The organism is Actinacidiphila glaucinigra (assembly GCF_900188405.1).
Lineage (GTDB): Bacteria > Actinomycetota > Actinomycetes > Streptomycetales > Streptomycetaceae > Actinacidiphila > Actinacidiphila glaucinigra.
In genome coordinates this window covers 115,344-173,014 of record NZ_FZOF01000016.1, presented here as the reverse complement: position 1 = coordinate 173,014, position 57,671 = coordinate 115,344, and the positions used below count along the sequence as shown (strand labels likewise).

The following is a 57,671-nucleotide window of genomic DNA, read 5'->3' as shown; positions in this document are numbered from 1 at the left end:
TCGGCGAGCAGGGTGTCCAGCACTGCCTCCTCCTCCACGCGGACGCCGTGCTCGGCCAGGGCTTCGGCGAGTGACGGGTCCCACGGGGAGGCCGCGGGAACGCCGGCCAGGGGCACCAAGCTGTCGCGGGCCGCGGCACGGTAGTCGGCGGCCGTGTAGCGCCAGGGAGTCCAGGGGACACGCGCGAGCAGGGCGGCGGCGATGCGCAGTCCGCCCCAGTCGAAGTCACCGTGGTAGCGCAGGCTCGCACCCTGCTCCGCCATCCGCCGCAGAAGCGTGAGGGCGGCGGCGGAGGGCTGGCCCTGGAGGCACACCAGGGGCGGGCAGTGCGCCCCGTACGCGTCGGCGGCGGCCGCCACGACCGCGGGGTTCTCGCAGACGTGCACCGCCGCCACCGGCGTGAGCGGCGGTGTGCCCGCGGTGAGTTGGCGGAGGGTGAGTACGGCCGGTTCGCCGTTCGCGGTGAGCCAGTCCAGGGCGGGGGTGCCGCGCAGGCCGAGGGTGAGGACCGTGGAGGACAACTCGTCGCGGAGCAGTCCGGCCGAGGCCCATGCCTCGCGTCGCCACTCGGTCCCGGAGCCGTCGGGGAATCCGGTCAGCGCGCGTATTCCGGACAGGGTGAGGGTGGCCAGTGGTGTTCCGTCGTCGAGGGCGTGCGCGGAGCCGAGGACGCGGGCGGCGAAGGCGGGCAGCGAGACCGCGGGGTCCGCGGGGAGTTCGCGCAGGACCCGGACGGTGGCTGCCAGCAGGTCGTCGGCCGACTCGGGTGTGCGGGCGAGGCGCCGTACGAGACCGTCGGCGCGCAGCCGCGCCGTCCAGGCGGCGAGCCCGGGGAGCCGGTCCAGCCGCGCGTACGCCGTCTGCCAGGCGCGGTCCTCGTCGGCGCGCGTCTCGCGCAGGGGCACCACGGGTCCGGTGAGGGCCGTGACGGCGGCGGCGAGGCCGTCCGGGCTGATGCCGGAGCGGCGCAGCACGGCGTCCACCGCGTCCAGCCGGATCGTCAGGGAGCGGCCGCCGCCGGGCGGCCTGCCCAGCAGGCTCTCGGCCGCCCGGCGCTGGGCCTCGGTGGGTGCGCCGAGGGACACGCCGCCGGTGAGGGGTTCCTCGCGTTCCATCCGGCGGCGGGCCCGCTCGACGAGCCAGGTGAGGTCGGGGCCGCCGAGCAGGCGCCTGAGGCGGACGGTGTCCACGGGCGCCGGTTCCGCCGGCAGGGCCCCACAGGGGGGCGGTGTCGTGCGGCCCGCCTCCGGCTGCGCGTTCACAGGGCCTTCTGCTCTTCGAACTCCTGCTCCGCAGGGGCGTGTTCTGTGTCCGGCTGCTCCGGGTCCACTGTCCGCGTCCTCGTCGTGCCGTCCCACTCCCAGCGGGTGACGAGGACCGCGGCGACCTCGTCGATGCGCGAGAGCTGGGCGATGGCGATGCCGGGCACCTGCGGGTAGCAGGCCCATTCGCGTTCGCTGGTCATCACGACGTCGAGGTCGAAGGCGTGGAGCAGGCCGAGGCACTTGGCGCGGGAGTCGTCGTCGACGCCGGCGAACGCCTCGTCGAGGGTGACCAGGCGCGGGGCGTGCGGGTTGCCGGCGGTGGCGTAGTGGGAGGAGGCCGCGGCGAACAGCGGGACGCAGACGGCGAGGACGCGCTCGCCGCCGGAGGCGGGGCCGGTGGCGGGGACCCATCGGCCCTGCTGGTGGCGTTCGATGCCGAACTCGTGCCATGTGCGGTAGTCGAGGGCGGCGGTCAGGTGTTCCAGCCAGCTGCCGGAGGCGTCCTCGCTCTGCCGTGCGGTGATCTGCGCTTCGAGGAACTCACCGACGGCGGCCCGGTCCTCGGGTGTCCAGGCGTCGGCCGACTGGCGCAGCCGGGCGCGGGCCTGGGCGAGTCCGGCGGGGGCTTTGCGTGAGGGGCGCCAGACCAGGCGGAGTTTCATGCCGGTGGAGGTGGGTCGCTGCTCCAGTTCGTCGTTCATGGCGGCGACCTGGCGCTCGGCCGCGCCGATCAGTTCCTGGAGGGTGCCGGCGACTTCGGTGATGAGGTGGGTCTCCAGGATCTCGCGTTCGTGGGAGGACAGGATGCGGCTGAGTTCGCCGACCTCGACGGCGAGGGCGTCGGCGAGTTCGGGGACGGCGCGGGCGCGGCCCTGGTAGACGATGTCCACGACCATGCCGTCCTCGACCATGCGGGCGGCGGCGGAGTGCCCGTGGCGGGACAGGGCGTCCTGGAGGGTTTTCAGCTCTTCGCCGAGTCGCTTCTGCACGCGCTCCCAGGCGGCCTCGGAGTCGTCGGTGGCCGCGAGGTCGGCCTCGACGGCTCGGGCGAGTGCGACGGCGGCGGTGGCGCTCCAGGGTCCGGCGTCGTTCGGGGGCAGGTCGGTGCCGGGCAGGGCGACGGTGAGGAGTCCGGTGCCGGTGAACCGCTGGAGGGCGGCGATCGCGGTGGCGCGGGCGGCGACGGATTCGGCGATGTCCCGGTCGAGTTGCTCGATGCGTCCTCCTGCCTTGCCTCCGCGTTCGACCGCCTCGGTGTGGGCCTGCTGGGTGCTCTTGCGGCCCGCGGCGTTCGCGGCGAGGGCGGTGGCGGTCTCGGCGAGGCGGCGTTCCAGTTCGGCGACGGCCGCCCCGACGGTGGAGCGCAGGGTGGTGTGGCGTTCGTCGGCCGCTGCGGCGTCGTGTCCGGCCTCCTCGGCGCGCAGGGCGAGTTCGGCGGCGCGCTCGGCCGCCTGGGCGGCGTCGCCGCGTTCCTGCTCGACGGTGCGGGCGGCCTCGGTGCGTTCGCGCAGCGCGGGCCAGAGGGATGCCAGGGCGACGTCGAGTGCGGACAGGGCCTGGCGTACGGCGGCGAGCCCCGGGCCGTCGGCGGGCAGGCCGAGATCGGCCGTGGTCCGGGCGAGTTCGGCGGTGGCCTGTTCGGCCCGCCCGGTCGCCTCGGTGAGGTCGGCGGCCCGCTCGTTCCTGCGTCGTGTGGCCCTGCCGGTCTGCTGGGCGGCAGATTCCAGCATGGCGTGGGCCTGTCGCAGAGGCGCGTCGTCGGGTACGGCGGCGAGCTCGGAGTCGAGCGTGCGGCGGCGGGCCGCCACGGTCTGCGCCTCGGCGGTGACCGCCGCCTCCTCGGTGGCGAGACCGGCGAGTTCCGTTCGCAGTACGGCGATCCTGGCGCGCCGGGCTTCCTCGCGGGCTCCCTCGCCGATGTATTCGGCGGCGGGCTTGGCCCAGCGGCCGGTGAGGGCGCCGGTCCGGAAGCGGCCGTCGGCGTGGACCCAGGTGTCGGTGTGCGGGGCGGTGTCGTGGGGCCCGTAGCCGATTGCGGCGAGCAGCCGGGCCACCGTCTCCTCCCCCACGGCGGCGGCTGCCGCGTCGCCTCCGTCGACGGCCGGCCGGAGTACGTCGTCCAGTGCTGTGGTGAGGAGGCGGCCGTGCGGCGGGGCGAGCAGGATGTCGTGACCGTCCGCGCCCAGGGCCGTACCGTCCGGGCGTACCCAGGCGTCCAGCAGTCCGGATGCTTCCAGTGCCGCCTCGATGCCGGCGCGGTCCTGCTCGGGGACCGTTTCGCGGAAGTCCACCAGCCGCCACAGGGGTGCGCCGGGCACCCCGTCGCGTACGCCGGGGGTGCGGGTGTACGGGGGCCGGGGACCGCGGCGGCCGCCGGATTCCAGGACGCCGAGTTCCGCTTCGGCGGTTCGGCGCCTGCCGCTCAACTCGCCCTGCTGTTGGGTCACTTCGGCGGTTCGGGCGGCCAGTTCTCCGGAGCGTGTGCGGTGGGCCAGGACCGCCGCTTCCCGGGCCGGGTACGGCCCGTTGAGATGCTCCGTCCACTCCTGGAGCTCGTCCAGCAGGCCGACCGGATCGGGGTACGCCAGTTCCGTCCATCCGGCGGCTCGCTCGCGCACGGCGCCGAGCAGGTCCCGGCTCGTGGTCTGGACGGCGCCGTGGGCGAGGGCGTGGTCCTCCTGGGTGTGGGCGAGGTCGGACTCGGCCTCGTCGAGACGGCGGGAGGCGGCCAGGCGGTCGGCTGCGGCGCGGTCCGCTGCGTCGGCGAGCTCCTGCACGTGGTCGAGGGTTCGGCGCCTGCGGTCCGCCGCCGCCGCGACGGCGTCGCGGTCCGGTTCCCGGTCCTCGGGCAGTTCCACCCGGGCGTCCGTCGCGGCGTCGCGTACTTTGGCGAGTGCCTTCCCGGCCTGGTGGCCGGCCGCGTCGAGCCGGTTCTCGGCGGCGGTCAGGCGGTTCCGCGCCCGCGTGAGCACGTGCTCGGCCTGCAGCCGGTCGCCTTCGGCGCGGTCGCGGGCGTCGGCGGTGTTCCGGGCGTGCCGGGCGGCCTGTTCCAGTTCGCGGGCGCTGCGCATCTCCGGGCCCTCGCGCAGGGCCGCGTCCTGGGCCTTGAGCCGGGCCTCGGTCTCTTCCAGGGCGGCAAGGCGCTCCTCGGCCTCGGCGCGTTCCTCGTCCGCCCTGGTCCTGTCGGTCCGCGCTTCGGACAGTTCGCGTTGCAGGGATTCGTACCGTGCGTGTTCGGTGCGCGGCAGCCGGGCCCGGCGGCGGGAGGCGATGCGGGCGTAGCGGCGGTAGTGGTCGAGGAAGGCGGAGGCGGCCTTCTCGGCCTCGGCGGCGGAGCGCAGCTCCTCCTTCTCCTCGTCCAGGGAGCGGAAGGCCTCCGCGACGTCGGCGATGACGGCCTGGTCCATGGGCGGCAGGGCCTCGGTCAGCGCCTTGGACAGGGCGGCTTCGTTGGGGCGCTTGGACAGCTGCGGCTGGCGGAGTTGGATGAGGAGGTCCACCAGGGCGGCGTAGCGCTGTTCGCCGAGGCCGAACAGGGCCTCGTCCACGGCCCTGCGGTAGGCGCCCGCCTGGTCGTAGACCATGCCGTGGCCGGTGACGGCCTCGGCGATCCGGTCGCGGGACAGGGGGGTTCCGGTGGCGTCGAGGAAGGCGAGCCCCTGTCCGGCGCGCTGGTCGGTGACGACGAACCAGTGGCGGACGATGCCGCGCCCGGAGACGGCCTTGAGGCCGCAGGCGAGGGTGCGGAAGTGCTCCTCGCCGGTGGTCTCGTCGCGCCGTCCGAACTCGATCCAGGTGTAGCCGAGCCGCTCGGGGTGCGGGTGCTCGCCGCCGAGCAGGAGGTTCCACTCCATGCGCTTGCCGGGGTCGGCGTCGGGTTCGACGCGGCGCGCGGACAGGTCGCCGTCGAGGAGGAAGGGCAGGGTGAGGGCGAGGACCTTGGACTTGCCGGTGCCGTTGTTGCCGCGCAGCAGCAGGCGGCCGTCCTTGAAGTGGAACTCCTCGGTGTCGTAGAGGAAGAGGTCGACCAGTCCGGTGCGCAGCGGCTGCCAGCGGGACCGGCCGGGGCGGGGCAGATCGGGCCCGGCTCCGACGGTGGCCGGTGACGGATGGCGGGGGGCGGGGAGAGCGGCGGTCATCGCTGCGTGGTCCTTGGCTGGGCGGTCCTTGGCCGGGGGGCCTTTCCGGGTTCGAGCACGACGGTCTCGCCGACGGCGTAGCGCGCGAGGGCGGGGCGGGGCGCGACCCCGTCCGGGGTGCGGACGGCGAGGGACAGGGCGGTGAGTTTGGTGAGGGCCTGCTCGACGAGTTCGCCTTCGGCGCCCGGCTCGCGGGCGGTTTTGGCCCAGAACCCGCCGTGCTCGTCGGCGAGTTCGCGCACCTTGCGCTTCAGCTCCTCGGTGGTGACCGGCCCCCGGCGGGCGGCGAGGTGTTCGGCGAGGAGGAGGGTGACGTGGCCGTGCGTGCCCTGTTCGGGCATGCGGACGTCGGTGAGGTCGTCGTCGGGGTCGATCATGGCGATGCCTTCGGCCCGGACTTCGGGGACCAGACCGGTGAGTTCGGTGATGCGGGCGGTGAGGAAGCCGCGCTGCCGGGTCAGGTAGGCGAGTTCGGTGTCGGTGAGGGTGTCGTAGTAGAGGACGGGGTCGTCCAGCAGGCGGCGGGTGAGGGAGCGGCGCAGGGCGCGGAAGCGCAGTTCGTCGCTGTCGAGCGCGGTCTCGGCGGTCAGCGCGGCGAGCCGCTGCTCGAAGCCGTGCTCCTGGATCAGGGACGGTCCGTGCCGCGCGGCGAGGAGCCCGGCCAGCACGCGCCGCTCGACGTCGTAGAGCGCGTCGCCCGCTCCGCTGACGTACGCGTCCTCGTCCCCCGCGACCCGGCGCAGCACGCCGAGGGCGAGCAGCAACCGGACCACGGCGGCGAGGTCGAGGCGTTCGTCGCGCCGGTCGAGGGTGAACTCGATCCCTGCGGCGACCAGCTGGGGGTCGGCGGCGTCCAGGACGACTTGTTCGGCGAGGCGGCCGAGCGCGATCTGCTTCTCGCCGCGCTCCAGCGCCGCGAGCGCCAGGCACAGCAGGACGTAGCGGCGGCGGGTGAAGGGGGCGCCGGCGCGGCTGGCCTCACGTGCGGGGTGGGTGGGGTCGGTGAGGGCACCGGGGGCTTTGCGCAGCCGGGCGGCTTCCGCGTCGACGACGAGGGCCCAGCCCGTGTTGCGCTCGAACCAGTCCCGCAGTTCGGACGCGTGCTGCCGGACCAGCCGGAAGGCGTCGGCGTGCGGTCCGTGGGCGAGGAGCAGCGGGTGGGCGAGCAGGGCGCGGGCGGCCTTGCGGAGTTCGGCGGCGCGCTGGCCGTCCAGGACCTCGGCGAGGGGGGTGCTCACGGCGCCTCCTGGGTGAGGTCGACGATGTGGATCAGGTGGTCGGGGCCGCGGAACACCCCGCCGGGGGTGCGGATCTCGGCGGTCGTCCCGTCGCCGAGGGCGCTGAGGCGGATCTCCATCGAGCCGTCGTTGCTGGTGGCGGTGGTGCGGGTCATGCCGGGCCGCCAGGTGGCGAGGGCGTCGCCGAGCAGTTGGAGGAAGAGGCCGAAAGCGAGCGGGTCGAGTTCGCCGAGCGCGGAGAGCCGGGTGGTGCCGTCGGTGGTGAGCCGGGCGCGGGCCGCGGCGGTCTCGGCGGTCTGCTTGGCCGCGATCTCCGCCAGGCGGCGCCGGGCCTGCGAACGGTCCTCGACCCTGCGGGGCTTGCCGCGCCGCTCGTAGCTGCCGGTACGGCGCAGCTGGGGGCTGATCCGCAAGGGCTCGGCCTCGGCCCAGGGGGTGGCGGCGGGCAGCGGCCGGGCGGTGCGGGCGGCGAGGGTGTCCGCGTCGACGGTGAGATGGCGGGCGGGGTAGAGGCCGAAGGCGGAGCGCCACAGCCGGTGCCGGGCGTCGTCGTCGGGGGCCTGCGCGAACCATCGGGCGAGGGTGCGGAAGTCCGCGGAGCGGTCGGAGCGTCCGGCGCGCCGTTCGTTCAGTGCGCGGACCACGGCCAGCAGCTGGGGAATCGCCCCGAGGGCCCGCCCGCGCAGCAGCCGGGCCTGCGAGTCGCGTCCGTCGCGGCTGATGAACCACGCCCCGAGCCCGCTCCACCGGGCCTGCCAGCGCTCGTACGCCTCGCGCTGGGCGCTCTCGGCGGCGTCCGGGGAGGCGTCGGCGGCCTCGCGGGCGGCGGCGGTGACCAGGAGGGCGTCGATGCGGTCCTCGAGTTCGAGGATGAGCTGGGCGATGCGGCCGCCGAGCGTGATCAGGTCCTGGATGAACCGCTCCAGGTACTGGATGAGCTGATCCTTGTAGGCGAGGAACGCCTCCTGTGAGACGTCGTGGAGGTCGATGGTGCGCTGCAGCGAGCCCATGAAGGCGCGGGCGTTGTCGGCGAGGGCGGCGAAGCGGCTGGCGAGCCCGTCCAGGGCGAGGTGGGTCTTGGCGGGGTCGGGGCTCTCCTCGGCGGCGAGCACGAGCAGGGCCCGCAGCTGGGTGACGATGTCGTGCAGGGCGACGGCCTGCAGTGAGCCGCGCCGCCCGAGCGCCTGGTCGTACGCGGCCAGGGCGTCCTCGGCGGCTTCGCCGGCCTGGGTGAGCTGGTACACGTACCGCTTGCGGTAGAAGTCCTCGACCGCGGTGACCCGGGCGGTGTCGGGATCGGCCCGCAGATTGCCCCACGCCGGCTGGCTCAGGCTGTCCAGCGCCTTCGCCACGGTCTCCGCCTCGGCGGGGCGCGCGGCGACGGGCAGCGCCGCGTGCACGTCCTCGGGGCGGAGGTGGACCGCGTACCGCTCCTTGGCCTGCAGGAACACCCGCATGATGTGCCGGTAGAGGGCGGCGGTGGGGGTGCTGAGGTGCGCGAAGGGGCCGTAGGCGGGGGCTGGGTGTGGCTGGGGCGGTGGCGAATGGGTCATCGCAGGTCATTGTGGCCGACGTACGCCGTTGAGCACGAGCCTTGACCGGGATTGGTCAGCCCGGGGCCGGACTCGGCGTCTTTGGAGCCGGGCCGCGCGCACGGAGGCCGCCGCCCTCGGGCGCGGCGGCGCCCTGCGCGTACCGGATCGGTCTCCACGGAACGGGGTCGCAACCCTGGTCCGGGGCCCGGTCTATTGCCATGATCCGGTCATGAGCAACAGTGAGGGCGCCGTCTACGAAGCACGGTACGGATTCGACCGCCGCACCTCGGGGGTCCTGGCCATAGCCGTCCTGTTCAGCGCGGTGCTGTTGATGCCGGGGACCGGCACGCCCCTGGCCCTGCGCATAGCCGGCACGGTCCTGTTCACGGGGGGAGGGCTGGTGATGGCCGCGGGATCGCTGACGCGCAAAGTGGCGTTCCGCGTCGACGGAACGGGCGTCCTGCTCGGCGGATCCCCTCTCCGCTACCGGACCACCACCGTCCACGTCCCGTGGGAGGACATCACGGAGGTGGTGCTGTGGCGGCAGCACCTGCCGAACGCCTCGGTTCCGTGGGTGGGCGTCTCCCGCCGGAAGGGCGCACCGCCGCTGCCCGGACCGGGTCAGGGTCCAACCGCCCGGGCTCTGGGCGGAGCACTGGTCCCCGTACCGGTCGAGGTCCTCCTGGCCTCCCGTGCGGTCAGCGGCTGGCGGCTCGACAAGCAGCGCCTCGCGGAGGCTGTCGCGCACTTCGCGCCGGGGGTGCCGATTCGCGACGGCCATTGATTCAACGACCGTTTCCCCCGGTGCTCGGGCCTCCTGGGCGAGTCTCGCGCACCGAGGGCCGCCGCGGTCCTGGTGGCAGCCGCCCGGGCCCGCGAGCGGGGCGCCGTCGCGCAGCGTCGGGTGCCATTGCGCGCGGACACCCGTGGACGACGGCGTACAAGGAGACCACCGGTCTCCCCCGACGACCCCCTCGCACGCATCGGCTCAGCCGCAGACGTGGTCCGTCCGGCTGCCCGGCGGGGTCAGGGCCTTCTCCCCCGCCCTGAGGCCCCGCCCCGCCACCGCGCAGAGCTTCTCCAGCCATCGCTCAGGATCGAGCGTGAGGACGTACCCGTCCGACCCGTCGACCAGGCCCATGGACGTGCCGTCCTCGGTGAGGTCGGCGGTCGCGCCGTACCCGGGTGTGAAGTGGTAGCGCTCCGTGCCGCTGCCCAGATCCCAGGTCGTGTACTCGTTCAGCGTGCTCTGGGTGCTCAGGGTGGACTCAGAGGAGAAGGCACCGAGCCACTGGACACCCCGGTACGTCAGCGGCTCGCGCCACTTCTGCTTGCCTTTCCGGTCCATGTCCCACACCCGTACGGCGCCGTCGTAGGTCAGCACCGCCAGGAGCCGTCCGGTCGGGTCGAAGGCCACCTGCTTGACGACGGCCGCCTCCTCGATGTCGATCGACTCGATCTCGCGGCCCTCCTCGAAGTCCCAGATCACGATGTCGACGTCCCCGGAGGGTGTGCGCACCGCCGCCTGCCCGTGTCCCGGGCGGGCCACCGCCCAGGTGCCGGCGGCGGCGATGGACACCTCGACCGGCTCCTGGGCCCTGGGCCGGTAGGGCGTGCCCACCGCCCGGCCGCGCGCCAGGTCCCAGCGCACGACGTACGAAAGCGCCGAGATCACCACATGGTCCGGGTCGTCGAAGGTCAGGGTGATCCACGCCGGTGTGCGCCCGGAGCGCGGGTCCGGGCTCGTGGGGTCGATGCCGGGCGGTCGCGGCAGATCTATCGGGTCCTGTTCTCTCAGTGTGTTCCCGCGGACCTCCCAGACCAGGACGGTGCGGCCGTCGGCCGCCGGCGTGAGGACCCGTGTGCCGTCGGGGCTGAACGTGCCGTACAGGGCGGCCAGCGGACGGGACGGCCGCACCGCCGCCAGCGCGCGGTGCGTCCGCAGGTCCCAAAGGCGCAGACCGTTGCCGTCGGCGTCGACGCTGACGACGCGGTCGCGGTCGGCGTCCACGGTCCTGATCCGGGCGGTGAGCATCGCGCTGTCGAACGCGGACGGCACCGGAACCCGCGCCACCATCACCGTCGCCCCGATACCGACCGCGGCCCTGAGCTTGCCGGGCGGTCCGGTGAGCGCCACGGCGAGCGGCTGGGAGCTGCCAGTGAACGAATCGTCCTCTTGCGCGGGCGCGGGCAGGTCGAGGGTCGCGGGGCGCCCTTGCGCCAGGTCGAGGACGAGGAAGCGGAACCTGCCGAGAGTGGCGCCGTAACGCTGCACCGGGTTGAGGAGGAAGCGGCCGGTCCGGTCCAGGCGCGGCGTGTACAGCGGGCAGACGAGGCCCAGTTGTCGCGTGTTGTACTGGTGGCGGACCTTCGGCGTACCGGTGAGGTCCCAGGACTGCAGGATCCCGTCGGGGGTGCACCGCACGAGCGTCCGGCCGTCGCCGCTGACCGTGACGGTGCCGGTCAGGTCCGTTCCCCAGGTCTCCGCGTCCAGGCGGCCGGTGGCGAGGTTCCAGCGGACCAGGCGGCCCTGGGCTCCTTCGGCCACGCCTTCCTGGGTGATCCGGCCGATCACGGTCCCCTCCGGGCCGAACCACGCCTGGCCGGTCTGCCAGCCCTTCGGCGGGCGCAGCGTCTTGCCTACACGCCGGCCGCTCTCGGACTCCCAGACGAGGACGCCTTCGCCGGGCTGGGCGGCGAGCACCCTGCCCCCTGTGGCGTCGAAGCGGAGGTCGGTGGCGGCGCGGGCGTTGGCCCGTACGGCGTCGCCGTCCCGCAGGACGACCGTGCGCCACTCGTCGCCTGCGTCCGGTCCGATTCCCAGGGACACCTTCCCGCTGACGGACGCCCGCGCGGAGATCCGCCCGTCGGGCGAGAGCGCGACGATCTTCGATCCCGTCGGCAGGCCCCGTTCGCGTACCTCGTCCGTGCCGAGCGTCAGGCCGACGGCGTCACCGGAGGTCATGCCCACGTTGATCCGCCGGCCGTCCTCGCTCATCGCGACGTCGCGGACCGGGGCGTGGTCGTCCCACACCACGCGCTCCACGTGGCGGAGCCGCAGATACTGCCTGATCAGCGCGGTGCGCGCCGCCGGATCCTGAGCCGTCCGGTACGCCGCCGCCGAGAACAGCGCCGACGTCGCCACCGACACGTCGTCGAGCTGCTCGGCTTTCACGGCCAGTTGCTCGGACGCCGACCGCCGGAGCTGTCCGTCGAGTTGCGCGTTGCGCCGAAGGAAGAGTCCGGAGGTGACCAGCGCGAGCACCGTCAGAAGAGCGAGCCCGCCGATGAGCCAGCGCTTCTGCCGTTGTCGCCGCCGCGCGAGTTCCTCCCGTGCCGAACGTCGATCAGCGGAGCGCTCGATGAACCGGCGTTCCGCGTCGGTCAGTGCGGGACCGCGCTGCGCCACCCACTGCTCCGCCTCCGCCAGCGGCTCGTCCTCCAGCAGCTGTCCGCGCTCCACGTCGTGCCGCAGCTCCGCCCGCCAGGCCAGGAACCTGCGTTCTTCGCGCACCCGTTCCTCGAGCCGCTTCCAGGCGCCGATCAGCGCCTCGTGGGCGAGTTCGGCGGTGACCGCCTCACCGCCTCCGCCGCGCAGGACGAGCAGGCGCCGCTCGGCGAGCGCGGTCGCGATCCGCCAGCGCTCCTCGCCCGCGTCCTCCTGCCGCAGGGCGTTGCGTATCGGGGCGTCGCCGCCCGGCAGGAACCGGACGAGGTCGGTGAGCAGCCGCATGGCCTCGGCTTCGTCGTCCTTGCGGACGTACCCGCGCCAGGCGGTCTCGGCGTACTGGCCCAACGCGCCTCGTACGCCTCCCACTTCGCGGTAGGTGTCGAACCTGAGGCGGCCGCCGGCCTGTCCGTCCCACAGCTGCGCCATGACGAAGCCCAGCAGCGGCAGGGCGCCGGGGCCGTCGCCCGCGTCGTCCAGCATCCGCTCCACGAGTCCGTCGTCGTAGGTGACGGCGGGAGTCAGTTCGAGGGGGCTGCGGATCACCTGCTCCAGCTGCGCGCGGGACATGGGGGCGAGCAGCCGCACGCTGCCGCGGCCGAGTGCGGGGCCGAGGTGCGGATGGTTGAGGGCGGCGTCCGTGAGGTCGGACCTGAGGGTGACCAGCACCCGCAGCCCTTCGGGCCGGCGCTCGGGGAACAGCAGCCGGACGGCCTCCTCGACCGCTTCGTTCGGTTCCGCGAGGAGTTCCTCGCCCTGGTCGAGCAGGACGAGCAGCCGCTGCTCCGCTTCCCCGCTGGTGGTGCGCAGGACGTCCACGAGGCCGCGCTCCGCGAGGAGGTCCTCGACCTGCCGGGCCTCCTGCGCCCTCGCGGCCCCGCGCAGGTCGGGGCGGACGGCCGTCACGAGCTCCGAGGCGAGTGCCGCCCGCAGGGAGGAGTCCTCGCCGGCGCGCACCACGAGGACGGCGTGGCCCCGCTCGCGCATCCGCGGCACCACACCGGCGCGGGCGAGCGAGGACTTGCCGCAGCCGGAGGGGCCGACGAGGGTGACGCACGGCTCCGGCCCGGCGAGGAGCGCGGTGACGTCGGCGATGTCGTCGCGGCGGCCGAAGAGGACCTCGGAGTCGGCCTCCTGGAAGGTCGACAGGCCGCGGTACGGAGAGGCGGGACGCACCACGGGTGCGAGGTCGGGCAGTTCGGAGACGAGTGTGCGGGTGGGCACCAGGAAGCTCTGCTGGACGCCGCCGGGCTGGATCACGACGACCATCCCGGCGACGGCCCGCAGTTGCTCGTCCCAGACCGGGCTGCCGCTGAAGCCCTCTTCGACGGGCACGCCGTGCGGATCCGCCTGCGAGAGCTGCACCCAGCCCTCGGCGGTGACGCCGCGGAGCCGTCCGTAGTGCCAGACGCCTCCCGGGGAGCGCCGGGGGAAACCCGGTACGCGTACGTCGTGTCCCCACACCCGTTCGGTGTCGGCCATGTGCACCGGGTGGGCGCCGGGGATGGCCGCGCGCAGGCGGAGGACCGCGATGTCGCCGGTCTGGTCGTCCCGTACGGGGACCCAGCGCTCGACCTCGGCGGCGGCGCCGCCCGAGGCGAAGGGCAGGTCTACGTAGACCTCGGTGCCGGCCTCCACCTCGTCCTCGCGGGGCCGGCCGAGGGCGTCGCTGACCACGTGCGCGCAGGTCAGCACGAGGTCGGGGGCGACGAGGAAGCCGGCGCCGGCGAGTTCGCCGCCGGGACCCTTGACGCGGACGACGGCAGCGGCCAGTGCCTCTTCGGGGCTTCGGGACGCGGCACCGGCGCCCGCCCGTGTCCCCGCCATCGCAGCCGTCACCGCAACCTCCGGGCCCCCGTGACCCCCGTTGGGTCAACTCCGTTACGGAGTATCCCCGTTGAGGGCCGTCCGGTCACCCGGGTTCTCTTCCCGGTTCTCACTCCGGTTCTCATCCCGGTGCCAGGTCAGGGTGACCGCGAAGTTGGCGGCCGTGGCGGTGCTGGCGATCACGACGTCTGCCTCGGCGGACAGGGAGACGCCGAATTCGAGGGTCACCTCGTCCGGGGGGTTGACCATGCCGCGGAAGCGGTTCACGAAGCTGTCCGCGACGGGCCGGACGGTGTCCAGCATCTGCCCGAGGGAGCGTTCGGCCCTCGCCACCGCGCGGCCGCCGCGTCCGACCCGGACGAGGCTCTCGTCCACCTCGCGGATCTGGACCCGCACGACGTCGTCGCCGCCGTCGCCCAACGGCACTTCCACGGTGTGCACAGACCGGTCGGCCATGGCGGTCCTCCTTCACTCCGGGGCAGAGTGCCGCGATCTTAACGGTCTTCAACGCGCCGCAGGACGAGTGGGGTTGAGCACTGCACGGAGCGCCGCGGAGATTCCGGCGGCCCCAGCGCGAGTCGAAGCCACGGCACCCGCGGGTCGTCCGGCGCGCCGCTGGATGTCGCCGGGGAAGCGCCGAGGAACTTTCTTCACGCCTTTTTTCATGCCTTGACAGAACACCGACAACGCTGTTTCGATCTGCTCGCGTCCTGAGGAGGGAGAGGGGGCGGATCCGTCCGAGGGATCGGGACCACGTACGACCCGCGCATCCCACCAGAAAGGAAGGACATCGTGAGACGTTCCCTCATCGGGGCAGCCGCAGCTCTCACCATGGTCATTCTCGTCGGCACGGAGTCGGCGGCCCCGGCCGCCGTACCGCACCACGGACCCTCCGTGACGGGCACCTACTCCACGGGGGCCGGCCACGCGTGGCAGCCGTCGCCGGCCGTGAGCCAGGGCGCCCCCACCGACGCGACCGTCGTCGTCGACCCGAGCAGCCCGCGTCAGAAGTACTCGGGCATCGGGTTCTCCATCGACGAGACGAGCGTGTCCAATCTGTGGAAGCTCACCCCCGCCAAGCGTGAGGAGGCCGTCCGTCTGCTCGTCGACCCGAAGACCGGGGCGGGCCTGAACCGGTTCCGACTCACGATCGGCAGCCCCGACCTCATCGAGCACCTGCCCTTCTGGTCGGAGGACGACCTTCCCGCCGGAGTCACCGACGACTTCCGGCTGAAGTACTTCTCCATCCAGCGCGACATCGACCTGCACATCGTCGACACCATCAAGCTGATCCAGCACTACAACCCGAAGGCCACGTTCTTCGCGTCCGCGTGGAGCGCTCCGGCCTGGATGAAGACCAACAACCGGTTCACGGGAGAGGTCGCTCTCAAGCCCGGAAGCACGACGGAGTACTACCAGGTCGGCAAGCTCCGGGACGACTGCATCGACGTCTTCGCCCGTTACTACGTCAAGTTCGTCCAGGCGTACGCCAAGCACGGCATCCGGGTCGACGCGCTGACCCTGCTGAACGAGCCCGGCATGGACGTGGTCTACCCGGCGATGGACATCGATGTCGCCCAGCAGCAGAAGCTCGCCCTCGCGATCAAGAAGGCCCTACGCAAGGCGGACCTGAGCACGGGACTCTACGTCCACGACTTCAATTTCTGGGACTGGCGCGACCCGAACAGCACGGCGACGAAGAACTACCACCGCATCTTCGACGACGCGCCGGACGGGTCCGTGACCGGCCGGCAGGTCCTGAACGCGACGGACGCCGTGGCCTTCCACCCCTACTGGGGCGATCCGAAGGTCATGCGCGACGCGTTCGAGCAGACCGGCAAGCCGGTCCACATGACCGAGACCAGCGACCTGTCCGCAGCGACCATCCTGGACTACTTCCGCCTCGACGCGAGCTCCTACGTCCTGTGGGCGCAGGCCACCGACCAGGACGGCGGCACGCTGCACTGGACGCCCGCACGGGACAACAACGTCGACTGGGACGAGATCGGCGCGACCACGAAGTGGCCCGACCGCCTGGTCAAGGTGAACACCACGACCAGGGACTTCACCGTCCGCGACGAGCTCTACGCCATGGGCCAGTTCGCCAAGTACCTGACGCCCGGGGACGTACGCCTGGAGTCGAGCACCACTGACAACGGTGTGAGCAACGTCGTCTACCGACACGGCACCGACAGGTTCGTCGCGGTCCTCGGCAACAGCAACAGCACGGATGCCACGGTGCGGGTCGCGCTCGCCGGCAAGTCGTTCGTGGTGAAGGTCCCGGCGAACTCGTACGCCACGTACCGCTGGCAGCAGCGCATCCCCCGGCACCCCCACAACAGGGCGCCCGTGGTGGCCCCGGTACCCGACGTGGTGGCCGACCAGTACGGCACGACGCAGGTGCCACTCAAGGCCACCGACCGCGACGGCGACCGCCTCGCCTTCTACGCGACCGACCTGCCGGACGGCGTGACCGTAGACCCCGCCACGGGAACGGTGACCCTCAAGCCGACGGTCGCCGGCGAGCAGGACGTGACGGTGGTCGTCACCGACGGCACGGCGCACGCACAGGTGACCCTGCACGTGACGGTACGGCCGCACAGCGCGCCGGTCGGGGTGCGGGTCGAGGCGGAGTCGTACGCCGCGCAGCACGGCTGGACGGCGGGCGGAGCCAACTTCATCGAGTCCAACCCCGCCGCGAGCGGCGGCGCGAACGTGGGGTGGACGGCGGCGGGCAACTGGCTGGACTACGCGGTCGACGTGCCGAAGGCCGGTACGTACGACCTGGAGCTCCGCGTAGCCACCGGCTCCGGCGCGGCCGTCCCGGGCGCGCTGTCCTTCCGTGACGCCGGCGACACCACTCTGGCCTCGGTGTCCGTGCCGGACACGGGCGGCTGGGCCACCTACCAGTCCGTGCACGTACCGGTCAGCCTGGCCGCGGGCGACCAGGTGGTCAGGCTGTTCTGCGAGACGGGTGGCTTCAACATCGACTACCTGCGGTTGTCGTAGCGCTCCCGGCCACGTAGCGCCGGTGCGAGCGTGGCTACACGTGACAGTTGAGGAAAGGCCCAGGTCGGGGATGGATTCCCGACCTGGGTCTTGTGCCGTCCAGAGCAGTACAGCCGTCCGTATCCGTCCGCAGCGTCCTCGTCGTCCTTCGCGGTCAGCCGGTTACGGCGCTGGGGGCTGCTCGGCCTTCCCGTTCAGCGTCTGGCGGTGCGGTGAACGGGCCGACCTGCCCTGTCTGGTACTCGCCATCAGGCCATGCAGCGGGCGAACGCCTGCACAGTGCCTGAGTTCTTCGACTCGTTTTGGAATGTGATCTGCCACTGCGTGGCGCTCATCGCACGGTTGTCCGTCACGTCGATGCTGGCGGAGGACACCTTCCAGCCACCACTGATGGCATTGGTGCCCGCAGGACAGGTGACAGTGACGGTCTTGCTTTGGTTGGCCTCGATCGACCCCACCGGACTGTTCACGGTGTCGGGGGACGAGGCGGTCACTTCCACAGCCAGCGCAGGGGACGCCAGGCTAAGAGCCAGCGCGGGGGCGGCGGCCAGGGCGAGGAGCTTGGTGCGGATCATGGTTCGACCTCCCTTGAGTGGCTCGCGCATTCGGACGAATCGAACGCACCAGCCCAGACTGGGCGGGGCGGAAGGGAACCGCCATTCGGTACCCCCATTGGTGTGACGGAATGCGTACCGTTGTTTCTTGATCATGGTGGAGTGGGATTGACGACCGCCGAAGGCCCTGCACATCGGCGCAGGCCGCGAAGCCCGCGGCTTCGGGGCAACGGCCCCGGGATGGGGGGGCGAAGTGGCCGTCCATGAGAACCCGCGGTTCGACCTCCTGGCGCCCCTCGTGCCGTACAGCATCCACTCAGAGGGGTGGAGCCGAGGCGCCGCGGCGTACAGCACCGGGCCAATGGGGCGAAGCACCCCGAGGTCGCCAGGGTGACCGTTGGCTGCGTTCGCTGCGGTTCGCCCAGTTCGAAGGAGGAGCACTGGCGGGCCCTGGATCACGCGTGAGACCACGTGTACGCAGGGGTTCGCTGCCCGGAATGTGGCTGGGAACAGGGTGGCGAGATCGCGTGGCAGGCGGGTCTCAATGCCAGTCGTCCGGGGGTCATGTCCGGCGCCGAGCCGCTCCCCGACGACGAGGAATTCGCCGTCGTCCAGCTCCAGGACTTCGGGGCAGTTGTTGGAAGCGATCGACCCGCGCTCAGCGGGCGTCGATCCGATACGGCGCAGCAGACTCTTTGCAGTGACAGCATCGGTGCTATGGGCACCGAGACGGATTGGGTGTACCGGGTCTTCGAGCCGCACGGCTCGGAGGGATGGCGCCCTTATGGCAGGGATTCCGAGCGGTGGCGGGGCACGATCACCGCCGACGATTCGAGCGAGGGCCCCCGATACGCCGTCGCCCTCGTCGTCGCCGACCTGATGACCGAGTGGACGGTTCGCGGCCTTTCCAGGGCGAGGCACGTGCGCGTCCTCCTCTGGCGTGAGGAGGAGGGCGACGAGGCGGACGCGGACATCATCGTGGAGGTCCGACCGGACATCCACGATGGGTGACCGGCGGGTGCCCGATTCACCGCGTCTGGACCGATCAAGGTCCAGGGCGAACCTGCCCTGAGGCCTTAGACGCCGCCTCGACCGTGAGTGACCGCCCCGGTTGATGTCACCCGCGGACGTCAAACACCCTGGGCCGATCCCGGCCTGGGGCGTTGTCACTGCTCAGTAAGAGCCGCGTGGTCGGGTTCGAACCGACGACCTTCGCTTTACAAGAGCCCCCAGAGTCTCCCCTGTCCGTGATGATCTTCCCCCGGTTCCACTGTTCTTCCTGGTCAGGATGATGGGGCGTTCCGTGCCTGTCGGATCATTCCCGGGCTTTACCCGGCCTTCCGTTCCCATGACGTTCCCATCGGAGGCCCCAGGGGGCTGCGGGAACAGGGGGCGGGAGCGTCAGCCGAGGTCGGAGGCTGTCGCCCAAGTGGTGAGCGTCGCAGACCCCTTGGACATGACGAGGGGCCCCCTCCCCATTTCAGGGGGTCGGGGCTTTCGGTCGTCTACGCGACCACTCTTGGCCTCCGTGGTGATGCGGAGGGCGACTGCGTTGACGCCCTGTTCCTCTATGCCTATCCCCCTGACCCAATTCCATGGTCACGGGCAACCGTGAAGCGTGTCGAGCAGGGCAGACCAGCCGGCCCGGAAAGACTGGCGCAGTCGGGCAACGTGAAAATTGTCCGCGGTCTCCAGCCTGCCGATCGCTGTCAGTGCATCAATGCCCGACTGCTGGGCCACGAGCCCTGTGCCCGAGGCGTACAGGCTCATCTTCCACTTCACTGACGGTTCGGTGGTGGGATTCGGGCATGTACGTATCGCCAGCCACTCGTCGTCGTCGCCGACGTGGGCGACCACGACACCGAAGGCCATCGGAAAGACTGACCAGGTGACCGCCGACCGCTCGAACAATGCCATGTCGTCCAGTAGCGAAGCGGCCAGGTCCCGGCGATAGGCCAGATACCTGTGCACCAGGCTGTTGAGGTCGATCAAGTCCTCGTCGTCCAGGCGCCCGTCGGTGAGTCCGTTCGGACCCCACCGCTCCCGTACTGCCTCTCGCACCTCCTCGTGAACCCAGTGACCTGGAAGGCCATGTGGGGTCTGTCGTGCAGCCGCGTCCAAGGTGAGCATGGTCACATCGAAGGCTTGCTCTCTGTGCCAGAAGGCATCCGCATCGTCAGCCTCCGCGATGGAGCGCAGCAGGTCCGTCCTGACGCGAGTAGCGAGAAGGGCAAGTTCGGAGGGGCGGATGCCGTCGGCGGGAAGATCCTTGATCATTGCGACTGCCGCGGAGTCGGCCAACAGCGGGTTCTCCTCCCGCAAGTGCTCCAGCGCGCTCAGCCGTGCCGACCAGGGACGCGACCCGTCCCCGGCGATGTCCACCTGGATGAGCTCGATGGTCGAGTCGGAGACCCCCGGCCAGCCGCCGACCATGGCCTCGAGGTCCAGGTCCGGCGCGATCCGTTGGACGTCCTTGAGCGTGGCTTCGCCCTGAAGGAGCGAGCCTACGGCTTCCATGCGCAGGTCTTCGTCGAGGTCCTGCGCGCTCACGAGCAAGCGCAGTGCCGGCGCCCAATCGTACGGTTTCGTCCGCCCGTGAGAATCCTGCTCGCCGGGCTTCTGCTCGCGCGGATGATCGGCGGACAAGTAGATGACCTGCAACTCGTACATGCTCTGCGCGTTGAGACAGACCCACGTCGCCGCCGCTGCCACATCACCCCGCTGCTGGAGCAGCCAATCGAGGATCTGCTGTCGGCGGCTGAGATCCGTGCCGTACTCCCTCCAACCGTCGAGGTCCGTATCGGTAAGCATGCCGAGCAGGCGCGGCACCCCTTGCTGTGGTGAGCGCCTAGCCTCTTCCAGTGCTGTGCGCACCTTCTCGTCGTCGTCAACCCAGCGCCCATCGTCGTACTCGTACTCATCCCAGTCCGGCTCTTCGACGGCGTGCTCGCTCTCGCTCACTGCGGCGTGTCCCCCTGGTTGTGGACCGATTCCTCTCGGATACGTGCGTTTGTTCATGACGCGACAACTGCGGCTTTGACGCCGCAGTTGTACACCACGTCCTCGGTGGGAGCGGCCACGTGGCTGGTGGGCATTTCGAACCGCCAAATCCGGGTGGCCGCATCGCGGAACAGGGCGAAACCGCTGGTCTTGGTGCCGTGAAGTGCGTTACTTGCCCATGCCGCGCTGATGCAGCCAGATGGCATGATCGAGTTCCCAGGGGGTGCAGCCGATAAATTGTGCTGCGGCAGTCAGCAGTGTGCGGGCCTCAGGTACGCCCATCGGACGCTTCAGAACGTGGGCAAGCCAGTTCAGGACCATGCGGTCCGGCTTGATGCCCGTGTCGTCGCCGGCGAGCATCCACAGGTAGCTGACCCGGACCCCGTGGGCGCCATGACCCGGCACCCGGGCCAGCGCCTTCTCAACCTTGGCGAGGCGATTTTCGTCGGCCAGCAGCTTCTCGACGTCGATGAGGAGATCCACGCCGTGGTCCACGAGGATCCGCGCGTATTCCATGGCCGCCTCGGCCTTGAGGATGCCGCCCCTCGGAGACGTGCGTCCACGGTTGTCGAGGACGGCGGCCAGGGCGTCCATGTCCGCAGCACACTGCGCGAACAGGGACAGCGGCTCCTCACCACCGGGGTGCTCGGTGCCGCGCAGGTACAGCCGGTGCTCAAGGCCCACATGGTCGGCGTATCTGCGGCACACGTTCACGACGCCTGAGTAATGGGCGTTGATCGAGAAGACCGCGTCGAGCACACACAGCGACAGATGAGCCCACCGCTTCAGCCCGGACTCCGGTCCGCACCGGATGATGTCCAGCCGGTTGGCGGCTATGACGACCGCGTTGATGTCCTGTTCCTCCACGTGCTCCCCCTGATCATTTGTTGTGGCGTCTTCGTGTGATCGGCATCGTGTAGGCGGTCTGCGGTGGGCCTTCCCCCTCGGGCTGAGATAGCCCAATTCGCTGTTTGGGCGCGGACTGGTGAACCCCCGTAGCGAGTGTCACAGTCCGCGCCTCGCTACCTCGAGCGCGTCACCTCGGCCGAGCGGGGCGCTGCCGGATTCGGTACGCGCCGGTTGAAGACCCACACTCCCTGGGAGTGAGTAGCCCCTAGGACCCGCCCCGCCTCCAGGAGCCATGGGTTCGCCTTCTGGAACGGTGCGAAGTTGTCATTGGAGACGATGACCCCGCCGACCTCCTCGGCGATGCTGATCACCAGCGCGTCGCCACGGCCTTCGGTCCCGGCGGGGGGCTGCACGACCTCTCCGCCGGCAATGGCAGCTTCCACCCTGGGGCGCTCGTCGGCAGACACGTCGTGGCGCAGAGTGGCGTCGACCACCACGTGAATGTCACGGTGGGGGTGCTTGAGCCGCAATGACCGGATAGCCGCCTCCAGTGCCGCGAAACTGGGCTTTCCGCCCGCTGTGCGTGGGGGCCGGCCGTTCCATGCGAGGTTGGAGCCGTCCACGATGAGCGGGGGCGTCGCCAGGCCCTTATGGGCCGATCGGACTGAGGAACGTGGCGGGACGGGCTTGGGTACTTCGCCCTTCTGGACGGCGGGGTGGGCTTGCTGCGGATGGGTCGGGGTGGCTGCGGGCCGGGCGGACGGGGCGAGGGCGAGGAGGCGCTCGAGTTCCTTCTTCACCTCCGGCAGGACGTTTCCGTCGCCGAACACCTTCACCTCTCCGTCGAGGACGCCCTCTCCGGTCTTCTGAAGGGTCGCCTTGACAGTCAGCAGACCTTCCTTGCTGTAGGTGTACTCCAGGTCGAAGACGCCGTCCTCGACTGTGCAATGCCGCGGGTACGTCAGGATGAGGTCGGTCAGTTTGACATTGTCCGGGTGGTCCACATCGCGGTCTGGGTCTCCCTCCCAGACTTCTACGGTCAGCTGGGAGATGTTGTCCCTGGTCGGCTCGTACGACTTCACACGCTGTTGGGGCAGTCGCTGGTTCCGGTCGATGAGGGCGCTGAATCGTCGCCTGCCGTCGCGGTCCGTGGTGATCGTGCCGAGGGCGTGGGTGTTGACCACGCGGATGATGCTCTTCAGGTCGCCGTTCATGGCGGCCGCGCTGATCGCTGCTCCTTCGGCCACCGCGGTCATGGGGTTGCACAGTGCGGTGTCGACGAGTTCGCAGCCGAGTGCCTCGGAGACTGCGGTGCGTACCGCTGGGATCTGGCTGCTGCCGCCGATCATCAGTACGGCAGTGAGTTTTTGTGGGTCGATCCGGGCCTGCTCCAGGCATTCTTCAACCGGCTCAAGCGCACGGGTGATGAGGTCCTGGATGGCTTCGGAAAACTCGTCTTGTCCGATCTCGACGAGGATGCCGTCAGGTGTCTGGACGGGGACCGACTCCTGGTGCGAGAGCAGGATCTTGGCCCGTTCGATGTCGAGGGCGAACATGCGCTTCTCTGAGTCGCTCCAGCGTCCGCGAGCGGGCGCCCGCTCGAGGACCATGCGGCGCAGCCGGGCGTCGATTTCGAGGCCGCCGAGGCGGTTGACGCCTCGGCTTGCCTTCTCGTCGAAGAAGCCGTCGTCGTGGAGGAGGAGGGTGGCGTCCATTGTGCCGCCGCCCCAGTCGAAGACCAGGAACTCGCCGTCGACCTCCATCTCGTGGGCGTAAGCGATTGCCGCTGCCGTCGGTTCGTTCAGCAGTGTGCGGACCGTGATCCCGGCGGCACGAGCTGCCTCACGCGTGCGGAATCGGGCCGCGCCGGTCGCGTTGGCGGGCACCGTGACGACGGCCTCGCGGATCTCGGTGGCGGCTTCTTCCTCCGCGGCCTTGGCGATGGCGTGGAAGACGCCGGCCGCGGCGGTGGTTGCGGCGAACCGTTCACCGCCCAGATTGACGAACGGTTCCTCACGCAGCATTCGCTTGCACGCCTCGACGGCCTGTTCGGAACGAAGCTTGGCCTCCCAGCCGAACAGCGTGCCCGGCCGCAGGGAGCTCGTGCCGACGACTGACGGGTAGAGCAGCTCGAACCCCCTGCGCCCCCAGTTGGCGTCCAGTCCCTGACCGCCGATCTCCAGTACTTCGACGTATTCGCCGTTCCACTGGGCGGCGACGGAGTTGGTGGTCCCGAAGTCGATCCCGGCTGCCGTCATGCTTCTTCCCCCCACTTCATGCCCGCGGGGCCGGCAACACGGCGCAGCTGTCCCGCAAGAATGACCTTTCCTGTCAACTCGTCGACATATGCCGGACTCAGCAGTTCGAAGGCGTCTCCCTCGCCCTCGGTCACCACGAATCGGTCGCTTTCTTCCGGCTCCGTCACTCGCAGCAGCCGCAGTTCCCGGAGATGCGCCGTCATCGCCCCGTTGACGGCCTCGCGGCTGTCTCCAGTCCGGGACCAGAGCAGCGCGTCGATCTCAGCGACGCGTCCGGCAAACTGGGCGCGCGTACGGAATTCGTCCAGGACCGCCCTGCGCACGGCCATGGCAAGCGCCCCAGATGCGGGTACCTCGTCGACCCCGGCGGCCTCCAGGGCCTTCGGAACGCGTTCCGTCACTCCCTTGATCACTGTCATCGCGTCGATTGGATCGGGACAGACGGGGGCCTCGGCGACGCCGGTCGTCACCGGCTGGGCCGGCCTATCAGAGCCGCGTTTGCTGCGACGCTTCAGGCCCCCGAGTTTGTGCGGTGCCTCCGAGCCCCTTGCACCGGGTTGCGTCTGGCCGCAGGCGGGGCACGGACGGTGCGGGCGCTTTCTCTTGTGAATCTTCTTCTTGGGAGGCATCAGGCTCTGCTTCGTTCGGTACGGGCAGTTGATCAGGGCACGGCAGTGTGGTCATAGCGCAGAACTGTGGCGGTCGAGGCGCGGGGCGGTAGTCCGGAAGTCGTCGAGGAGTTCGACCGCGGCACGGGAGCGGATGGCCTCGAGTTCGCCGCCGCTCGTCACTGAAGTCCGACGCGGCAGCGCCTCCACCGGGGGCACGAGGTGCCGCGGCACCTGCGCGGGCATGAGGTATCGCGACTGGTCGAGTGGCAACCGATAGAAGACGTCCCAGCCAGCCTCGTCACCCAGCGCACCACGGATGCGCTCCTCGGCCAAGTTCAGGGCGGCCTGGGCCTTGGCATCGCCCTCCCGCTGGCGGAATATCTCCCTACAGCGCTCCTCCCACGAGTCAGCACCGTGGTCGAGGCCGATTTCGAGGAAGGGATTACCGAACGGGCCGCGGTCGTTCCGCCTCGTCCCCCTCCAGGCACGCAAGAGTCGCAGGTTGCGTTCGGCGACAGGACCCTGCTCGGCGGCCTTCTCGGCGTACTCCTCTGCGGAATCGAGCATTCTGTCCCTCCTTGCGGGCGACTCGGCCCGTTCGCTCTGTACCGCGGCCACGTACGCCGCGATGGCGAATCCCTCGTGCGCCAACTCCGCGGGGACCCTCCGGCCGCTGCCGCCACGGATGAGGGAGTGCGCCTGCACTGCAGCCGCCTCTACCTCGCCCGTCCTGACCAGGTCGTAGGCCCGATTCACGCCGACGAGCGCGTAGAAAGGACTGCGCCCGGCATCTACGAGCTCCCGCGGTTTCCACAAAGTGGCCATCAGACGCCAGAGCCCACGGTCCTCGACCATGCTCAGTGGCCACTGCCCCGACACGGCGCCCGACTTGAGATCGCGCAATTCGATCTGCTGGGCACGCGGCAGAGCCGCGTCGAGTACGTCAAGGGCTGCCACGTCACCGTCCAGGACGACGTCGTACATGAGGTCCCACACGTCGTCCGGTTCCTGCCGGGTGAGCGTCTCACCGCGCAGGAAGGACTGTCGGCGTAGATAGGACTGCCAGTCGAGCCGTGCTGCCTCCCCGTCGGTGATCTTCTCGGGAGCGAGACGCGCGCGCAGGTAGAGACTCTCCTCCTCCTCGCGTACTTTCCAGGGCGCGTCCTCGGCCAGCAGACCACCGTGGTCGACCAGATCGTCGATGACAGTCAGGGGGGCCCAGGCGAGGAGTCCGTCCATGAAGCGGTTGGGTATGGGGACAGCGCCACGGGTTGCGGCGGTCGCGAAGAGAGAGAAGGCGGGGCCGTCTGTGACCGCGTGGGAACGCTTGCTGACGAGATCCAGGCCGGGCGCGTTCGAACAGAGCAGTCGGCAGCGATCCAGGCCCGCCTCGTTGAACCATCGCACCCCCGTGCCCCAAAGGTTGCGCATGTGGCCGAGGACCGACGCCGACGGCAGGTGGCTCAGCCCGGAGCGGACCGCGGGCAGCAAATCCTCGCGGTGCGGATCCCCTTCGAGTGCCCGAGTGAGTACCGCCCTTTCCGCCTCGGGTACCCCGGCAACGGCCACTGTTTCCGTGAGCATGGCAAGCACGGCATCTACGGCCTCGCCACCCCCGACGCCAAGCCAACGCCACTTGCGCTGAACGAAACCACTCACCCCTGGGGGCTCCTGGCTCTCTCGGCGCGTATCTGCCCGCGCCAGGCGCTCTCGTTCGGCGGCTTTCGCTGCTTGCCGGGCGGCGACCGGGTCCGTCATGTCGTACACGCCCGACAGGTTATCCCTGCGGTCTGACAATCCAAATGGGCTCGTACGTATCGTGACCTTGGACGACGAGCGGTTCGGGCCACCCGCCGCGTGCCGTACGACAGGGTTCTTCTCCGTACTCCCCCCAACAGTTGTTCAGATGCCTGATCTTGTCGACGTCCGACTGCGGCAGTGGATCGTGGCTGTTGCAGTGCATGACGTTGTTGCGGATCCGGCGGATCTCCTCCAGCCTCGCTATGAATACCAGCGATCGAGTGGCCACCCAAGCTGTTCCCACAGCCCTGGGGTTGGCGTGCACGCTTGAACCACCAAGGCCCACCGTCCGGATCGGCGGGGCCTTGGTCGACGAGATCAGTAGTTGGCGTTGGCGATGATGTCGCCGTCCTGGCCGTAGACGGTCACGAGTCCGTTCTCGGACTCGTAGCAGGACGTGAACGCAGAGGCGATGAGCTTCGCGTCACCCTGGTTGTCACTCATGAGCCCGCCAGTGAAATCGGTGTAGACCTCCGCCGAGTCCAGGATGTCGTTCCGCTTATCCGCGCCGGTCACCTTCGTCACGTGCTGGACGGCCTTCTTCTCCGTGGCCGTGCCGGACTTGGCGACGCAGGCCTTGAACTGCTCGGCCTGCGTCTTCGTCTTCTGCGCGGGCGTCGCCTTGGCCTTGGTGGAATCCGGCGTGCGGCCGGCGGTGACGGCCTTGTCCTTGGCGCTGGTGTCGGTGGCGTCGCCGTTTCCGCCGCCGGCCGCAGCGGCGATGCCGATCAGAACGAAGAGGGCGACGACGCCGAGGCAGCCCAAGCCGACGATCTTCCCCGCCTTCGACTTCTTCGGCGGCTGCGGCTGGAACGGCGCAGGGCCGTAGCCCTGCTGCTGCGGGCCGCCCCAACCGGGCTGGGGCTGCTGCGGGTACTGCTGCTGGCTCATGGTCCCTCCAGGGGATGTGGTAGGTGCACCTTGCGGGTGCGTGTGGCGTGTGAAGCTGGAATGTGTTTCAGGCCGCCCAGGCGGCGAGCGCGCCTGTGGCCCACAGCGGGACCAAGCGCGGGAGTTCGGTGCACGGGACGGTGCCGCGTACGCAGCGCAGGCCTAGCTTGGCCAGGGAGTCAGCGGCCTCGTTGAGGGGGTGGCCGACGTGGGCCTTCTCGTGGACGAACGTCAGGTGCGGGGTGTACTCGGCGAGCAGCTGCAGCTTGAGCAGGCTGGGCCTGCGGCCCTGGGAGCGCAGGTGGGTGTCGTAGCCCTCGGGCATGTCCGTCCCGCCCTGCTGCCAGCTGTGCAGGTGCCGCAGCGCCTGCAGGTTGTCCACGCGGACCTCGATGGGCTGGCCCGGGTGCGTGTGGAGAACCGCCTTGAGTCCCCAGTACACGGCACGCAGTTCGGTGACGACCACGCGGGAGCCGGGGCGCACGAGGTGCTTCGGGTAGAGGTGGGCACGCAGGCCGGTGTGGCCGGTGGTGGCCAGGTAGCCAGAGGCCACCCGGTCCGGGCCGACCGAGGCGTCCGTGGCGAGCACGATCGGCCCGGCGGCAGCCTCGACCTTGTCGTTCACGCACACCTGGCGGCGAGTGGAGGCGGCGGGGCGATGTGCGTGGACAACGGGAGAACGACGACCCATGACAGACGTACCTCCTTGCTTGGCATCGGAGCAGCGGGAAAGGGGCGGGGCGCGTGACGCCCGCCAGGGGTCATGCGGGTCAGGCGCCGGCAGCGGTTGCCGGGTAGGCCTGGCCGTAAACGGTGAGGAACAGCTCCAGGTCGGCGCGCTCGTCGGGCGCGATGTGGCCTGAGGCGAGGCGGGCGCGGGCCTCACGGTGGGCGCGGCACAGGTAGCCGCTGCACTCCAGGTGGCGCCACAGGAGGCGGAATGCCTGCTGGTGGTCGTAGAGGGTCGTCTCGTAGGACGTGCCGGTGATGTGGCGGGCCTGGACCAGGAGGGCCTGGAAGTTCTGCCCGGCGTCGCGCTTCAGCAGGCACGCCAGGTGGCGGTGGTAGACGGTCAGTTCGGGCTCGCCTGTCTCGGTCAAGCAGGTTTCTCCACTCATGAGGCCTCGTCTGCTGTTCCAGGGCAGGCCAAAACGGCCGTAAACGACCCCGGGGCACTTCCGTCGACCAGCGCCACCGGAAGCATCTACAGACAAATATTACACTGAAAGCACTGTCAAACCATCTTGCGAACTTAGTCAGAGGTGTAGGGTGGTCGCTGTCCCCGATGAGAGGTGAGAACAGGTCATGGCCCAGCCGTCAGCCCAGGTGACAGCCGCGGAGATCTCCCGCATCGCAGGGGTCACGCGCGCCACCGTCAGCAACTGGCGCCGCCGGCACGACGACTTCCCAGCACCAGCCGGCGGCACCGAGACCAGCCCGCTCTACGACCTGGAAACCGTGCGCGCCTGGCTGAGCTCCCGCGGCCAAACCACCGCCGCCGCCCCCGCCGAAGAGCTGCGCACCCAGCTGCGACTGCGCCCCGCGGGTGCCGACTCGGCCGTACCGCTGCTCCCCCTGGTCCTCGCCACCTCCCGGTGGTCCCCGGACAACCTGACCGCGCTGTCCGAGCTACCAGATGCTGACCTCGCCACACGCGCCGACGCCGCCGTCGCCGAGCTCGCCGACACTGTGCCGCAGACCGAGGCCGCCCCCTTCACGGCAGCCGACGCAGGCATCGTGCGGGCGCTGATCCACTGTGTACGGGAGGAAGGCGCTCAGGCCGCCCTCGACGTACTCGCAGAGCGGGAACTGGAAGACAGCGCCTCCACCGGCACCTACCAGACCCCCGACCGGCTGGCCGACCTCATGGCACGCCTGCTACCCGCGGACACGGCCCGGGTCCTGGACCCCGCGTGCGGCAGCGGCACCCTGCTGGCCGCCGCCGCACACCACGGCGCCCACGAGCTGTACGGCCAAGACGCCCTGCCTGTGCAGGCACAACGCAGCGCAGTACGCCTCCTGCTGGCCGCGCCCGATGCGGCGGTGGCCATACAGGCCGACGACAGCCTGCGCCACGACGCCTTCCCCCAGCCCCTAATGGATGCGGTGCTGTGCAACCCGCCCTACGGCGACCGCGACTGGGGCCATGACGAACTGGCCTACGACCCCCGCTGGGCCTACGGCGTCCCACCGCGCATGGAATCCGAACTCGCCTGGACCCAACACGCCCTGGCCCACCTGCGCCCCGGCGGGTATGCGGTGCTGCTACTGCCCCCCGCCACCGCCGCACGCTCCTCAGGCCGCCGCGTGCGCGCCGAACTGGTGCGTGGTGGCACCCTGCGCGCCGTCGTCGCCCTGCCGTCCGGCGCGGCCGCGCCCCTGCACATCGGACTCCAGCTGTGGATCCTGCAGACCCCGGATCCGTATGGCCCGGACCACACCTCGGTCTTGTTTGTGGACGCAGACGCCGAGCGTCAGCAGGACAGGCCACGCAGCCGGGCCGGGAGCACACTCAGTTCGTCCGGGACGCGCCGACGCCGCGACGCCCTCGACTGGGACGAATTGACCGACACAGTGCTGGACCACTGGACGGCCTTCCGCGCCAGCCCGCAGTCCTTCTCCGACGAGCCCGGCATCGCCCGGGCAGTCCCCGTACTGGACCTCCTCGACGAGATCGTCGACCTCACCCCAGCCCGCCAGGTCCGTGCCCTGCCCGCCGACATCGACCCAGCTCAGGTAGCACGGCAGGCTGATCACTGCCGCAGGCAGTTGACCGAGCACGCCGGCCTCCTTGACCAGGCCGCTCAAGGCACGTGGCGGCCCACCGGTGACTCCCCACGGCAGTGGCGCACGGCCACCGTCTCCGACCTCGCCCGCGGTGGCGCCCTGGAGATCCTGCGGGCAGCGACCGATTCCCGGGAGAAGACCGAGGGCGCGCAATGGAGGGCCGAGAACGCCGGACGGCTGGTTCTCTACGGCACCGACATCACGGACGGCGTACCCGCCTCCAGCACGTTCCTCGACAGCGTGCCCTTGAAGTCGTCACCGGTCATCGCCGAAGGGGACATTCTGGTACGCATGTTCCCAGGGGACGGCATGAGCACGGCCCGACTGGCCGACGAACAAGACATCGGTGTGCTGCTCGGGCATGACCTCTACCTCCTGCGTCCCGACCCGACACGATTGGACCCCTGGTTCCTCACGGGCTTCGTCGGCGCGCACGACAACATCACCGGGGCATCCACCGGCAGCACCTCCGTCCACCTCCAACCCGGCCGGCTGCGCGTACCGCTGTTGCCCCTGCAGGAGCAACACCGCTACGGCGAAGCCTTCCGCCGCGTCCACGAACTACGCACTGCCGCCCGCCAGACCACCGAACTGGCCCGGGAGTACGCGGATCTCCTGACCACCGGCCTGACAGCGGGCGCACTGCTCCCACCCGAGACTGTATCGACCTGACGCACTGACACACTTCTTCACTCATCAACCACACTCGGCCATACCCACCTCCTCGCCCGGTGAGGCGGCTCGGAAAAAACGGCTGGTTGGGCTTGGACAAACCCCGTCGATCCTGTGGATAAGCCGTTTGGGTACGTGCCGGCGTCGAGAAGACGGTGCAGTTCGTCCCGCACCTGAGGAGCATTGGCCGGGAAGCCCAGGGCTGAGGCGGGTACCCGGGGCCCCACACGCAAGCCCTGCACGAACGCCCCATCGGCTATTCGAGCAATAATCGAATGATGCGCAATCGGGAAACGCCGCGGCGACCAATTGGCTGGTGCGGGACGCTTTGACTGGTGCGCAAGCAGCGTTCGCCAGAGTACGCAGTAGCCGACACCCGACGGGCTCGAGATCATCTCCTTCAGTCCCGCAGGCTGATCGTCCCTCGCCGTCTGTGCCCGTCGAACTTCGATCGGTCGACCGGAGGACGCGGAGCCGGCTTGGCCGCGGCGAGCACAATGACCTCCCGCCCGGACAAAGCCATGCGCCACTGCCCGAGATCCGGCCTGCTTCCGTACTGTCCCGCTGCCTGGCCGAGGAGACGCCGGACAGCGGCCTCTTGGCGCTCGTCGAGCACGCCGGGCTGCGGTGCAAAGGGCTTGTCGGGTGCCGCGTACGCATCCATGGAGAGGATGCGGCACACCGCCAGCGCCGCCTTGTACCGGTCACTGTCCACAGTGACCGTCCCGGGTGGGGCCTTCGGGTCGTTCCAGTCGATCGTGTCCGCCTGGGCGAGTACCGGTGCACGGCCCGCGAGCCGGGCGCCGTCGCAGTCCAGAAGATATACGGCCGGCGCAGGCCATACCGTCCACAGTACGTTCGCCTGGGAGAGGTCGCCGAGCACAAGACCCATGGTGTGCAGCCGCTCGAGCAGCTCGACGAGGGCGACGGCCAGCCCATGCCGCTCCGTCGGGTTCGGCTGTGCCACCGACTGCCAGGCGGGCTTCGGGCTGCGCAGCAGATAGGCGAGTTCGGTGAGCTTGGTGCCGCCCTTCAGTGTGTGCCACGTCATCGTGGCAGGCGCCTGATTCATGAGGAATCCGGTCACGCGGCTGCCGTCGGTGACACGGCACAGCGGCCAGGCCGCCTCCGTGTCCAGCCGGTCCCGCTGCCCCGGCTCCAGGAGCCTCCTGATGTCTACCAGTGCGGCCAAGGCGTCGCCGTCGACCCGGTGGGGCTCGCGGTAGCTCTTGTAGAGAACCCCCGGTCGGCCTTCGACGGTGTGCACCTCACCTTGGCCGCCGTCGCCGACGCGGTCGAGGAGCCGCAGCGAGGCGAGCGCGACGTCGGCGCCGTTCTCGTGACTCATGCCGCGCCGTCCCAGAGGCAGATCGCAGTGCGGTCGTCGTCGTACGACTTCACTCGGAACTGCACCTGCCAGAGGAAGTCAGCAGGCTCCGGGGCCATGCCCGTTCCCCAGGCGTCACCGAGGAATTCGCGCATCCCTGCGTCCCCGGCCAGCGGCGTGGACAGTCCGTCCGTGCACAGGACGAGGACGTCGCCGGGCGCGGCCGAGTTGAAAATGCGGGTCTCGGCGTATCGTGCCCCCGGCAACGCCGCCGTCTTGGTGTCGATGACTCCCATCCCGCCGGCCTGCTCATCGAACAGGTCGACGTTCCAGACCCCGTCCCGTAGCCGGGCGACACCGCCATCCCCGACGGCGAAGAAGCCGCGGTTGCGTACTGTCGGGTCCAGGGGGACCAGCAGTGCGCGAAGTGTCGTGGCGTACGCCTCCGGTCGGTGCTCACGCCGGGCCGCCATCTGGGCGAGGCCCTCGGCCGTACTGCCCACCGCGGAGTTCACCAGTGCGGTGAATCTCATCTCATCCCCGTCGCGCACCGCGCACAGCAGGTCGTCGACACTCCGCTGGAGAAAATGGGCAATGTGCCTGCACGCTTCATTGGAACCGACGTGCGAGCGACTTGCCGAACCCACCCCGTCGGCGACAGTGAGCAGAAGCAGACCGTCGTCCTCGCCCCCGAGCCGGGCGACGCACAGCGCGTCTTGGCGGGGCTCTCTCCCATACCGGTGCGAGTCACCTCGGACGGACGCAGCGCGCACGACCAATGGCCCGTGAGAGGCGCCATCCACGACGATGTCGGGAAGCACAGCACCATCGACATCGTCACCAACCGACGGCAGGGCCCCTGGACGAGGGAGGTACGACGGAGGCCGGGGCCCACTGTGCTGGGGGACGCCCAGCACAACGACGGAATCGCGTCGAGGCTCCTGCGTCGCATTCGACGGTGGTGAGGGCGGCGTTGCGGGCGCGTTCTCCGCCACTGCCTCGGGCACTGGCCCGGGGGGAGCAAGAAGTTCCCGTATGTCCGGCCTTCTCACCTCTGCAGGATACGAACCGACCGCCTCATCAGGCACGTTCGGGAGCTGCCGTCCGGTATCCACGTTCTCCTGGTGCATGGCCGGCCTCAGAGCTTGTCGAGGGAGACGGTCGAAAATCCGGGCACGGTCTCGTCGACAGCGAGGGCGAACCCACCACTCCCGTCCGCGGGAATACTGCTCGCGGACCGTACGATCGACCGTGTGAGGCTGGCCGCGAACTCACGCAGGGCCTGGGCGGGAGACACGCTGGCGTCCTGCTGCATGAACGCCCGGAAATTGGCCACCTGGCTGATGGTCCCGGGGTCGGCTTCACCAATGCCGAAAGCGATGATCTTCGGGCCGTACCGGGCTTGCACAAGCTCCTTGTGGGCCTGCTCCCAGCCCGCGTCCGTGGGGATGCCGTCCGAGAGGAAGAAGACGACGGGGCGGTAGACCTCGTGCCCTTGTCCCTTCAGGGTCGTGACGTCCCCCTCGATGCACCGCAAGAGCGCGCGGAAAGCCTCGCCGTATGCCGTCAGTCCACCGCCCGCCAATGCGGGCAACGAGTCGATGTCGCTGAGATCCACCAACGGCTGGAGCACCTTCGCATCGTCCGAGAAGCCGATCAGGCAGAACCTGGTCTTGTCGGCGACCGTCGGGTTGGTGCTGATCTCCTGATGCAGTTCGGGCAAGGCCTTGTTCATGGCGTCGATGTTGGGACCGATCATGGAACCCGACTCATCACAGACCAGGTAGAAAGGAAGGATCTGCACGGTTACGCACCTCCGGGCGGGTGGTGATCAGTAGCTGTAGAAGTAGATCTCGATGTCGGCGTGGCCCGCGGAGGCCCCGCCCTTCCAGAAGTCGCGCGTGGTTGCGCCCTTGAACATGTCGGGGCGGGCCTTCGCCAACAGCGCATTGACCTCGTGGGCGTACTCACCACCAGGACCGGGGTCCGCGTGACGTCCGAACGTCAGGACGAAGGCCGCCTGCCGCCCGGCGTACGGAGCCGTCACGCTGCGCAGTCGTCGCACGATGCGATCCCGGTCACCTGGTGCGGCGTCGATGGACACCCTCACCGGCTTCCGCAAAACCGCACGCGGTCCGGTGTGGGAGGGCCGGGGTTTCGGCGATGCGGACACCGTCGGGGCGTGAGGTTTCGCGGAGCTTGCGGCTTTGACCGGGTCGCCTTGGTCACCCATGGCGACCAAGGCGAGGACCAGGAGCATGTCCGCGAAGAGCCAGCCTGCAAGGTGCAGCGGGTTGAACATCCCGCGGCGGGCGGTTCCGGCGCTCACCGCGACGTGACCGGAATCGGGACCACGCTGTCGGCGGAGGAGGCTCCGGGCTCGTTCGGCTTGGGCAGGTCGACCACCAGCTCCGCGAACCGCTCCGCCGCCTCGCGCAGCGCGCGCGTCTGATCGTCCAGTCGCAGAACCGCCTGCTGCGAGGCGGCGACAGCCCGCGCGGTCTCCTCGGTCACCTGCGCAAGGCGATCGAGCACCTGTGCCGATACATCCGTAGCGACTTCCGTCGCCGTGGTGAACGAGCGCTGCGAAGCGGCCAGGACTTGAACCGAGTCCTCGACCCTCTCGCTGGCGCGGCCCAGAGCGTCACGGACTTCGCCGTTGAGACCGCGTACATCCTCAAGCGCCTGACGAACCATGACGCCACTACCGTTCACCGCAGCCTCGACGCGCTGCCCGGCCGCCTCCAGCGGAGCTGCCAGCGAGGACATGGCCTTCCCGACCTCAGTCCCGTTGGTGCGCACGGCGGTTTCGATCCGTGCGGCGGCCTCCTCCAGTGGGCGCACGGCACCGTCGACATCGGCGAGCCTGCGCTCGGCGCTGTCCACCGCGTCGCTGACGGTGGTTGCGGCGGACGCCAGGTGCTTCTGGGTTCTAATCGCCTTGTCTCCCAGGCGTCCCAGCGTCGCAGCCGCCCCGGTCAGCTCCGCGGCGAAACGGACCGGGGAGGACAGTCGCTGCTCGTTCAACACCAGTTGTGCCCGAGTCAGGATGGGCACGAGCTGAGCCATGAGGTTGTCGGCCGCGTGCTGAGCGGCGGTTTCCCGCCGGTCGTTCTGAGCTCGGCGTGCGCCGTGTGCTGCCGCCAGCAGGAAAAGCAGCAGGATCGCGCCCGTAGCCGTACCTGCGACATGCCCGAACGTGAACCAGCCGGTCAGCCTGCCCTCGAAGCCGGACTGCCAGAGCTGGAGAAACGGCCGGGCCGCCATCTTCGGGTCCGAGCCGATCAACGCTTCGTAGGCGCTGGAGGCCTTCGTCAACCCGAACCAGGTCAGCAGCAGCGGCACGAAGACCAATGCGCCGAGTACGGCTTCCAGCCAGCTCCAGAACTGCCGCCGCGGTTCATCGCGGACGATCGCGCTCAGGCTTTCCGGCCGGGCGAACGCATGAAGGAGGTCAAGTTCGGTCCACGGCTCCAGTGCCGAGCTGCTGTGGCCCTGGAGGGCGTCCGCGAGCAGCCTCAGTTCGTCACGCCTCGAAGCAAGTCCTGGCTGATCAGCGACGTCTCTGATTTGTTTGGCGACCATAGAACGGTCTGCCACAGCCCCTACGGGCATTCCCACCCCTATGAGAGATCACGAAGCGGCAGCGGCTCGATCACTGCCTGATCGGCATGCACCGCGCCTGCTCATCCGTCCTGGGAACTCCCCATTCCCGGTCACGGAGCGCCGATGCTAGCGCAAGGCGTGGCCGGAAACACACTGTCCGGAACATCTCGGTGACAGCGGAGACCGGGCATGAACAGGGAGGAGAGCCAGCCGGAGTCATCCTGCCCAGGTCCCCGCAGGGACGCGTAAGGCCCACCTCTGGCGGCGGCCTGCGAGTCCTCCCCACCCGAAGCACTGCCGCCAGGAGCAGGGAGAGACGTGCCTGTCCGTTCAATCCGGATAGGGCCTGAGCACGCCCAGGCGCTGGAGTTCCACGATGTGCTCCGCCGCACGGCGCGGTGCATCACCACCAGTCACGAGTACCCCCGCCTCGATATTGCGCCGTGCCGCGGACTCCGTCAGGTTGGCACTGCCGAGGAAGAGCTTGCGTCGGTCGGCGACCGCGAGCTTGGCGTGCTGTCGGGAGTGAGCGTGACCGGTCGCGTCACGTGCCCAGTGCCACAGGCGCAACCCGGGTACGGGTGCGAACGCCTCAGCGGGTTCCCTACCTGAGAGGAGTCCACGGGCGCCGGCCAATGTCTCCACCACGACATGGATCTTTACGCCCCGCGCCGCGGCGTCCGCCAGGGCCTGCGTCAGTGCCGGATACGGCCGGGCCGCGTACGTCATGGCCAACAACTCGTCACGAGCCTCTTTGATCACGCCGACGAGCACTTGGGCAGTCGCGCGCACCGGAACGGCCGGTGTCGAGGGCCCGCTCCACACCGTGCGGACCTGCACCTTGTCCCGGGCACGCAGCATGGCGGCGACATAGCCCCGCAAGTAGGCAGCCGCCTCCGTGGAAGGCACCGACTCCGCGGTCATCGCGTCGTACAGCCTCGCGACGGCCTCCGTGACTCCGGGCGTCGCCAGCTCCGCCAAGGCACGCTCCTTGCCGCGCCCTCGAGACAACAGGCCGGCGAGGTCCTTGCCGCGAGAGAGGCCGAGGGCCGCCACAGCGTCTTCCGCGGCGGCCTCGAACTCGCGGCGGCTCACGGCAGCAGACCAACGGGTGTGAGTACCTGTTCCTTGTCTCCGGAGAGCGGGACGAGGAATCGACGGTCCAAAAACCGATTGGCACGCTCGCATGTGGTCTCGGATACGAAGAGGCAGACGTGGCATGCGGCGCCATGGAGGTAGTCACCCGGGTCGCGCGGCAGCCGCTCGGAGCAGAGGGGGTCTGCCGAGCAGTGTCCGGCGTCGGCCAGCGCGCGGCGGACGATCCGGTCGAAGTCACGCTCTTCGGCCAGGGAAACCAGCCCTCCGAGGGTGCCCTCGGAGTCCGGAACCGCGGTGTAGATGAGGATGCCCGTCCTCGGGTTCTGTTCGTCGCCAGCATAGATCCGCTCGGCGAGCGAGGCCGAGTTGTAGCCGCATTCCAGAGCGATGGTGCGGATCAGCAAGTGGGAGAGGGTGTGCAGGGCGATGTACCGCGCTCCGGGCCAGCCGTGGAGAGGGTCGAAGTCACTCGTCATGCGGTCCGACTTGCGGTTGGCACGGAATCGGCCGTACGCCTCCTTGTGCTCGTCCATCTGGGGCGACTTCTCCATTCGCGTCACCCACTCGGCCATGAGGTCGTCCCGTACACGGAGGAAGATGCCCTCTCCGCGCACCTCGCTGGCCGGCACCCAATTCTGCGTACCGCGGGACAGATCGACACGGGTGGCGATCTCCGGCGACTCGGGATCCGGGGCGTCAAGCCGGGTGAACCCGATCAGGGCGCGCGCCTCACGCAGCCGCTCGACCTGGCGTACGTCGCCGAAGAGATCGCTGAGAGGGACGGGAATGGGGACCTGCCGCAGGGCGAAGTCGTCACTGGGTGGCGGCACCGAGCCGGACAGCGCGTCCCATTCAGGTCCGAAGAGATCGGCCTGGACGTCGGGCGCGGAGGGAGCCGGTCCATTGCTCCCCTGTTTGCGGGCCGTGATCGCCGCGACGACCATGTCACCGTCGAACTCCGCGAGGAAACCGAACTTCGGCATGCTCGCCATGAAGTCGAACTGACCGCGGTCGCCGATGATTTGCAAGTCAGGCCAGTGGTTGTCGAGGAGCTTGTCGACGTCACCACCCGGAGCCTTGGGAAGGGCCAGCGCGCTGAGTGTGAGCGGGAACCACTGATTGGACGCACCGGCCACCATCAGGACCGCATCTTGAACGCAACCCTTCGCCTCGAACGTGCCGAGGTGCGCGTGCCGTCCACGGCACTGTGGCAGGTTGCGCCGGCCGCGCTCGCCCATCGCTTCCCGGATATTGCGCTTCTCGCCACAAGCCACGCACTCGATAGTGACGTTGGCGGCCTGGTTGCCGCCGTGGTCCTTCATGCGCAGCTTAGGACGGGGGGTCTTACTACACGCCTGTCCGTGGTGGACGTACACGGTGTACGGAAATTCGTCGAGATGACCGGCGGTACAGACGAGTGTGAAACGGGCGGCCACGGCGAGTGGTTTCCCTCGCTTACAGTCGTGAACGAACTTCGCCTCGTGCGGAGTACGCGGGTTGGAGTTGACGAAGGTGAACTCCCCGGAGTCCACAGCGGCCAGCACATTGCAGGCGGTACAGCGGAGCCACTGGGGAAACGGTGTGACGGGCACGCCTACACCCTGTGCGGCCCAGCCCCTGGGGTCCGTATCGCCACCTTCCAGCCACGGGGCGGCGCGCAACTGCTCGATCTGTCCGCGCCCATAACGCTGGAGGGATCGGTTGACGGCGGCGCGCAGCCTGGGCTCGTCGATGTCGTAGTCGGTGATGCCGGAATAGCTCCAGGAGTCGGTTCCCTTGACGAGAACCGAGAAGTTCGGCAGGTCGACGAGGGAACCGATGCCAGCGGTGAACATGAGATGGCTGGGGCGTACGGAGCCGACCCTGCGATTGCCGTGGGTGCTCATTGCTGTGCCTTCCTGGCCGTCTCGGCCGTGGTGGGCCCGTACTCGTCGCTGTCCACGGTGGCCGCCGTGTCGGGGTCGCTTTCGCCATCGGTGCCGGACGCGCCGAAGTTCCAGTCCGGGCCGCCGCCCGAGGGTTCTTCGAGGAACGCCCCGCCGCCGGGCAGCAGGAGGTTGATCTCGTTCTCCGTCTCGCGCATCGACATGCCGACGGTCAGCTCGGTCCACTGGGTGCCGTCCGCCCGCCTCAGAAGCCCGTTCACGATCGTCGTCTTGCGCTTCTCCTTGCGGTAGCCGAGTGCCGAACTGTTCTCGTCGCGTTTGCGGCGCCATTCGTCCTTCAGGCGGTCCAGGCGTTCGCTCAGGTATTGGCGCGGCCGCTCGCCTCCCACCCGTTCGGCCCGTTCGAGGAGGCGACGTTCGACGTCCTGGGCGATGGGTCCGCCGAGGTCGACATGGTGGGCATCGAGGTTGCGAGAGGTGTCGTACGCCGCGTGCCGTAGTGCGGCGACATAGGTGGCGGCGATGCCCCGGTCGAGGGCGCGGCGGGTGAACGGGGTGACGGAGAGAGCTTCGACCTGTCGGTAGAACGTGGCGTGGTAGTGCTCGAAGTCCTCGTAGTGGGCGAGGTCCCGGGGGCGTGACCAGTTGTAGAGGGTCACGACGAGCCCTGGCCGCCTGGCGTCACGGCCCACACGCGAGGACGCCTGGATGTACTCGGCGGTGTTCTTGGGCTGGCCGACGACGAGCATCAGACCGAACCGCGAGACGTCGACACCCACCTGCAGCATGGAGGTGGCAAGGACGACATCGACGGCCTGTCGGGCCGCCGGCGTCATGGCAGCACGGGGTTCCCGCTTTTCCTTCATCGATGCCGCGTACTCTCGAAGGAATGCGCGCCGTCGGTCCGAGGTGTCCCGTTCGGGATCGAACTCGATCTCCAGCCGCTTGAGGGCCGCGCCGATGTCAGCCGAGGAAATACGCGAGGTCAGTTCCTGGATGCTGAGCATGCCGGCTCTGCTCACAATGCGATCGGCCAGCGTTTCCTGGCCCTTTCGGCTGCCGTTGGAGCGCACACGGGTCGTGATGTCGTCGTCCATGTAACGCCGCATGCCTGCAAGTTCCCGGGTCGCGTTGAAGTACCCGACGAGCGTCATGTACGGGTCTGCCGGCTTGCCGTAGACGTCGAAGAGCTGCTGCCCGGCCAAGAGCAGGATCTCGGCGACCCGGATCTCGGCGGCCTTGAGGCGGGTACCGTGCGCGCACACGCCCAGGTAGCGGCGACCGGGGTTCTCGCGACTCAGCTCGACTTGCCGGGAGAAGAACGTGTCGCCGACGTCGAGCACTTGCGGAGGGAAGACCGCCACCTTGCGGCCGAAGACCCCGCGCACCTGATCCGCGGCCCGCTTGGTGGTCGCGGTCGATGCGACGATCTTCGGCCCGACCTCGTGGCGTCGTCCTCGGGAGTCGGTGACGTTCCAGGTGCACAGCTGATCGACGGCGGCTTCGAAGAGGCCGACGGTGGTGCCGAGCGCACCGGAGATCAGGTGGAGCTCGTCCTGAATGATCAGGTCCGGGGGACGCAGACGGGTGACGGGCTGTGCGGTGACACCGGGTAGATCGCCCTTCGCGTTGTGGCGGCTTCCGCATCCGGTCTTGGCGTCGAGGTCATCGTGGCGGTAGCCGTGGCGGGGGCAGAGCTCGGTGACCCTGCCGAACAGAAGACCCGCGTACCCGTTCCAGGGCAGCTGGGCGAACTTGTCCACCGTGGCGATCAGGAGGGACGGGGCGAGCCGGTAGATCTCCTCGTCGACGGTCAGCACGGGGATGCCCTCTCCCGGCGATTCACGACGGGAGAACGGACAGCGGTCCTCACCTTCACCACGCGGGCAGTACAACAGGACTCGCCGCCGACCTTCGTCGTACTCCATGTGGGAGCGGGCCGTCAGTCCGGTGCCGCACCACGGGCAGCTGAGCAGCTGCAGAACTCGGGCGTGTTTGTCGCTCGCGCTTTCCTTGGCGTCGGCGATCTGCTCCTTGGCCTCGTCGAACCAGTTGGGCGAGACCGAGGTACCCACCCAGAGTCCGATGCGGAACGGTGTGGCACCCCAACGTGGGTCCCGCGCGAACGCCTCTCGGCGCAGCACCTCGCAGGCGCTCACCAGCGCGGCGGCACGCTGGAACTGCTGGGCGGTCAGGAGACGGAGGGTGTAGCGCATGAGGACGCCCACACCGGCTTCACCGCTGCGTGCCTCCGTTCCCGAACCGACCGTTCCCTGCAGGCGCCGTAGCGCGAAGGTGTAGGCGGCGAGGCCGAGATACGCCTCGGTCTTGCCACCACCGGTCGGGAAGAACAGCAGGTCGACGAGGGCTTCCCGGCCAGTGCCGCGATGGGCGTGCTCGGGCTGGGTCAGGGAGTCGAGGTTCAGCAGGACGAAGGCAAGCTGGAAGGGGCGCCAGCTCGCGGCGTCCTTGCCCTTGGCGTAGACCTCGTCCGACGCCTCTTGGTACGAGGCGCGATCGTCCTCGCGGCCGGCGCGAGCGGCGGCGATGGCGGTGTTGCGACGCTGGAGTGCCATGGCACGGTTGGCGAACCGGAAGGCTTCCAGAGCCGTAGCGTCGGCCACGAGCCGATCGATACCCAGCGTTATGCGGTCGCAGATCTCCAGCGCCTGCTCGATGGCGGCTTCGGCTGACTCACGCAGGTCGTTCGGAAGCATGCGTGCCTTGTGGCGCTGCTGCTCCAGCCAGGTGCCGTAGCCGTCCGCGAGCGGGGCGAGCGCGGCGCTGAGTTCCGTCCGGCGGGCCGGCACCGCGAGCGCGGCCAGTTCGTCCATACCGAGCTCCAGCCCACCGAGAAGTTCCTGCTCCTCGAGGGTCGGTGCCGTGGTGGCTCGGACGTCGTACTCCGGCAGCCAGGTGGTCGTGAGGCGGTGCGCGTTGCGCTCGCCGTCACGGACCTGCGCGTGTACAGCGACATTGCGCCCGTTGGCGTGGCTGAGGCTGTCCCGGTAGAGGAGGCGAAGCCGCCGCTCCTCGCGGTCTTCGGGGGCATTGCCGCGGTTCCCGAGATCGAGCGGGTCGTCGACCGGTAGGAAGACCGCGGCCTGGTCGTCGGGAAAGGCCGTGACATCGATCTCGGGCTGGAAGAGCCAGTGGGTGTCGCGGGCTTCCCGGCTGTCCTGCTGCCGGTTCACCAGGGCCAGTTCGACGACGCGCAGGTCTTCGGCGCCGGCTCGCCCCCCGTGCTGCCGTACCTGCACGTCGAGGACGACGGCCCCGCCTTCGAGCTCGACGGTGTTCTCGGCCGCGCCGGTGACGTCGATGTCCACGGGATGTTCGACCGGCTCGCGGGACCAGACCCTGCGGATCGTGCCGCGATCCGTCGCTTCCTCCGACTGTGTGTAGCGGCCCCAGCGAACGAGGACGCTGAGAGTGCCGACAGAGGCGGGAACGGTGAAGGACAGGCCCATGGACGAAGCCCAGATGTGGCCGGCGGCTTGCGGGCTCAACCGGTCCTGAGGTTCGCCGTCATCGCCTTCCTGCTCGTCACCCGACTCGCCGTCCACGCTCTGGGCGGCCACGACCGCGATCTGGTCTGCGGTGACCGCCTGGGGCCGCGGACCGAGCATGCCCACGAGATACCGGTCACGCGGACCGGAGGAGGCGCTCGGCAGCGTCTCCGTCTCGCCGTCCCAGGGCCCGAGAAGATCACGGCGGATGTAGGTGACGAGTCCGTCCCGCACATCGAACGAGTCCCCGGCACGGAACGTCTGGGGCACTTCGTCGAGCGGGTGCGGGACAGCGGCCTGGGCAGGCTGGGCCGGCATTCGGTGGGTCCTTTCGGACGGTCCGGTGGGGCACGAACGTGGGGCAACGGTCGGCAACACGAGAAATATAGACCGTTGACTGAGTTCACACAACGAGTACGCGGTACTCCCTCGCTCATGGGTGCGACAAGTCTCTAGGCTGTCCCTCGACCACCGCCCGCTTGCGGCCCGAGGACGCCCATGCCCCGACTCGCACTCTCCGAAGACTTCGTCGCGGATCTGATCTCGCTGCAGAAACCCGTGCAGAAGGAAGTCAACGACGCGATCCAGATGTTCCGGAGCATGACCGTCCCCCAGCTCCATGCCAGCAAGGGCATGCACCTGGAGAAGCTCACAGGGGCGCGCGACCCCCGGATTCGCACGATACGTGTCACCAAGTTCTACCGGGGGGTTCTCCTGGCCCCCGACGACGGCAGCGAGCTGTTCACGCTCCTTCGGGTCGCCCCGCACGACGAGGCGATCAATTGGGCGTGCAAGCGGGTCTACTCGGTCAACGGTGCCACCGGAGGCCTGGAGGTGCGCAACGTCGATGCCCTGGAACAGATGGAGACCTACTTCGAAACGAAGGCTGTCACCACCCCGGCCCGCCTCTTCGAAGAGCACTCCGACACCGTGCTGCGTGACCTCGGCATCGACGACCAGGTTCTGCGCCTGGCACGCGTCTGCGTCACGGCCGACGATCTCTCGGTCATGGCGCCGCCCATGATGCCCGCCGACCAGTACGAGGTGCTGGAGTTCCTGGCAGCGAAGTACTCGGCCCAGGAAGTCTGGGAGCAACTGATCGCCCCACGGGGGCAGACCGTGCGCAGCGCCGAGGATCGTCCGACGGTGACCCTCAGCGAAGCCATTCTCAACACGCCCAACCGCATCGTGGAAGTGACGGGCCCCGGGGAACTGGAGCGGATCCTCAGCGAGGACCTCACCCGTTGGCGCATCTTCCTCCACCCCGCCCAGCGCCGGTACGCCTACCACCCCGGTTTCAACGGACCCGCACAGGTCACCGGTGGCCCCGGCACCGGCAAGACGGTCGTCGCCCTGCACCGGGTCCGGCATCTGCTGCGCACTGGCCGTGAAGGCGAGCGAATTCTGCTGACCACCTTCACGAACGCCATGGCGGCAGCCCTGCGCGACAACCTGGCGCTCCTGCTCGGTGACGCGGATGCGCATCTGCTGGACCAAGTCGAGGTCACGACGGTGGATTCACTCGCTGCCCGGGTCGTCCGAGAGGCACGTGGCAGCTCGTTGAAGCCCCTTTCCTCCCCCGCCGAGAAGAGCGCCTGGACGCGCGCCATCGCACGCGAGGACCTGCCCTGGACAGAGCGGTTCCTCTCCCAGGAGTTCCGCAACGTCGTCCTGGCGCAGGGGCTGCGTACACCCGAGGAGTATCTGCGCTGCGTACGGAGGGGGCGCGGTACTCAGGTGGGGCGGGTGCAGAGGGCCCGGCTGTGGCGTGTCATGGAACGGTTCACGACGGACCTCGCCTCGCGCGACTCGGCCACGTACACGCAGCTGTGCGACCAGGCGGCCGGGATCCTGGCCGAGAGCGGGCCGCGGTACCGCCACGTCGTCGTGGACGAGGCCCAGGACCTCCACCCGGCCCAGTGGCGGGTGCTGCGCGCCTGCGTGGCTCCCCAGTCCGACGACATCTTCATCGTCGGAGATCCCCATCAGCGCATCTACGATTCCCGCGTCTCGCTGCGTTCGCTGGGTATCAACGTGCGGGGACGCACGTCCCGGCTGCGGATCAACTACCGCAGCACGGAGGAGATCCTGCGTTGGTCCGCGTCCCTCCTCGACGGTCAGCCCGTGGGCCGGCTCGGTGAAGACGACGACGATGACGGTGGGCGGGATTCGCTCCGGGGCTACCGCTCCCAGCTGCACGGCCGCGTGCCGGTGGCCCGCGGATACGCCAGCCAGGACGAGGAATTGCGGGCACTGGTCGAGCAGATCCGGACCTGGATCGAGCAGGACGGTGTCAAGCCGTCCGAGGTGGCGGTGTGCGCCCGGTTCAACACTCTCGTCGACGCGGTGATCACCCGCCTGCGACGGGAGCGCATTCCGGCGGTCGCGGTGAAGGACGATCCGGGGCCGGACGTGTCGGGGGTGCGAGTGGCCACCATGCACGCGATGAAGGGGCTGGAGTTCCGTTGCGTGGCCGTTGTGGGCGTGACGTCCAGCGTGCTGCCCTTCGCCCCGCAGGTGACCCCCGCCGAAGTGGATTCCGTGCAGCACCAGGCGGATCTGCTGGCCGAGCACTGTCTGCTGTTCGTAGCCTGCACGCGGGCTCGTGACGCGCTGGCGATCTCGTGGAGTGGCGAGCGGAGCCGCATGCTGGACCCGGTCGCGGGCTGAGGCCCGCGGACTGCCGCCGTCGCTGCCTCCGTCCGAACCCGGCCTCGGGTTCGGACGGCGGCAGCCCACGGTGCTCAGTGTTCAGACCCGGATGTCCCGGACGACGACCTTGTGGGTCTTGTTCTGGGAGGCGTCGTAGGAGATCTCGCGCCCCGTCGGCTGCCACATCAGCGCGTGCCCCAGCGGAGACGTGGGAGAGACGATGTCCGCCTCGTCGGCCGGCAGTTCGGCGACCGTGTAGAGGGTGTCACGGTCAACCTGCCCGTCGAACTCCAGAACGAGCAGCGCACCGGGGATCACGACCTTCGGCGCGGCCGCCTCCCGCCCGACGCGTACGGCGTCTAGGAACGTCCGCAGGAAAGCCAGGCGTTGCGTCCGGCGGTCACGCTGATCGGCCTGCGTCTTCCGGAGGAACACCAGCCTCGCCGCGTCCAACCCCTCGGGAGTCTCGTCGGGAGCGTCGACGGCGGCCTGCAACTCCTGCATCTCGCGGACCAGCCGGTGGAAGGCCGCGGCAGGAATCTCCTGAACCGGCAGGGCGCTCTGGGCGGCCCGGGGCGGTACCTGCGCGCGCCCCGCCTGCGTCGTCGAGGCCACCGGTCGCGCGGCGGGCCTGGCCCCTGACGCAACGGTGCGGCGGATCGGCGAGGCCGGGGCCGGGGCCGGGGCCGTATCCCTCGCGGGAGCCGCCGCGGGCTTGGGCTCGGCCGCATCGGCGGATGTGGAGACACCCGCCGACGGCCGGCCGACGGCGCCACCGGCCGGCTCGGGATCTGTACCGGGTCCCGTACCGTCCACGGTCTCGAGTTCCCCGATCCGCCCGTCCCGATCGCCCTCGTCCGTCCCCACCTCGGTCGGGGCGTCCTCGGAGGGAAGCTCGGGCTCCTCCGGATCCTCGCGGACCGGTTCGATCCCCAGCCTGTCCAACTCGTCCCAGAGCGGCGCGAGCGCCTGCTCGCGGTCGAGATGGAAACGGCTGCCACGGATGCGGACGAAGGTCCAGTCGACACGCTCCAGGTCACGCTGCCGGGCCGCGGCAGTGGACGCGTCCTCCCCGTCTGCGAATGCGTCACCGTCACAGGCGACCGCGAGTCTGCGCGTCCCGCCCTCGATGACCAGGTCGATCGTGTGGCGGCCGACGCGGTACCCGGGCCGCGTACGGTAGCCGCGCGCCGTCAGCTCCAGGTACACCTTCTGCTGGAACAGGCTGTCGAACGCTTCGTGCCGAACGGCGGGCAGTACCTCCCCGTCGACCGCGATGGTGTCCTCCTCCGCGGGCCGGGTGAGGTGGTCGAGCCAGTGCCGGCGCAGGTCGTTCTCGTGGAACTGTTCGGCGCGCGCGCTGTGGAACACCCACACCTGGTCCTGCGCGCGGGAGGCGGCGACGTTGAGCCGCTGTTCGTACGTCTTTCCGTTGAAGCCTCCGGGCACCGTGCCCGCCGCGTTGGTCGCCGAGTTGACACAGGAGACGAACATGACGTGGCGCTCGTCGCCCTGGAAATCCTCGGCGTCGCCGACGCGGATGCGCCGCTCTTCGCGCTGTTCGTAGTCGAGACGTTCGGCGAGAAGATTCTCCAGCTCTGCCAAGTGTCCCTTGCTGGCACGAAGGCTGATGACCCCCATGGTCTTTCCGGCGTACGCGGGGTCTGCGCAGCAGCGCACCACCGCATCGACGAGTGCCTCGGCCTCGGCGAGGTTGGCCAACCGGGCATTGGCGCCAAGGGCTTCGCCGTCCTTGACGTACACGGTGCGGACCGGGGCGAGCCGGTCGGCACCGTACTGCCGCAGCGGCTGCAGCCTGCCGTTGTAGCAGAGCTCGTTGGAGAAGGAGATGATCTCAGGCATACACCGGAAGTGCTCCTTGAGCATGAGTGTGCCGCGGCCCGACGAGAGGGCTTCCGTGAGATCGAAGAAGCTGGACTCGGGCCCGAACAAACTGCGGATGTCCGGCTCGAGCGCGGTGAGCAACCGGTCCCGCAGATGGAAGTACTCGTCCTGCTTGAGGCCGACGTTGGAGGGACTGACCTGCTTGCTGTCGCCGACGACGACCATGCGGTCGGCGAGCCAGCTCAGCAGCATGGCCTCCAAGCCGGACTGGCTGGCCTCGTCGACGATGACGACGTCGAAGATCCCCGGCTGATCCATGGGCACGGTTTCCGCGACCTGGTGCAGCGGCATGATCCAGGCCGGTACCGCCGTCTGCGCCTTGCGCAGCGCGGCCTGGGCGTCGCGCCGGTAGCGGTGCTGATACTTGCCCTTAATCCGGCGGGCGGCCTGCTGGTAGGCGCTGAGCGCCCGCGACTGGTCTCCGGTGAGCAGTCCGAGGCAGCGGTGCCAAGCGCGGGCCGCGGCAAGCCGCGCGAGCATGATGCGGGCCTCGTCGTCGGCCTCCGTCAGCCGTCGGCGCAGGGCACGCTCGGCCTCCGGATCGGTGAGCCGCTCCATGCGGTCGCGCCACGCGGACCAGGCCCAGGCCTCGGCCAGGAGAGGCAGCCGGGTGTCCCACGCGACGTCCTCGGGGGTGTCGGTGATCCGCTCGGCCAGTACGGGGAACGCCTCGCGGACGCGAGTGAGCGCCGTGTGCCGTTCGGCCCGCAGCCGTGAGGCCTCCCGGATCTCGGCGATCTCCTGGCTGAACTCTCGGTAGCCCGACGGGTCCTGGGCACGCACGGTGTCCAGCGCTCGCTCAACGGCAGGCGAAACACCGGACCGGTCGGTCCACGCCCGCAGCAGCTCCTCGGTGTTCGCGATGACCCTGCGCGACTGCTCGGCCGCTCGCAGGGTGGCCGCCGCGCGCAGCAGGGCTCGTACGGCGTTCTCGACGGGCGCATCGTGCCAGGTGGCGACGGCCAGTTCCGGCGAGGTGGCCGCGGCGGTGAGCACCTCGGTGCGGGCGGCGGCGACGGCGAGAAGCGCGTCGAGTACCTCGGACTCCTGCCGGAGGCGCGCGAGTCGCGGTCCGTGTCCCTGCCAGGCGCCGGCGGGGGCGCCCCACTCGGATTCGACCTGCGCCAGCCGCAGCTCGAGCTGGACGCGGGCGAGCACTACAGCCGCGGTCGCGACATCCTCCGGAGCACGCCCGTCGACCCGTACGGCCCCCACGAACGGGCCGGTGGCCTTGGCCAGCTTCGAGCGCGTGCCGAGGGGACCGCGGAGCTTCTGTCCCTGGAGGAGCCCGTCGTGCAGGGCGGTGGCCTGACCGAGTGCGGCGGCCGGATCGTAGGCTTCCAGACCGCTGACCATCGCGGCCCCCAGCGTGGAGAGCGAGACGTCGATCGCTGCGAGCGCATCGGTGACGGCGGCCTTCCGGCTGCGCGCCTGCCAGTCCTGTCCCGCGGTCACTTCCCTGAGGAGCGCCACGGCCCACTCGCCGGCCGCGGCGGCAAGCGACGCGGCGCGGCCACGAGCGGCGGAGAACCCGTCGAGGGCCGACGAGATCGTCCGCTGTTCGGCCTCACCGAGGCCGCGCACAGCGAGGTCGTACTCCTGGCACAGCGGATCCTGACGTACCGCCGCGTGGGCTTCCTCGGCCGAACGCACGACGGACACGGCCTCCTCGAAGTCGCCGGGGCTCGGCAGCTCGGAGGGGCCGGGCACCTCGGCCGCCAGGGCCTGGTGATGGGGTGTGAAGGCGCGGGTGGCGTGCAGGAGGCGCAGGGCGTCGTCGGCGCTGATGGTGGGCCGCTCCTGCGGGACCGTGCCAAGCCATTGGTACTGATCCGTCTCGGCGGTGAGGCGCTCGGCGATCTCCTGGAGGCTGCCGCGGTAGTCGCCGATCTCCGCCTCGAAGCGGTGGGTCTCCTGCTCGCGCAACACAGCGAGGTCGCGCAGCATGGTCTGCTGGGCCGACCGGGCCGCGGCGAGCCGAGTCTGGAGGGTACGGATCTCCTTCTGTGAGGCCTTGGGATCGTAACCGGCGTATTCGCTGAGGATCCTCTGTACGGACGCCTCGAGCTCCCGTTGCGCGGCCGCGCCGTCCTCGGTACGGCTCACGCACAGGTCGCGGATGGACTCCGGGAGCTTGTCCCGCAGGACGCGCAGCGCGCGCGGGGTGTGGCTGGTGATGAGGACCCGCTTGCCCTGTGCGAGCAGGTCCGTGACCAGGTTGGCGATGGTGTGCGTTTTGCCGGTGCCGGGCGGGCCCTGTACGACGACGAGCCGGTTGGCGCGCAGGCGCTCGGCGATCGTGCGCTGTTCCTCGTTGGCGGGGAGTGCGAAGTACATCTCCCGCGTACCGTTCGCCGTCCCGTCGTCCTCGGCCGCTGCCATGTCGGCCGCGGTCAGCGCCCCGTCCCGACCGGCGATGTAGCCGAGCAGTTCGGTGGGAGGAGTCCCCGCGTCGATCTGGCGGGCGATGGCCTTGAGGGCGTCCATCGTCGACCGGCGGTTGCGTTCGCGCAGGACGAGCGCCGGGGTGAGTCCCACCTGTGGAACGTCAAGGGTCCGCGGCTTGGCGCGTTCCAGGGTCGGCAGGTAGCTTCCGGCACTGTGCGCGGCGTTCACCCAGCTGCGCAGGGCGGTGTGCAGGGCCTCGAGGTGTTCGGGATCCGTCAGGTCGGAAGCGCCCTCCAACTCCTCGACGATCGCCTCCCGTACAGGACCAGGGACATGCTGGGCTCCTTCCAGCATGCCCTCCTCCAGTTCCAGGCCCACGCCGGTCGGATCCGGGGCAGCGGTGAGCGTTCCGGTGGACGGATCGAGCTGGATGGTGGCCCGGTGGGTGACCAGGTGCCGTTCCACGCGCTGGCCACCCGTCGTCTGCCAGGTCAGCCGACCCAGCCCGAGCACCAGCTCGTACGCTTCACCCAGGTTGGCGGCGTCCTCGTGCATCTTGTGGAGCCGGTCGTACAGCTTGACGTGCGGGTCGATGGCCCGTCGCCGCTCCGCCCAGACGAGCCAGTCCTGTTCCCAGGCGGCGTACAGCTTCTCGATCTTCTCCCGCTCCGGGTGCTCGTCGAGCTCGTGGTAGGCCTTTTCAAGCGGTATGCCCCGGGACCAGTCCGGGAACTCGGGCTCGATCCGCCGGCGCAAATGGGGGGCACGTGTCTGCTTGAAGTCCCGGATGCGCGTCTCGTCCACCCACGGCGCGAGCGGGGGCTTGGGGTGCGGAGCGTCCTCGCGTTCGGGTCGGGAGACGGTCAGCCAGGACGGGTCGTCAGTGGCGAGCACTCCGTCCAGCATCACTTCGACACCCGGCATGTCCGGCAGTTCCTCGAACCACACGGTGCCGGCTGCCCCGTCGAGCGTGCGCACGGGCCGGGCCTTCGACTCCTCCGCCTCGGCGAGGAACCGGAAGATCTGCCGGACTCGCGTGGCGTCGGTCTCGTCGGCGGACGGCTCGTGCGCACCCGCGTGGGTGCCCTGTCGTCCGGGAACGGTCGACCGCGCGGCTCCGGCACCAAGAGTCACCCGTCCCCGCAGCCGGGATGCGCTCGACTCGGCAAGCCCGCCGCGGCCGCCGGCGGACTCCGAACCGGTCTCCGCGAACAGGGAATCCTGCTGGTCGCCGAAGAGCGGCGCCTGATCCGGAAGAGGCACAGCTGTGGAACGCGTGACCGACGTTTGCAAGCCGGGGGAAGCGGACGACAGGTCGGCCGTGGTGAAAGTGATGCTCTCACGAGCGTGCGCGGCCGGGAACCGCACCTCGATGTCCAGCTCCTGGGCGGTACCTGCAGGAATGCTGTATGCCCAGGTCGCCGAGATTCTGCGCCCCTTGCGCAGCGTGCCGTCGAGCTCGTCGTCGAGCGCGTCCGACTTGTGGTCCTGTACCTGGCGGCCCGTCTTGCCGTACGGCCCGCTCCGCACGAGCAGGCTGATGCCGTCCACCTCGATGGGCTGACCGGCGCCGTTGCTCAGATACAGCGTGCAGCGGACCAGGTCGTCGCCCTGCCGGTATCCGTAGGAGTCCCCGGGGTCGACGAGCTCGTAGGGCACGACGTCATCGACCCGGACGTACAGCCCGTCGTCGTACTGGTAGACGGAACCGACCGGCTGCACGCCATCGCTCAGGCCACTCTCACCCTGGCTCACACGCCACCCCACTGCTGCTGAGGGCCACCTGGTGGCCGCCTTGTGAAATCCCGCCCCTGGCCACACCCAGCGCGACTGTGACGCGCCCCCCTGCGCGTCAAGTTGGGTGTGAACTGAGCACACGCGGCGAGGGTATCAGGAAGACCGCCAAGGTCACCCCCTATGAAACCTTGCGAACCGGCAGCGCTCTCGAGCCGGTCGGAGCCCGACGGATCCACCCACAGGGTCGCCGACCCCTTGGATCACCCGGCAAAGGGTCACCCAATCCCACGAGTACGCACCGAGGGCACGGTTTCTCGGTTGACTGAGTTCACATTTCCATGCAAGCCTGCAGGCGTCACACGCCCGGTGTCACACAAGGAGAAGGCTCACTCGCCATGCAGACAGAAGTCTTCGACGTCACCCCCGAGTTGGCCTCACAGTGGCTCACTCGCAACACCAACAACCGTCCCCTCAGCAAGAACACAGTGCAGCAGTTGGCCGGCCAGATCCAGCGCGGAGAGTGGCAACTCACGCACCAGGGCATCGCCTTCGACGAGGACGACGTACTCATCGACGGTCAGCACCGGCTGGCCGCGATCGTCAGGGCCGGGGTCACGGTGCCATTGACCGTCACCCATGGCGTTCCCCGTACCGCCTTCACCGTGATGGACACCGGGCGCAAGCGCACAGGCCGCGACGCGCTGGCGCTCGCCGGCGAGGCCAACGCGACACACCTCGCAGCGGCCCTGCGTGGGCTTCACCTGTACCTGCACGCTCCGAACTCCGCGTGGAGCGGCGCCTCATCCGTCACCAGCAACGACCAGCTCCTTGTCATCCTCGACCAGCACCCCGGCATCCGCGACTCCCTCAACCACGGCATCGCCCTCAACCGCGGATGCCGCATCACGGTCACGGCGGCGACGATCGGCTGGTACGTCACGACGACCGCGCGGCCCGAGATCGACCAGTCCTCCTGGCTCGAAGGGGTAGTCACCGGAGCGCTGCTGGAATCGGGCGACCCTCGCCTCACCCTGCGCAACACCATGCTCGGCCTGGCCGCGGGCAGTGCGCACCGCCGCCGCGACGACTCACGCGAGCACCTGCTGTACTACCTCAAGTCGTGGAACGCCTGGGTCGAGGGCCGGAACGTCAAGCTCCTCCGCCGGTCCCCCAACGAGACGATGCCCCGGATCTCCCGTCAGTCGGGCGTCGCGCAAACGGTCGCGAAGGCCTGACCGGCAAGCCTCCGGTATCCGTGCCGCATGCCGCTGCCGGAGCACCCGACAGCCACTCAACCTGGTGGTTTCTTCTTCCACTTGCCGCGAAAGGTCACAGGAGTCGCGCAAAAACGCCATACGTTGACAGTGTTCACGTTAGATTCGAGTGACCGTTGTGCCATCCCAGGGCGGGGCCGCTGGATGGACCGGCAAGACCCGCGCACCCGGCAGGGAAAGGAAGCGCATGCGCGCGCAGGAAATCACCTTCCTCAAGCTCGTCCAAGGGGACAAGCAGTTCCAAGTGCCGCTCTATCAGCGCACGTACAGCTGGGGCACGGAGCAGCTCCAACGCCTCTGGGAGGACGTCGGTGAACTCGTCGACCAGCACCTCTCCGGGGACTCCACGACGCCGCACTTCCTCGGCTCGGTGGTCCTGGCCCCCGGCCAGATCCAGGCAGGCGGCGTACAGCGGTGGCTGGTCGTCGACGGTCAGCAGCGGCTGACCACCTTGATGCTCGCCTTCACCGCTCTGCGCGACCACCTCAAGGAGAGCGGTGACCTGCGCGGAGTGGACCGCGTCCACCGGCAGATACTCGTCAACGAGTTCCACGAAGGCCTCGACCACTACCGGCTGCTTCCCACGCAAGCGGACCGGGAGGCGTACACCGCCTGTATCCAGTCCCGGGCCGAGGCCGGCGGGAGCGACAACATCGGCGCCGCCTACCGGTTCTTCCGCGGTGCGTTCGCCGAGGGCCGGGAGGCCGGCGACGAGCGGTGGATCGGAACGGTCGAGACCGTCCTCAAGGACCTGCTGTCGATCGTGGAGATCACCGCCGAGCCCGGCGACAACGTCTACCGCATCTTCGAGTCGATCAACAACACAGGTGTCGGGCTCAGCCAGAGCGACTTGCTGCGCAACTACGTCTTCATGCTCCTCCCCAAACGAGGTGAGCGGGTCTACCAGGAGCTGTGGCTGCCCATGCAGCAGAGCCTCGGCCCGAAGAACCTCGAGCTCCTCGTGTGGCTCGACCTGATCGTGCGCGGCCACTACAAGACCAAGCAGAGCGAGATCTACCGCGAGCAGCAGAAACGGCTCCAACCGCTCGCCGGCAACGAGGACGCGCTGCAGCACGAGGTCGCCCAGCTGGCCGACCGCGGGCGGAGGTTCCTGCGCATCGTCGAGCCCCATCGAGAGAGCTCGCCGGCACTCCGGGCGGTGCTGGAGCGCCTCGCCATGTGGGGAGGCCAGACCCACTATCCGCTCGCGCTCCACCTGATGGATCTTGTCGACGCCGGCAATACGACTCCGGACGATGCGGCACAGGCACTGCTCTACGTCGAGTCCTATCTGGTGCGGCGCCTCATCTGCCAGACACCGACCACCGGCCTCAACCGGATCTTCATGGAAGCCCCGAAGGAACTGGAAACGGATCGCCCGGCGGCCGAGGCCGTCCAGCGGTTCCTGTCCAGTCGGCGCCGGCGGTGGCCCGGCAACGAGGAACTGCGCGAGGCGATCCGCAGCAAGCCCTTCTACTGGAGTGGTCGCCCTCCGCAGCGCAGCTACATCCTGCGCCGCCTGGAGGAGAGCTACCGGCCCAGCGAACCCGTCGACTTCGTCAAGGCCTCCATCAGCGTCGAGCACGTCCTCCCGCAGCGTCCCGCACCGGCGTGGTTCGAGCTGCTCGCCAAGGAGACCGAGCCGAACCAGACTCCCCAGGAGCTGCACGACCTGCTGGTCCACACCCTCGGCAACCTCACGCTGACCGGTGACAACTCGAAGCTCTCCAACCATCCCTTCGAGCGCAAGCAGCAGATCCTCGAGTCAAGCGCACTTCGCATGAACCTGGAGATCGCCTCGGCGGAGCGCTGGGGCAAGGCGGAGATCCTGGAGCGCGCGGACCGCCTGACGGAGCGGGCGGTGGAACTGTGGCCCGGTCCGATCGGCGGGATCAAGCCGGCCGGAGAGGAGTGGCCGGGCTGGGCCGAACTGCGTTCGGCCCTGGTGGCGATGCCCAGCGGCACGTGGACGACGTACGGCGACGTCGCCGAGCTCATCGGGAGCCACCCCGTCCCCGTGGGCTCGTTCCTGGGCTCCAACTCGGCGGTGATCGGGGCTTATCGGGTGCTCACCGCGGAGGGCAGGATCTCCCCCTCGTTCCGCTGGCCGGAGGGCAACGACAGGCTGCCCCCGCAAGAAATCCTGATGAGTGAGGGAGTGAAGTTCGACCCCTCTGGCCGAGCCCATCGTTCACAGCGCCTGACCGCCGCCGAGCTGGCCACGCTCCTGGGCAAGGACGTCACGCAGCCGGTCTCGTATGACCCGCTCCCCGACGGGGAGGACAGGGCGGCGGCCGAGCGCTTCCGTACGCAGTTGCGGGAACACTGGGCGGAGGCGTCCGACGGCGTCTTGGCGGCGCTCGACTTCTGGCGTCGCCAGGGCGGCTACGTCAATTACGGCCGCTACGACGAGACCAGCTGCTTCCCGATGCTCGACGCCGGGACGAGCGAGCGGCCCCACCTGATGTGGCCCGTCGGGATCTACCCCGTGAGCGGAACGGTCGAGGTCGTCTTCCAGTACCTCAAGAACCGCAGTCCCTTCGACGACACGGAACAGCGCCGCGAGCTCCTACGCCGCCTCAACAAGATCGAGGGCATCGAGCTGCCCGAGGCGAAGCTGGAGCTGCGTCCGTCCTTCTCGGTGCAGGCCTTCGCGGAGCACGGCGACGAGATCTGCGAGGTACTGGACTGGTTCGTGCACACTGCAGCACTGGACCTGGCGCGGCGGGCCTGAACACCGCGATAATTAGGTCTTGATCGTAGGCCGCAGCGGTATCGATCAGGCGGGAGGCACACGAACAGTCGGCGAGCTTAGAGAGCGCATGGGACCGGAGCTATGAGCGTCGATCGGTACGCCATCCAGGCCACGAGGCTCCCGTGATTCGAGAGCAGGTACAGCAGACATGCGGCGGGTATCGCGTCGAGGCGGCTGCCAGAACGGGCGCCGTGTCCATAGAGGACTCGAAGAATCGTGGACGACACACCAGCACTGCGGGTCGGCCGGGACGAGCCGGCCGCGTTCGTGGAACTCACCATCGAGTTCTCCCAACGGAACATGGTGCTGGGGACTTGACGTGGTAAGCCCGGAGCCGTGTCATGTCCACGGCTCAACATAGCACTAGTAGAACCATTTGATCTTCGAAGTCGAGGAACGAGGCCAGCTACATGGTTACTGCGACGCATGAACAACGCCGCGCAGTGTTGGCTGGAATCCTTACCCAATGCGGCTACGAAGATCGCCTCATCCAACATAACTTTCCAATTTGGCCTATGGAGGGCGACGAGGTTCGAGCCCCCCTTGTAGCTTTCACTGAGGCCGACCAGCAAGACCTATCCACTAGCGCCATCATGGCCTCCGTCGCGGATCATGAAGATGAAATTCGCAGCCTATGGCTGCGAGCAGCCTCATCTCTTGCGACACCAGCCATGTTGATTGCACTCCCGGATCGACTGAGTCTTTGGAACGTAGGCGCAGACGAGAATACAACTCGAGAAATCGAATCAGTCCCCATTGAGTCTAGCACTCTAGTCATTCGCACACTTTCGTCACTGACACCCGATTCAGTGAATCGCGCGAAGCTCAACCTTACACAGAACCCCCTTTTCCCAGTAGACCTGAAGCTTGTTGAGGTTTCAAGAAAAAAGTCTAGGAGCTACCTCACAGCACAAGTCGAGGCGGTGATGGAAATGACCGCCTCTTCAATCGGTGGCGACCCAACAGGAAGTGTCGCGCGGATCGTCATTGGAGCCTTGTCCGCACTGATGCTCAGAGACAAGGGAAAAGTCGGCTACGCAACCCCTTCAGTCCTGACCGACGTAGCACAGCAGCGTTACCCGGGTTACTTTGAGTGGCTAAATGGAGTTGACACAAACCACCTCACAGCCTTTGACTCCGCTATAAGAGAATTTGACTCTCGGGTGAATTTTGCCGGGCTAGAGCCCTCAACAGTAAGCGATGTATACGAGCAGGCGCTGGTCACTCATTCGCAACGCCGCGTTCAGGGGACCTATTACACCCCTCCACCAATAGCACAGCAAATCCTAGAAATGGTGCCCATCGAAACAATTGCCCCTCAGGACCGCTTCATCCTGGACCCGGCTTGCGGCTCCGGAACAATGCTCCTTGCGGCGTCCAATCGCCTTCGAAAGCTACACCCACACTCAGCTGACGCGCTAGCGAAACATCAATACGTTGCCAAACATGTGCGAGGTTACGACAAGGACGTGTTTGCCACAGAAGTGGCGAAATTGTCACTACTCATGACCGACTTGTCTCCAGGGAGTAGCTGGCGTGTCGAGGCGAAGGATGCACTCACTGCAAAGTTGGATGAATCCGATAGACCCTCCGTCATCGTTTGCAACCCCCCTTGGCAGCACTCCCGCCAAGGCAAGCCAGCTACAGAGCGCGCTAACGAATTCATTAGTTGGATGCTGGCGAGTCTCACGACTAATGGATTCCTGGCATGCATTCTACCCCTGAGCTGGATTAACTCTGCGACGAGTAGGAAGGCTCGCTCAAGTCTGCTAAATGAGGCTAGCCTGCTAGAAATATGGCGCCTCCCCGGTGAAACCTTCCAGTCAACCACGGATGCAATAGCTCCAGCAGTAGTCATCGCACAGAAAAACCCCGGAGGGCATAGGAGCGGAAGGCCAACCCTGGTGAAGAGAATTTCTGGCCGGCCTGGCGCCTTGTCGCAATTCTTCGAGACCGGAAGACCCGACTACGCTTACTTGGCAAATCCTGGAAGAGACGGCCAAGGCCTGCTACAGGGTCCCCTGACTCGCTACTTTGAAAAGAGCACAGATTTCGATATTCTAGAAAATGTAGCCACCGTCAGGAACGGGCGTCCGCATCAGCCGGGTAGGCCGAAGCGGAGAGATACAGATACCGAGGCTACACATTGGGAGATTTCTTCACTTAGGCATCTCATTCCATTCGGTTCTCCGATTGTCGAAAAACTGATTCCAGTAAAGTACCCGGAGGATTTCAGTAAATCCGGGAAGTCGGATGAATTCGTGCGAAGCCCAAAGCTGCTAGTTGTGGCAAAGCGCTGGAACACGGCAAACCCGTGGCGGATTAAGACTGGTATCGACTTGCAGGGTGTGGTCCCAAGAGAGAGTTTTCACATGGTGCTCCCCAATGGCAGTTGGCATGGCTGGGGAACCATCCCAATGGGGGATCGCCTCTTCGCGTTGCTCGCAATCCTAGGATCGGGCCTCGCTTCATGCTGGGTCGATGAGCGTGCGCCTGGGCGGAATATCCCACCGAGCGTAATTCAATCCTTGCCAGTGCCGAAAGACCCGCTCCATCTTCGAAAGTTGGCTGCGGCCGCCAAGGGCGTAAGGGCGGCTGTCGAGGGCGGCAAGGAATCCGAAGTATCGACAGCTACTATCCATCTGGAAAAAGTCGTTGCTTCCGTCTACCACTTGCCTGCAGAGATCCTTGATCTCCTTAGGAAAGCGCTTGGAGGGCTACCTGGCCCGGAGGGCGTGATTCGTTACCCTATCCAATCAGGAAAGATCGAAAATAATCACAGCGGAAGAGAGGTTCCCGCATTCGGACACGTGATCGAGGCAAATGAGGACGGCCTTCTCATCTGGGTCTCCGGGGTTACAAGTGACGAAGGCATGCGAATTAACCCGCCCATACGTGCTTCGGGGTGGATCTGCCAGGCAGGCATTGACTTTCAGGTTTCTGGCGATCTCAAGGATCTAGCTTCGGCGCCCATGAAGCTACACAAGTTCGATTGGCTCCCCGACGGCGAGTACGGAGATCCGCAAGCGACGGGGGCGCTATGAACGCCGTCGATCTCACGCTGACAGCAGAGTCACCGATTGCCGAAGTTTGGTTCTTGGATGTCGGCCAAGGTGACTGCACGATCATAATCGATCCCATCACTAACAGTGCACTCTTGATTGACTGCCCAGCGGGTAGAGCTGAACAGATAGTGGAATTTACCCGCAGCAGAGGGATAAGTATTCATACTGTAATTGCGACTCACTGGGATGTGGATCATTATGGAGGCATAGCGCGCGTCGCCTCGGCAAGCACGCCAAGCCGAATAATCTACAATCATGACACCCTATTCTCTGACGATAAAAAGTCGGGGTTCAAAATACGAACCACACTCCTGCAGTTCCTTGATTTTGACCGGTCTCAAACCCGATTGGACGGGGCTATAGAAGGTGCACGCGGGATGCTGGGTGCAATCAGTTGGTGCATGCTAGCTCCTGATCAAAGGGAGCTGACCGAAGCTTACGCACGAAAGAAGAGGAATTTAGCTAGCGCGATTGTTCTTGTCCAAATTGGGGCCACGCGAATCCTGATAGGCGGGGATGCTGTGGGGTCCACATGGGAACGCCTGATTCACGATGGAGTACGGATAGATGCGGACATTCTCCGCTG

The 57,671-nt window shown here is 68.7% G+C and carries 33 protein-coding genes (2 of these 33 cut by a window edge); 9 read left to right on the top strand and 24 right to left on the bottom strand.

Going from position 1 to position 57,671, the window contains the following annotated elements:
* The 4 genes from CHF15_RS27440 to CHF15_RS27425 all read right to left on the bottom strand — a co-directional run.
* Nucleotides 1-1,190, bottom strand: partial view of a TIGR02679 family protein gene (locus CHF15_RS27440; RefSeq protein WP_179279975.1) — the 5' portion only. The gene continues 40 nt to the left of window position 1, outside the view; only the first 1,190 of its 1,230 coding nucleotides appear in the window; the start codon lies at nt 1,188-1,190; its stop codon lies off the left edge, out of view.
* A gap of 68 nt (nt 1,191-1,258) precedes the next feature.
* Complete coding sequence (locus tag CHF15_RS27435; protein WP_089226550.1) at nt 1,259-5,404, bottom strand: TIGR02680 family protein; 4,146 nt, start codon at nt 5,402-5,404, stop codon at nt 1,259-1,261.
* Nucleotides 5,401-6,642: a TIGR02678 family protein gene (locus CHF15_RS27430; RefSeq protein WP_089226549.1), complete on the bottom strand. Its 1,242-nt coding sequence runs from the start codon at nt 6,640-6,642 to the stop codon at nt 5,401-5,403. The genes CHF15_RS27435 and CHF15_RS27430 overlap by 4 nt, the downstream gene beginning before the upstream one ends.
* Nucleotides 6,639-8,195 (bottom strand): TIGR02677 family protein, encoded by a 1,557-nt coding sequence (locus CHF15_RS27425; RefSeq protein ID WP_089226548.1) that lies wholly within the window; start codon nt 8,193-8,195, stop codon nt 6,639-6,641. Before CHF15_RS27425 ends, CHF15_RS27430 begins: the two co-directional genes overlap by 4 nt.
* A gap of 211 nt (nt 8,196-8,406) precedes the next feature.
* On the opposite strand from CHF15_RS27425, the gene CHF15_RS27420 reads away from it, so the two are divergent.
* Nucleotides 8,407-8,961: a hypothetical protein gene (locus tag CHF15_RS27420; protein WP_089226547.1), complete on the top strand. Its 555-nt coding sequence runs from the start codon at nt 8,407-8,409 to the stop codon at nt 8,959-8,961.
* 204 nt (nt 8,962-9,165) lie between these two features.
* Here the strand turns inward: CHF15_RS27420 and CHF15_RS27415 are convergent, their stop codons facing one another.
* Nucleotides 9,166-13,464 carry an nSTAND1 domain-containing NTPase gene (locus tag CHF15_RS27415; RefSeq protein ID WP_245939064.1) on the bottom strand — a complete coding sequence of 1,433 codons (4,299 nt, stop codon included), beginning with the start codon at nt 13,462-13,464 and terminating at the stop codon, nt 9,166-9,168.
* Nucleotides 13,465-13,506: 42 nt separating this feature from the next.
* Complete coding sequence (locus CHF15_RS27410) at nt 13,507-13,908, bottom strand: CU044_2847 family protein (RefSeq protein ID WP_220093334.1); 402 nt, start codon at nt 13,906-13,908, stop codon at nt 13,507-13,509.
* A gap of 336 nt (nt 13,909-14,244) precedes the next feature.
* Here CHF15_RS27410 and CHF15_RS27405 point away from each other — a divergent pair, with 336 nt between their 5' ends.
* Entirely contained in the window at nt 14,245-16,461 is a 2,217-nt protein-coding gene (locus CHF15_RS27405; protein ID WP_245939063.1) for a carbohydrate-binding protein, read from the top strand.
* A 248-nt stretch (nt 16,462-16,709) separates the two neighbouring features.
* Here the strand turns inward: CHF15_RS27405 and CHF15_RS27400 are convergent, their stop codons facing one another.
* The gene (locus CHF15_RS27400; protein ID WP_089226544.1) at nt 16,710-17,036 is read right to left on the bottom strand and encodes a hypothetical protein; all 327 of its coding nucleotides are present in this window, start codon (nt 17,034-17,036) and stop codon (nt 16,710-16,712) included.
* A gap of 543 nt (nt 17,037-17,579) precedes the next feature.
* On the opposite strand from CHF15_RS27400, the gene CHF15_RS27395 reads away from it, so the two are divergent.
* Complete coding sequence (locus tag CHF15_RS27395; RefSeq protein WP_143681640.1) at nt 17,580-18,026, top strand: hypothetical protein; 447 nt, start codon at nt 17,580-17,582, stop codon at nt 18,024-18,026.
* Between the two features lie 588 nt (nt 18,027-18,614).
* Here the strand turns inward: CHF15_RS27395 and CHF15_RS27390 are convergent.
* From CHF15_RS27390 to CHF15_RS27355, 8 genes are all read right to left on the bottom strand, one after another.
* Nucleotides 18,615-19,976: a hypothetical protein gene (locus CHF15_RS27390; RefSeq protein WP_089226542.1), complete on the bottom strand. Its 1,362-nt coding sequence runs from the start codon at nt 19,974-19,976 to the stop codon at nt 18,615-18,617.
* A 207-nt stretch (nt 19,977-20,183) separates the two neighbouring features.
* Nucleotides 20,184-20,882 (bottom strand): hypothetical protein, encoded by a 699-nt coding sequence (locus CHF15_RS27385; RefSeq protein WP_089226541.1) that lies wholly within the window; start codon nt 20,880-20,882, stop codon nt 20,184-20,186.
* A gap of 155 nt (nt 20,883-21,037) precedes the next feature.
* Entirely contained in the window at nt 21,038-23,122 is a 2,085-nt protein-coding gene (locus CHF15_RS27380; protein WP_089226540.1) for an Hsp70 family protein, read from the bottom strand.
* Nucleotides 23,119-23,541 (bottom strand): hypothetical protein, encoded by a 423-nt coding sequence (locus CHF15_RS27375; RefSeq protein ID WP_245939062.1) that lies wholly within the window; start codon nt 23,539-23,541, stop codon nt 23,119-23,121. Before CHF15_RS27375 ends, CHF15_RS27380 begins: the two co-directional genes overlap by 4 nt.
* Before the next feature lie 261 nt (nt 23,542-23,802).
* Nucleotides 23,803-25,491 (bottom strand): hypothetical protein, encoded by a 1,689-nt coding sequence (locus CHF15_RS27370; RefSeq protein WP_245939067.1) that lies wholly within the window; start codon nt 25,489-25,491, stop codon nt 23,803-23,805.
* A gap of 360 nt (nt 25,492-25,851) precedes the next feature.
* Complete coding sequence (locus tag CHF15_RS27365; RefSeq protein WP_089226539.1) at nt 25,852-26,424, bottom strand: hypothetical protein; 573 nt, start codon at nt 26,422-26,424, stop codon at nt 25,852-25,854.
* 67 nt (nt 26,425-26,491) lie between these two features.
* Nucleotides 26,492-27,049 carry a ribonuclease HI gene (locus CHF15_RS27360; RefSeq protein WP_089226538.1) on the bottom strand — a complete coding sequence of 186 codons (558 nt, stop codon included), beginning with the start codon at nt 27,047-27,049 and terminating at the stop codon, nt 26,492-26,494.
* A 145-nt stretch (nt 27,050-27,194) separates the two neighbouring features.
* A complete protein-coding gene (locus CHF15_RS27355; RefSeq protein WP_089226537.1) occupies nt 27,195-27,524 on the bottom strand; it encodes a hypothetical protein in 330 nt (109 codons plus the stop codon).
* A gap of 205 nt (nt 27,525-27,729) precedes the next feature.
* On the opposite strand from CHF15_RS27355, the gene CHF15_RS27350 reads away from it, so the two are divergent.
* Nucleotides 27,730-29,883: an N-6 DNA methylase gene (locus tag CHF15_RS27350; protein WP_179279985.1), complete on the top strand. Its 2,154-nt coding sequence runs from the start codon at nt 27,730-27,732 to the stop codon at nt 29,881-29,883.
* 400 nt (nt 29,884-30,283) lie between these two features.
* On the opposite strand, the gene CHF15_RS27345 is transcribed toward CHF15_RS27350, so the two are convergent.
* From CHF15_RS27345 to drmA, 8 genes are all read right to left on the bottom strand, one after another.
* Entirely contained in the window at nt 30,284-31,231 is a 948-nt protein-coding gene (locus tag CHF15_RS27345; RefSeq protein WP_089226536.1) for a hypothetical protein, read from the bottom strand.
* Nucleotides 31,228-32,340: a protein phosphatase 2C domain-containing protein gene (locus CHF15_RS27340; RefSeq protein ID WP_089226535.1), complete on the bottom strand. Its 1,113-nt coding sequence runs from the start codon at nt 32,338-32,340 to the stop codon at nt 31,228-31,230. The genes CHF15_RS27345 and CHF15_RS27340 overlap by 4 nt, the downstream gene beginning before the upstream one ends.
* A gap of 8 nt (nt 32,341-32,348) precedes the next feature.
* Nucleotides 32,349-33,014, bottom strand: a complete 666-nt coding sequence (locus tag CHF15_RS27335; RefSeq protein ID WP_089226534.1) for a vWA domain-containing protein — start codon at nt 33,012-33,014, stop codon at nt 32,349-32,351.
* Between the two features lie 27 nt (nt 33,015-33,041).
* Nucleotides 33,042-33,275, bottom strand: a complete 234-nt coding sequence (locus CHF15_RS45925; protein WP_245939061.1) for a hypothetical protein — start codon at nt 33,273-33,275, stop codon at nt 33,042-33,044.
* Nucleotides 33,276-33,535: 260 nt separating this feature from the next.
* Nucleotides 33,536-34,795 (bottom strand): methyl-accepting chemotaxis domain-containing protein, encoded by a 1,260-nt coding sequence (locus tag CHF15_RS27325; RefSeq protein ID WP_089226532.1) that lies wholly within the window; start codon nt 34,793-34,795, stop codon nt 33,536-33,538.
* A 351-nt stretch (nt 34,796-35,146) separates the two neighbouring features.
* The gene (gene drmC, locus CHF15_RS27320) at nt 35,147-35,911 is read right to left on the bottom strand and encodes a DISARM system phospholipase D-like protein DrmC (protein ID WP_089226531.1); all 765 of its coding nucleotides are present in this window, start codon (nt 35,909-35,911) and stop codon (nt 35,147-35,149) included.
* Entirely contained in the window at nt 35,908-37,800 is a 1,893-nt protein-coding gene (gene drmB, locus CHF15_RS27315; protein WP_089226530.1) for a DUF1998 domain-containing protein, read from the bottom strand. The genes drmC and drmB overlap by 4 nt, the downstream gene beginning before the upstream one ends.
* Nucleotides 37,797-41,684: a DISARM system helicase DrmA gene (gene drmA / locus CHF15_RS27310; RefSeq protein WP_410169663.1), complete on the bottom strand. Its 3,888-nt coding sequence runs from the start codon at nt 41,682-41,684 to the stop codon at nt 37,797-37,799. Before drmA ends, drmB begins: the two co-directional genes overlap by 4 nt.
* A gap of 123 nt (nt 41,685-41,807) precedes the next feature.
* Here drmA and CHF15_RS27305 point away from each other — a divergent pair, with 123 nt between their 5' ends.
* Nucleotides 41,808-43,979 carry a UvrD-helicase domain-containing protein gene (locus tag CHF15_RS27305; protein ID WP_089226528.1) on the top strand — a complete coding sequence of 724 codons (2,172 nt, stop codon included), beginning with the start codon at nt 41,808-41,810 and terminating at the stop codon, nt 43,977-43,979.
* A gap of 81 nt (nt 43,980-44,060) precedes the next feature.
* On the opposite strand, the gene CHF15_RS27300 is transcribed toward CHF15_RS27305, so the two are convergent.
* Nucleotides 44,061-50,009, bottom strand: coding sequence for an AAA domain-containing protein (locus CHF15_RS27300; RefSeq protein ID WP_089226527.1), 5,949 nt, complete (start codon nt 50,007-50,009; stop codon nt 44,061-44,063).
* Nucleotides 50,010-50,386: 377 nt separating this feature from the next.
* Here CHF15_RS27300 and CHF15_RS27295 point away from each other — a divergent pair, with 377 nt between their 5' ends.
* The 4 genes from CHF15_RS27295 to CHF15_RS46735 form a co-directional block, all read left to right on the top strand.
* Nucleotides 50,387-51,226 (top strand): hypothetical protein, encoded by an 840-nt coding sequence (locus tag CHF15_RS27295; protein WP_089226526.1) that lies wholly within the window; start codon nt 50,387-50,389, stop codon nt 51,224-51,226.
* A 226-nt stretch (nt 51,227-51,452) separates the two neighbouring features.
* On the top strand, nt 51,453-53,999 hold the full coding sequence (locus tag CHF15_RS27290) for a GmrSD restriction endonuclease domain-containing protein (RefSeq protein WP_089226525.1): 2,547 nt from the start codon (nt 51,453-51,455) through the stop codon (nt 53,997-53,999).
* Between the two features lie 536 nt (nt 54,000-54,535).
* On the top strand, nt 54,536-57,064 hold the full coding sequence (locus tag CHF15_RS27285) for an HsdM family class I SAM-dependent methyltransferase (protein ID WP_179279983.1): 2,529 nt from the start codon (nt 54,536-54,538) through the stop codon (nt 57,062-57,064).
* On the top strand, nt 57,061-57,671 hold the 5' portion of the coding sequence (locus CHF15_RS46735; protein ID WP_107418574.1) for a ComEC/Rec2 family competence protein. 385 nt of this gene lie beyond the right edge of the window; 611 of the gene's 996 nt are visible here — the first part of the coding sequence; it begins with the start codon at nt 57,061-57,063; its stop codon lies off the right edge, out of view. The genes CHF15_RS27285 and CHF15_RS46735 overlap by 4 nt, the downstream gene beginning before the upstream one ends.

Coding starts and splice junctions, on each gene's coding strand:
- CHF15_RS27435 (WP_089226550.1), bottom strand. CDS start 5,404: ATGACCGCCGCTCTCCCCGCCCCCCGCCATCCGTCACCGGCCACCGTC.
- CHF15_RS27425 (WP_089226548.1), bottom strand. CDS start 8,195: ATGACCCATTCGCCACCGCCCCAGCCACACCCAGCCCCCGCCTACGGC.
- CHF15_RS27420 (WP_089226547.1), top strand. CDS start 8,407: ATGAGCAACAGTGAGGGCGCCGTCTACGAAGCACGGTACGGATTCGAC.
- CHF15_RS27410 (WP_220093334.1), bottom strand. CDS start 13,908: ATGGCCGACCGGTCTGTGCACACCGTGGAAGTGCCGTTGGGCGACGGC.
- CHF15_RS27400 (WP_089226544.1), bottom strand. CDS start 17,036: ATGATCCGCACCAAGCTCCTCGCCCTGGCCGCCGCCCCCGCGCTGGCT.
- CHF15_RS27395 (WP_143681640.1), top strand. CDS start 17,580: ATGTCCGGCGCCGAGCCGCTCCCCGACGACGAGGAATTCGCCGTCGTC.
- CHF15_RS27380 (WP_089226540.1), bottom strand. CDS start 23,122: ATGACGGCAGCCGGGATCGACTTCGGGACCACCAACTCCGTCGCCGCC.
- CHF15_RS27375 (WP_245939062.1), bottom strand. CDS start 23,541: ATGACAGTGATCAAGGGAGTGACGGAACGCGTTCCGAAGGCCCTGGAG.
- CHF15_RS27370 (WP_245939067.1), bottom strand. CDS start 25,491: ATGACGGACCCGGTCGCCGCCCGGCAAGCAGCGAAAGCCGCCGAACGA.
- CHF15_RS27365 (WP_089226539.1), bottom strand. CDS start 26,424: ATGAGCCAGCAGCAGTACCCGCAGCAGCCCCAGCCCGGTTGGGGCGGC.
- CHF15_RS27350 (WP_179279985.1), top strand. CDS start 27,730: ATGGCCCAGCCGTCAGCCCAGGTGACAGCCGCGGAGATCTCCCGCATC.
- CHF15_RS27345 (WP_089226536.1), bottom strand. CDS start 31,231: ATGAGTCACGAGAACGGCGCCGACGTCGCGCTCGCCTCGCTGCGGCTC.
- CHF15_RS27340 (WP_089226535.1), bottom strand. CDS start 32,340: ATGCACCAGGAGAACGTGGATACCGGACGGCAGCTCCCGAACGTGCCT.
- CHF15_RS27325 (WP_089226532.1), bottom strand. CDS start 34,795: ATGGTCGCCAAACAAATCAGAGACGTCGCTGATCAGCCAGGACTTGCT.
- drmB (WP_089226530.1), bottom strand. CDS start 37,800: ATGAGCACCCACGGCAATCGCAGGGTCGGCTCCGTACGCCCCAGCCAT.
- CHF15_RS27305 (WP_089226528.1), top strand. CDS start 41,808: ATGCCCCGACTCGCACTCTCCGAAGACTTCGTCGCGGATCTGATCTCG.
- CHF15_RS27295 (WP_089226526.1), top strand. CDS start 50,387: ATGCAGACAGAAGTCTTCGACGTCACCCCCGAGTTGGCCTCACAGTGG.
- CHF15_RS27290 (WP_089226525.1), top strand. CDS start 51,453: ATGCGCGCGCAGGAAATCACCTTCCTCAAGCTCGTCCAAGGGGACAAG.
- CHF15_RS27285 (WP_179279983.1), top strand. CDS start 54,536: ATGGAGGGCGACGAGGTTCGAGCCCCCCTTGTAGCTTTCACTGAGGCC.